The organism is Candidatus Binataceae bacterium (assembly GCA_035500095.1).
Classification (GTDB): Bacteria; Desulfobacterota; Binatia; order Binatales; family Binataceae; genus JAKAVN01.
This window is the reverse complement of sequence record DATJXN010000135.1, coordinates 1-56,803: the sequence shown is the minus strand read 5'-3', so window position 1 is coordinate 56,803 and position 56,803 is coordinate 1. Positions and strand designations below refer to the sequence as shown.

44 protein-coding genes and 2 pseudogenes are annotated in these 56,803 nt (G+C 65.4%); 29 read left to right on the top strand and 17 right to left on the bottom strand.

Translation table 11 applies throughout. The features are described from left to right. The 12 genes and pseudogenes from VMI09_15265 to VMI09_15210 form a co-directional block, all read left to right on the top strand. The coding region (locus tag VMI09_15265; GenBank protein ID HTQ26046.1) for a SecY family transport protein at positions 1-694 on the top strand (694 nt) is incomplete at its 5' end. Between the two features lie 5 nt (positions 695-699). Beyond that, a complete protein-coding gene (locus VMI09_15260; protein ID HTQ26045.1) occupies positions 700-1,365 on the top strand; it encodes an adenylate kinase in 666 nt (221 codons plus the stop codon). A 5-nt stretch (positions 1,366-1,370) separates the two neighbouring features. Beyond that, the gene (gene map, locus VMI09_15255) at positions 1,371-2,141 is read left to right on the top strand and encodes a type I methionyl aminopeptidase (GenBank protein ID HTQ26044.1); all 771 of its coding nucleotides are present in this window, start codon (positions 1,371-1,373) and stop codon (positions 2,139-2,141) included. Next, positions 2,134-2,352, top strand: coding sequence for a translation initiation factor IF-1 (gene infA, locus VMI09_15250; protein ID HTQ26043.1), 219 nt, complete (start codon positions 2,134-2,136; stop codon positions 2,350-2,352). The genes map and infA overlap by 8 nt, the downstream gene beginning before the upstream one ends. Positions 2,353-2,426: 74 nt before the next feature. Continuing rightward, positions 2,427-2,543 carry a 50S ribosomal protein L36 gene (rpmJ, locus tag VMI09_15245; GenBank protein ID HTQ26042.1) on the top strand — a complete coding sequence of 39 codons (117 nt, stop codon included), beginning with the start codon at positions 2,427-2,429 and terminating at the stop codon, positions 2,541-2,543. Between the two features lie 61 nt (positions 2,544-2,604). Then, entirely contained in the window at positions 2,605-2,988 is a 384-nt protein-coding gene (rpsM, locus tag VMI09_15240; GenBank protein ID HTQ26041.1) for a 30S ribosomal protein S13, read from the top strand. A 251-nt stretch (positions 2,989-3,239) separates the two neighbouring features. Next, a pseudogene (gene rpsK, locus VMI09_15235) lies at positions 3,240-3,605 on the top strand (30S ribosomal protein S11). A 10-nt stretch (positions 3,606-3,615) separates the two neighbouring features. Further along, a complete protein-coding gene (rpsD, locus tag VMI09_15230; GenBank protein ID HTQ26040.1) occupies positions 3,616-4,242 on the top strand; it encodes a 30S ribosomal protein S4 in 627 nt (208 codons plus the stop codon). A gap of 71 nt (positions 4,243-4,313) precedes the next feature. After that, on the top strand, positions 4,314-5,339 hold the full coding sequence (locus VMI09_15225; GenBank protein ID HTQ26039.1) for a DNA-directed RNA polymerase subunit alpha: 1,026 nt from the start codon (positions 4,314-4,316) through the stop codon (positions 5,337-5,339). 48 nt (positions 5,340-5,387) lie between these two features. Then, positions 5,388-5,732: pseudogene (gene rplQ / locus VMI09_15220) on the top strand (50S ribosomal protein L17). A gap of 350 nt (positions 5,733-6,082) precedes the next feature. Next, positions 6,083-7,531 (top strand): metalloprotease TldD, encoded by a 1,449-nt coding sequence (tldD, locus tag VMI09_15215; GenBank protein ID HTQ26038.1) that lies wholly within the window; start codon positions 6,083-6,085, stop codon positions 7,529-7,531. A 34-nt stretch (positions 7,532-7,565) separates the two neighbouring features. After that, the gene (locus VMI09_15210; protein HTQ26037.1) at positions 7,566-8,921 is read left to right on the top strand and encodes a metallopeptidase TldD-related protein; all 1,356 of its coding nucleotides are present in this window, start codon (positions 7,566-7,568) and stop codon (positions 8,919-8,921) included. Between the two features lie 51 nt (positions 8,922-8,972). Here VMI09_15210 and VMI09_15205 read toward each other — a convergent pair whose 3' ends face one another. The 4 genes from VMI09_15205 to VMI09_15190 are packed head-to-tail and all read right to left on the bottom strand — an operon-like array spanning position 8,973 to position 13,273. Then, positions 8,973-9,503: a carbon monoxide dehydrogenase subunit G gene (locus tag VMI09_15205; protein ID HTQ26036.1), complete on the bottom strand. Its 531-nt coding sequence runs from the start codon at positions 9,501-9,503 to the stop codon at positions 8,973-8,975. 36 nt (positions 9,504-9,539) lie between these two features. Next, positions 9,540-10,409 carry a xanthine dehydrogenase family protein subunit M gene (locus VMI09_15200; GenBank protein ID HTQ26035.1) on the bottom strand — a complete coding sequence of 290 codons (870 nt, stop codon included), beginning with the start codon at positions 10,407-10,409 and terminating at the stop codon, positions 9,540-9,542. A 4-nt stretch (positions 10,410-10,413) separates the two neighbouring features. Then, positions 10,414-12,747 (bottom strand): xanthine dehydrogenase family protein molybdopterin-binding subunit, encoded by a 2,334-nt coding sequence (locus VMI09_15195; protein ID HTQ26034.1) that lies wholly within the window; start codon positions 12,745-12,747, stop codon positions 10,414-10,416. Between the two features lie 46 nt (positions 12,748-12,793). Further along, a complete protein-coding gene (locus tag VMI09_15190; GenBank protein ID HTQ26033.1) occupies positions 12,794-13,273 on the bottom strand; it encodes a (2Fe-2S)-binding protein in 480 nt (159 codons plus the stop codon). Positions 13,274-13,436: 163 nt separating this feature from the next. Between VMI09_15190 and clpB the strand changes: the two genes are divergently transcribed. The 10 genes from clpB to VMI09_15140 all read left to right on the top strand — a co-directional run bounded on the left by clpB (position 13,437) and on the right by VMI09_15140 (position 27,361). Continuing rightward, positions 13,437-16,058 carry an ATP-dependent chaperone ClpB gene (gene clpB, locus VMI09_15185; protein ID HTQ26032.1) on the top strand — a complete coding sequence of 874 codons (2,622 nt, stop codon included), beginning with the start codon at positions 13,437-13,439 and terminating at the stop codon, positions 16,056-16,058. 205 nt (positions 16,059-16,263) lie between these two features. Beyond that, entirely contained in the window at positions 16,264-17,511 is a 1,248-nt protein-coding gene (locus tag VMI09_15180) for an MFS transporter (protein HTQ26031.1), read from the top strand. Positions 17,512-17,681: 170 nt separating this feature from the next. Continuing rightward, positions 17,682-18,086: a plastocyanin/azurin family copper-binding protein gene (locus tag VMI09_15175; protein HTQ26030.1), complete on the top strand. Its 405-nt coding sequence runs from the start codon at positions 17,682-17,684 to the stop codon at positions 18,084-18,086. A gap of 52 nt (positions 18,087-18,138) precedes the next feature. Further along, complete coding sequence (locus tag VMI09_15170; protein ID HTQ26029.1) at positions 18,139-18,771, top strand: c-type cytochrome; 633 nt, start codon at positions 18,139-18,141, stop codon at positions 18,769-18,771. Between the two features lie 351 nt (positions 18,772-19,122). Then, a complete protein-coding gene (locus tag VMI09_15165) occupies positions 19,123-20,415 on the top strand; it encodes a TolC family protein (GenBank protein HTQ26028.1) in 1,293 nt (430 codons plus the stop codon). Then, entirely contained in the window at positions 20,412-21,548 is a 1,137-nt protein-coding gene (locus tag VMI09_15160; GenBank protein ID HTQ26027.1) for an efflux RND transporter periplasmic adaptor subunit, read from the top strand. The genes VMI09_15165 and VMI09_15160 overlap by 4 nt, the downstream gene beginning before the upstream one ends. 9 nt (positions 21,549-21,557) lie before the next feature. Continuing rightward, on the top strand, positions 21,558-24,662 hold the full coding sequence (locus VMI09_15155; GenBank protein ID HTQ26026.1) for a CusA/CzcA family heavy metal efflux RND transporter: 3,105 nt from the start codon (positions 21,558-21,560) through the stop codon (positions 24,660-24,662). 74 nt (positions 24,663-24,736) lie between these two features. Further along, positions 24,737-25,582: an SMP-30/gluconolactonase/LRE family protein gene (locus tag VMI09_15150; protein HTQ26025.1), complete on the top strand. Its 846-nt coding sequence runs from the start codon at positions 24,737-24,739 to the stop codon at positions 25,580-25,582. Between the two features lie 36 nt (positions 25,583-25,618). Beyond that, entirely contained in the window at positions 25,619-26,083 is a 465-nt protein-coding gene (locus VMI09_15145) for a redoxin domain-containing protein (GenBank protein ID HTQ26024.1), read from the top strand. A gap of 72 nt (positions 26,084-26,155) precedes the next feature. Continuing rightward, positions 26,156-27,361 (top strand): CaiB/BaiF CoA-transferase family protein, encoded by a 1,206-nt coding sequence (locus tag VMI09_15140; GenBank protein HTQ26023.1) that lies wholly within the window; start codon positions 26,156-26,158, stop codon positions 27,359-27,361. Between the two features lie 6 nt (positions 27,362-27,367). Here VMI09_15140 and VMI09_15135 read toward each other — a convergent pair whose 3' ends face one another. From VMI09_15135 to ggt, 6 genes are all read right to left on the bottom strand, one after another. Beyond that, positions 27,368-28,255 (bottom strand): hypothetical protein, encoded by an 888-nt coding sequence (locus VMI09_15135; GenBank protein ID HTQ26022.1) that lies wholly within the window; start codon positions 28,253-28,255, stop codon positions 27,368-27,370. Continuing rightward, the gene (locus VMI09_15130) at positions 28,248-29,411 is read right to left on the bottom strand and encodes a glycosyltransferase (protein HTQ26021.1); all 1,164 of its coding nucleotides are present in this window, start codon (positions 29,409-29,411) and stop codon (positions 28,248-28,250) included. Before VMI09_15130 ends, VMI09_15135 begins: the two co-directional genes overlap by 8 nt. Before the next feature lie 103 nt (positions 29,412-29,514). Further along, on the bottom strand, positions 29,515-30,960 hold the full coding sequence (gene hpnJ, locus VMI09_15125) for a hopanoid biosynthesis associated radical SAM protein HpnJ (GenBank protein ID HTQ26020.1): 1,446 nt from the start codon (positions 30,958-30,960) through the stop codon (positions 29,515-29,517). A gap of 246 nt (positions 30,961-31,206) precedes the next feature. Next, positions 31,207-32,181: a lysylphosphatidylglycerol synthase transmembrane domain-containing protein gene (locus VMI09_15120; protein HTQ26019.1), complete on the bottom strand. Its 975-nt coding sequence runs from the start codon at positions 32,179-32,181 to the stop codon at positions 31,207-31,209. A gap of 16 nt (positions 32,182-32,197) precedes the next feature. Then, positions 32,198-33,928 carry a glycosyltransferase family 39 protein gene (locus tag VMI09_15115; protein HTQ26018.1) on the bottom strand — a complete coding sequence of 577 codons (1,731 nt, stop codon included), beginning with the start codon at positions 33,926-33,928 and terminating at the stop codon, positions 32,198-32,200. Between the two features lie 65 nt (positions 33,929-33,993). Then, positions 33,994-35,595, bottom strand: a complete 1,602-nt coding sequence (gene ggt, locus VMI09_15110; protein ID HTQ26017.1) for a gamma-glutamyltransferase — start codon at positions 35,593-35,595, stop codon at positions 33,994-33,996. Between the two features lie 298 nt (positions 35,596-35,893). Between ggt and VMI09_15105 the strand changes: the two genes are divergently transcribed. Continuing rightward, positions 35,894-36,715 carry an enoyl-CoA hydratase-related protein gene (locus tag VMI09_15105; GenBank protein ID HTQ26016.1) on the top strand — a complete coding sequence of 274 codons (822 nt, stop codon included), beginning with the start codon at positions 35,894-35,896 and terminating at the stop codon, positions 36,713-36,715. 97 nt (positions 36,716-36,812) lie between these two features. Here the strand turns inward: VMI09_15105 and VMI09_15100 are convergent, their stop codons facing one another. Continuing rightward, a complete protein-coding gene (locus VMI09_15100) occupies positions 36,813-37,298 on the bottom strand; it encodes a universal stress protein (protein ID HTQ26015.1) in 486 nt (161 codons plus the stop codon). Between the two features lie 104 nt (positions 37,299-37,402). On the opposite strand from VMI09_15100, the gene VMI09_15095 reads away from it, so the two are divergent. From VMI09_15095 to VMI09_15075, 5 genes are read left to right on the top strand one after another with little or no spacing between them, the layout of a single operon-like run. After that, positions 37,403-37,771: an Hsp20/alpha crystallin family protein gene (locus VMI09_15095; protein HTQ26014.1), complete on the top strand. Its 369-nt coding sequence runs from the start codon at positions 37,403-37,405 to the stop codon at positions 37,769-37,771. Between the two features lie 24 nt (positions 37,772-37,795). Next, the gene (locus VMI09_15090; GenBank protein ID HTQ26013.1) at positions 37,796-40,345 is read left to right on the top strand and encodes an ATP-binding protein; all 2,550 of its coding nucleotides are present in this window, start codon (positions 37,796-37,798) and stop codon (positions 40,343-40,345) included. A 50-nt stretch (positions 40,346-40,395) separates the two neighbouring features. Further along, positions 40,396-41,799 (top strand): nicotinate phosphoribosyltransferase, encoded by a 1,404-nt coding sequence (locus VMI09_15085; protein HTQ26012.1) that lies wholly within the window; start codon positions 40,396-40,398, stop codon positions 41,797-41,799. A 49-nt stretch (positions 41,800-41,848) separates the two neighbouring features. Next, the gene (locus tag VMI09_15080; protein HTQ26011.1) at positions 41,849-43,309 is read left to right on the top strand and encodes a glycosyltransferase family 39 protein; all 1,461 of its coding nucleotides are present in this window, start codon (positions 41,849-41,851) and stop codon (positions 43,307-43,309) included. Continuing rightward, positions 43,306-44,739, top strand: a complete 1,434-nt coding sequence (locus VMI09_15075) for a hypothetical protein (GenBank protein HTQ26010.1) — start codon at positions 43,306-43,308, stop codon at positions 44,737-44,739. Before VMI09_15080 ends, VMI09_15075 begins: the two co-directional genes overlap by 4 nt. A 48-nt stretch (positions 44,740-44,787) precedes the next feature. Here VMI09_15075 and VMI09_15070 read toward each other — a convergent pair whose 3' ends face one another. The 6 genes from VMI09_15070 to VMI09_15045 form a co-directional block, all read right to left on the bottom strand. Then, positions 44,788-47,094 (bottom strand): hypothetical protein, encoded by a 2,307-nt coding sequence (locus VMI09_15070; GenBank protein HTQ26009.1) that lies wholly within the window; start codon positions 47,092-47,094, stop codon positions 44,788-44,790. Next, entirely contained in the window at positions 47,091-49,319 is a 2,229-nt protein-coding gene (locus tag VMI09_15065; protein HTQ26008.1) for a hypothetical protein, read from the bottom strand. Before VMI09_15065 ends, VMI09_15070 begins: the two co-directional genes overlap by 4 nt. Positions 49,320-49,350: 31 nt before the next feature. Continuing rightward, positions 49,351-50,022, bottom strand: a complete 672-nt coding sequence (locus VMI09_15060; protein HTQ26007.1) for a class I SAM-dependent methyltransferase — start codon at positions 50,020-50,022, stop codon at positions 49,351-49,353. 234 nt (positions 50,023-50,256) lie between these two features. Further along, positions 50,257-52,476 carry a hypothetical protein gene (locus tag VMI09_15055; protein HTQ26006.1) on the bottom strand — a complete coding sequence of 740 codons (2,220 nt, stop codon included), beginning with the start codon at positions 52,474-52,476 and terminating at the stop codon, positions 50,257-50,259. A 127-nt stretch (positions 52,477-52,603) separates the two neighbouring features. Further along, complete coding sequence (locus tag VMI09_15050) at positions 52,604-54,823, bottom strand: hypothetical protein (GenBank protein ID HTQ26005.1); 2,220 nt, start codon at positions 54,821-54,823, stop codon at positions 52,604-52,606. Between the two features lie 368 nt (positions 54,824-55,191). Further along, positions 55,192-56,268 carry a 3-deoxy-7-phosphoheptulonate synthase gene (locus tag VMI09_15045; protein HTQ26004.1) on the bottom strand — a complete coding sequence of 359 codons (1,077 nt, stop codon included), beginning with the start codon at positions 56,266-56,268 and terminating at the stop codon, positions 55,192-55,194. A 75-nt stretch (positions 56,269-56,343) separates the two neighbouring features. Here VMI09_15045 and VMI09_15040 point away from each other — a divergent pair. Further along, a partial coding sequence (locus tag VMI09_15040) for a hypothetical protein (protein HTQ26003.1) occupies positions 56,344-56,803 on the top strand: 460 nt, incomplete at its 3' end.

Below are 56,803 nucleotides of genomic sequence, written 5' to 3'. Positions count from 1 at the left end.
GTTCGTGCGCGAGGGCGAGATGAGCCTGTTCGTGCTCATCCTCATCCTTCTGATTGTGGTCGGGGTGACCGGATTCATCGTGTACGTCGAAACCGGCCAGCGGCGGATTCCGATTCAGTACGCGCGGCGCGTCGTCGGACGGCGAGTCTATGGCGGCCAGAGTTCGCACCTCCCGCTCAAAATCAACACTGCCGGCGTCATTCCGCCGATTTTCGCATCGTCGATCCTGGTCTTTCCCGCGACTGTGGCGACGTTCCTGCCCGCGGCCAAGAACTATTCGTCGCTGCTCACGCCGGGGGGATGGGTCTACGATGTCGTGTACGTGGTGCTGATCGTCTTCTTCTGTTATTTCTATACGGCAGTCACCTTCAATCCGGTCGACGTCGCTGACAATCTGAAGAAGTACGGCGGTTTCATCCCCGGCATCCGGCCCGGACGCACCACCGCCGCGTACATCGATCGGGTGCTGTCGCGGATAACGCTCTTCGGGGCCATCTACGTCAGCATCATCTGCGTCCTGCCGACGCTGCTGATCCAGCGCTTCAATGTGCCGTTCTATTTCGGCGGCACCGCGCTGTTGATCGTGGTCGGCGTGGCGCTCGACACGGTAGCCCAGATGCAAACCCATCTGCTGACCCGCAACTACGAGGGCTTTATGGGCCGCGGCCGCATCAAGTCCCCCAGAGGGAGGTAGGAGCGGTGCGGATCGTATTGCTGGGCGGCCCCGGTGCGGGCAAGGGCACGCAGGCAAGGATGCTCGAGAAGCGTCTGGGCGTGCCGCAGGTGGCAAGCGGCGATCTGCTGCGGGCGGCGGTGCGCAACCGCACTGCGCTCGGCCTCGAGGCCAAGCGCCACATGGACAAGGGCGCGCTGGTCCCCGATGAGCTGGTGCTTAAGCTCGTCCAGGAGCGGTTGCAGCAGCCCGACGCGGCGTCCGGCTTCATCCTGGACGGTTTTCCACGCACGGTTGCGCAGGCCGAGACGTTGTCCGCGTTCCTGCAGGAGCGCGGCGCCCGGCTCGACAAAATAATTGCTATAATCGTACCTGATGACGAAATCGTTAAGCGCATCTCGGGGCGGCGCACCTGCAAGAGCTGCGGCGCGATGTACCATCTGATTTACGATCCGCCGCGCAATCAGGGCCTGTGCAACAGTTGTAACGGCGAGCTCTACCAGCGGGACGACGATGCCGAAGATACGGTGCGGATGCGCCTTGAGGTTTTCGCCGCCACGATGCGGCCGCTGCTGGAGTACTACGAACGGTCGGGCCAGCTCGCGCAGATCGACGGCATCGGACGGCCCGAGGAAATTCAGCAACGCATTGTCAACGCGCTCGGGCGGGCCGATGCGGCGACGAAGGGTTAAACGGCGTGATCCATCTCAAGAATTCCGAAGAGATCGCGCTGATGCATAGGGCGAGCATGATCGTGGCCGAAATCCTCGAAGAGCTGGCGGGTGCGGTCAAACCCGGGATCACTACGGACGAGCTCGACCGGCTCGCGGAGGAGCTGACCTATCGCAAGGGGGCGCGGCCGGCGTTCAAGGGATACAAGCCGCACAACGTGGTGTATCCCAAGACGCTCTGCGTGTCGATAAACGAGGAGATCGTTCACGGCATCCCGTCGGGCCGGCGGCTGCGGCCGGGTGATATCGTGGGACTCGACTTCGGCGTGGTTTATCAGGGCTTTTACGGCGACGCGGCGCGCACTGTCCCGGTCGGCAAGATCTCCAATCAGGCCGAGCACTTGCTGCGCGTCACGCGCGAGGCGCTGTATGCGGGGATCGAGCAGGCGCAGGTCGGCAACCGGATAAGCGATATCGCGCGCGCCGTGCAGCATACCGCCGAGAGCGCGGGCTTTTCGGTCGTGACCGAGTTCGCCGGCCACGGTATCGGGCGAAGCCTCCACGAGGAGCCGCAGGTGCCGAACTATGTGCGGCGCGGAATGCCGAATCCGCGGCTGCAGGAAGGGATGGCGCTTGCGATCGAGCCGATGATCAACCAGGGAACGGCCGAACTGCGCATCCTGGACGACGGCTGGACGGCAGTGACCGCCGACGGAAAGCTGTCGGCGCATTTCGAGCATTCGATTGCGATAACGAATCGCGGGCCGCAGATTTTGAGCGAAGTGGCGCATGTCTAAGGGAGACGCGATCGAGGTACAGGGCACGGTGCTCGAAGCGCTCCCCAACGCGATGTTTCGGGTGTCGCTCGAGAACGGACATCGGGTGTTGGCCCATATTTCAGGCAAGATGCGCATGCACTACATCAAGATCCTGCCGGGCGACCGGGTCACCGTGGAATTGTCACCGTACGATCTGACGCGCGGGCGCATCACTTATCGGATGCGCTAGGAATTCGGGCACAACGACTGGACAGAAAGGCTTGAAACAGGGAAACGGCCGCACAGCGAAGCGGACAAAATGCGATGAAAGTCAGGGCCTCAGTTAAGAAGATTTGCAAGAATTGCAAGGTTGTGCGCCGCCAGGGCGTGGTGCGCATCCTGTGTTCCTCGAACCCGCGTCACAAGCAGCGCCAGGGCTGAGCCGCGCTGAGCGCATCTTACGGGGAAACCGGGGAAAACAGGGAACAAGGAGAGTCGTCGCATGGCACGTATCGCGGGAGTTGAATTGCCGCATCACAAGCGGATGGAAGTCGCGCTTACCTACATCTATGGAATCGGCCGCAGCGCGGCGCTGAAGATCCTGGCCGAGGCCAGAGTCGATTCGGCGCGCAACAGCGACGACCTGGGCGCCGACGAGCAAGTGCGCATCCGCAACGTTATCGACGAGAAGTACAAGGTCGAGGGCGACCTGCGGCGCGAAGTGCAGCAATCGATCAAGCGGCTGATGGATCTCGGATGCTACCGCGGTATCCGTCATCGGCGCGGTTTGCCCGCGCGCGGCCAGCGGACACATACCAACGCCCGCACGCGCAAGGGCCCGCGCAAGGTCGTGGCGGGCAAAAAACAGGCGCCCTCCAAGGGTTAGGGCGGAGTCGGACAGGATATCCGCCGATTGAAAATTCGTGGCACAACCTATCGGCCTGAAATATCGGTCCAAGCGCAGGAGAGCAAGCAAGCCTGATGGCTGACGAAAACAAGGAAACGAGGCCCGCGGCGGGAAAGACCCAGAGCGGCGCCGAGCCGTCCGGGGGCGCTGAAAAATCCGCCGGAGGGGGTGGCGCGCCCGCGGCGGCTCCTGGAGCACCCGCTGCGGCTGCGGCGGCGCCTGCGCCGCGGCGGCGGCGCACGCGGCGCACGGTGCCCGAGGGCGTCGCGCACGTGCATGCGACCTTCAACAACACGATCGTCACCATCGCGGACCAGCAGGGTCTGGTGGTGGCATGGGCGAGCGCCGGATCGGTCGGCTTCAAGGGATCGCGCAAGGGCACGCCGTTCGCCGCGCAGATGGCGGCAGAGGCCGCGGCGCGCAAGGTCAGCGACGTCGGAATGCGCGCGGTGGTGGTGTACGTCAAGGGCCCGGGCGGAGGACGCGAGTCGGCGGTGCGCGCGCTGCAGGCGGCGGGCCTTTCGGTCATTTCGATCAAGGACGTGACTCCGATCCCGCACAACGGATGCCGGCCGCCCAAGCGGCGCCGCGTTTAGGAGAACAAGGGTGGCAAGGTACCTGGGAGCGGTATGCCGGTTGTGCCGGCGCGAGGGGCTCAAGCTCTTTTTGAAGGGCGAGCGCTGCTACACGGACAAATGCGCGATCGAGCGGCGCAATTATCCGCCCGGTGCGCACGGACAGGCCCGCACGCGGTTCTCCGAGTTTGCGATTCGCCTGCGCGAGAAGCAGAAAGTCAGGCGGATCTATGGTTTAATGGAGACCCAGTTCAAGCACTACTTCGAGATGGCCGAGCGGATGCCCGGCGTCACCGGCGACAACCTGCTGGTGCTGCTGGAGCGCCGGCTCGACAGCATGGTGTACCGGCTCGGGTTTGCCAGTTCGCTTGCGCAGGCGCGCCAGGTCGTGCGCCACGGCCATATTGAAGTGGACGGCAAGCCGGTTACGGTGCCTTCCTATCTGCTGGACGTGGGCGAGATGGTGAGCGTGGCCAACCGCAGCCGCACGAAAAAGGTGATTGTTGAGGCAATCGAGATGTCGCAGCGCCGCGGCGTGCCGCCGTGGATCGCGCTTGAGCGGGATCAGTTCCGCGGCTCGATGCGCGCGCTGCCGGCGCGCGCCGACCTGACGATGCCGGTAAGCGAGAAATTGATCGTCGAGCACTACTCGCGCTGAGCGTGCGCGGCCGCGCGGCGGACGGCGATGGGGTGGGGGCGAAAAAAAATTCCGGAGAAGAGCGATCGGATATGCACAATGATTGGCGGGATCTAATTAAGCCGAAGGCTGTCGAGTTCGACGAAAAGGAACTGACCCCGACCTACGGACGGTTCTTCGCCGAACCGCTGGAGCGCGGCTACGGCATCACGATAGGCAACGGCCTGCGCCGCATCCTGCTGTCCTCGCTGCCTGGCTTCGCGATTACCGCGGTGCGGATCAAAAACGTGCTGCACGAATTTTCCACCGTGGCGGGCGTCAAGGAGGACGTGACCGATATTGTCCTCAATCTCAAGGAGGTGCGCCTGCGCCTTCACGAAGGCGAGCATCTGACCGCCACGCTCAAGGCGCGCGGCGAGGGTACGGTGACCGCGCGCGACATCACTGGCGGCCCCAGCCTCGAAGTGCTCACGCCGGACCAGCATATCGCGACGCTCGAGAAGGGCGCGGAACTGGAGATGGAGCTGGTGATCCGGCGCGGACGCGGCTACGCGCCGGCCGAGCGCACCGAGGACGAAGAGCCGATCGGGACGATTCGGCTCGACGCCGTCTATTCGCCGATCAAGAAGGTCAATTTCACCGTTACCAACGCGCGTGTCGGTCAGCGCACCGACTATGACCGCCTGGTGCTGGAGATCTGGACCGACGGCTCGATCTCGCCGCGCGACGCGCTGACCTATGCGGCGCGAGTGGCGCGCGACCAGATGACGATCTTTGCAGGCGTCGAGGAAGAGGCCGAGGCGCCGATCGCCGTCGAGGGCGGCGAGCCGCGGCCGATGCTCAACGAGTATTTGTACCGCCCGGTCGAGGGGCTGCCGATTTCGGTGCGCGCCTTCAACGGCCTGCAGAACGCCGACATCAAATACATCGGAGAACTGGTCCAGCGCACCGAGCAGGACATGCTCAAGATCAAGAACTTCGGCCGCAAGTCGCTCAACGAGATCAAGGAGGTCCTGACTGACATGGGTCTCTCGCTCGGGATGCGACTGGACAACCTGCCGCCGCGCAACGAGCTCGACCGCATGTGGGCCGAGCAGGAGCGGCGCGAGTCGGCCTGAAGAGCGCCGCGCGAGCGTACCTCTGGAGCAACGCTGGAGCAACGATAGATGCGTCACCTTAACTCGGGCCGCAAGCTCAATCGCACCTCGGCCCATCGCAAAGCCCTGATGCGCAACCTCGTCCTGAGCCTCATCCAGTACGGGCGGCTCAAGACCACGGACGCCAAGGCCAAAGAACTCAGGCGCTGGGCCGACCGGATGGTGACGTTGGGCAAGCGTGGCGACCTCGCGGCGCATCGCCGGGCCTACGCGTTTCTGGGGTCCCACGGCGCGGTCAAGAAGCTGTTCGACGAGATCGCGCCCCGCTTCAAGGAGCGTCCGGGCGGCTACACCCGCGTCATCAAGTATGGCGTGCGCCGCGGCGACGCCGCGTCGATCTCGGTGATCGAATTTACCGGTGCTTCCGAAGCCGCCGCGCCGCGCAAGAAGCGGCGCAAGCCTGACACCCGCGAGCATCAGCACGGCGGCGAGCGGCGCGCCGCGGCTGCCGCCGGCTAGAACCGGGCGAATATCCCGATTCCGGTACAAAACAGCACCGTAGCCGCCCCGGCTTCGCCGCTGTTTCATGCAAACATCGCCGCCGTCCGCCCGTAGGCAGCGCGTCACAAAGCGTCGAAAATCATCCGAAGGCGGCCGCAAACCCGCCACCATCGGCAAACCTCCGGCGCCAACGTGCCGAAGGCGCTTTCGCTCTGCTAGACTCGACCCGAAGTTATGATCGTTTCGTCCCGTGGAGTGCGCGAATGGCCAACGAATTGATTAAGCCCGACAAGTTCTTCCTGAGCCGCTTCGGGATGACCGAGAGCGCGCTCGAAGGCACGCTCGGCGCCGCGCTGGAGCGCAAGGCGGACTACGCCGATCTTTATTTCGAGTACCGCAGCGCCGAGGGGCTTAGCCTTGAAGACTCGATCGTCAACCGCACGAGCAAGAGTTTGAGCCACGGCGTCGGTGTGCGCGTCTGCGCCGAAGACCGCACCGGCTACGCCTACTCTGACGAGGTCACGGTCGATCGGATGCGTCTTGCGGCCGAGGCCGCGCGCGCGATCGCGCACGGCGGTGGCGACGTGCCCGCGGCGGTGCAGGTCGGCCGCCCGGTGGCGCGTCACGCGCTGTACGAGCTCGAGAGCACGCCGCTCGAGGTGCCGCTGGAAGAGCGCGCAAAGCTGCTCAACGAGATCGATCGCGTAGCGCGCGAATTCGACCCGCGGGTCAAGAGCGTGATGGCCTCGTTCGCGGCCGAGCGCAAGATCGTGATGGTGGTCAACAGCGAGGGACGGATAGCCGCCGACGTGCAGCCGCTTTGCCGCCTCAACGTGATGGTCATCGCTGAGGACGGCAAGGGCCGCCAGTCCGGAAGCTCGGGCGGCGGCGGACGGGTGGAGTGGAAGTTTTTCTTCGAGGGCGATCGATGGCGCGAGCATGCGCTCAAGGCGGCGCGCCAGGCGATCGTCAATCTCGACGCCGTCGACGCGCCGGCGGGAGAAATGATGGTGGTGCTGGGCCCGGGATGGCCCGGGATCCTGCTGCACGAGGCGATCGGGCATGGGCTCGAGGGCGACTTCAACCGCAAGCGCACCTCGGCCTTCTCGGGCCGTATCGGCGAACGGGTGGCGAGCGAGTTCTGCACCGTGGTCGACGACGGCACGATTCCCAACCGCCGCGGCAGTCTCAATATCGACGATGAGGGAACGCCGACCTCGCGCACCGTGCTGATCGAGAAGGGGATCCTGCGCGGCTACCTGCAGGACCGCCTCAACGCGCGGCTGATGAAGATGGAACCGACCGGCAACGGACGGCGCGAGAGTTTCGCGCACAGCCCGATGCCGCGGATGACCAATACCTTCATGCTGCCCGGCGATTCGACGCCCGAGGAAATTCTCCGTTCGGTGCGCAACGGGCTCTACGCGGTGAGTTTCGGCGGCGGACAGGTCGATATCACCAACGGCAAGTTCGTGTTCTCGGCCTCGGAAGCCTACCTGATCGAGGACGGCAAGGTGACGCGCCCGGTCAAAGGCGCAACGCTCATCGGCAGCGGCCCCGACGTGCTCACGCGCGTGACGATGGTGGGCAACGACCTCGAACTCGATCCGGGCGTCGGCGTGTGCGGCAAGGATGGCCAATCGGTGCCGGTCGGCGTGGGCCTGCCGACGATCCGCATCGACTCGATAACGGTCGGCGGCACGCGCTCCTGACGCGGACCCGGCGGCGGACGGAGAGATATCGCAGATGTCATCGGTTGAACCCGGGATCGAGCTCGCTGAGTGGAGCCTCGAGCAGGCGCGCGCCGCTGGCGCAGACGCCGCCGAGGTCCTGATTGCGAGCGGCGAATCGCTGAGCGCCGGCGTGCGCATGGGCGAGGTCGAGAAGCTCAAGAGTTCGCGCGAGCGCCGGCTCGGCGTGCGCGTGTTCGTCGGAAAATCGTCGGCCACGGCGTCGACCGCCGAGTTCGAGCGCAAGGCGCTCGGCGAGTTCGTCGCCGATACGGTGCGCCTTGCGCGCCTGACCGCTTCCGACCAGTGGTCCGGCTTGCCCGAGCCGTCGCTGCATCCGCGGGTCCTGCCGGAGCTGGAACTCTCCGATCTCACGAGCGGAATTATCGACGCCGACCGCGCGCTCGAAATCGCGCGCAAGGCCGAACGCGCCGCGCTCGGCGCCGACCGCAGAATCAAGAACTCGGACGGCGCTGAGTTCGACTCCGGCCGCTACCGCGTGGTCTTCGCGAACAGTCAGGGCTTCACCGGCGAGTACCAGGGCACCAGCTACGGCTTCGCCGTCGCGCCTATCGCGGAGGAAAACGGCGCGATGCAGACCGGGCACTGGTACACGCAGCATCGGCGCTTCGACGGCCTCGAAGATGCTGAGTCGGTGGGGCTGACCTCGGCCAAACGGGCGCTCAGAAAGCTCGGTGCGCGCAAGATAAAAACCACGCGCGTGCCGATCGTGTTCGATCCCGACATGGCGGCGAGCCTTATCCGCGCCTTGGCGGGCGCGGCGTCGGGGCCGTCGCTCTATCGCGGCGCGTCGTTCCTGGTCGGGCGGCTGGATACGGAAATCGCCGCGGGCGGCGTAACGATTATCGACGACGGCACGATGCGCGGCGGGCTTGGCTCCAAGCCGTTCGACGGCGAGGGCCTGCCGGTCACGCGCAAGAGCGTGGTCGATCGCGGCGTGCTCAAGACCTATCTGCTCGATACATACTCGGCGCGGCGGCTCGGCCTCTCCTCGACCGGCAATGCCGCGCGTTCGGTGGGCGACGCGCCTTCGGTCAGCCCGACCAATCTCTACCTGCAGCCCGGCGTGTATTCGCCCGAGGAGATGATCCGCACCGTCAAGAACGGGCTCTACCTGACGGAACTCATCGGGTTCGGCGTCAACGCGGTTACTGGCGATTACTCGCGCGGCGCGGGCGGGATGTGGATCGAGAACGGCGAGCTTGCCTACCCGGTGCAGGAGATCACGATTGCCGGCAATCTGAAGGACATGTTCATGTCGATCGAAATGATCGGCAACGATCTCGTCTGGCGCTCTTCGACGGCCGCCCCGACGCTGAAGATTTCAGAAATGACGATCGCCGGAGAATAGGGCCTGCGCTCTGCCGCCGCGCTGCCCGCGCACCTCAGGTATCCGAGCGCCCTAGCTCCGCGAAAACAGCGAGCGAACGAGGCGCATCAGGTAGCGCCAGAAATTGATCAGGAAGCCCTGGCGCGCGACCGTGCCCGCCGCTTCGGCCTTCAACTCGGCCTCGGCCGCGGCGAAGAACTGTCCGATCAGCATCTTGGCCGCGCTGTCGATAACGCGCTGGCCAACCTGCATCAGCGGACCACCGATCAGAACGTCGCCGCCATAAGTCACCGCGGTTTCTTTGGGACCCTTGGCTACCAGGTCGAGCGTGCCCGATCCGCGCATGAAACCCTGCTTGCCTTTGCCGTCGACGTTCATTTTGTAGTGCTCTGGCGGACGCACTTCGTCGAGCTTGAGCTTGCCGGCATAGACGCCCTTGACCGCAGCGATACCGACGTTGAGCGTGCCGGCGAACTCGGTCGGGCTGATCACTTCGAGCTTTTCGCATCCCGGAATCAGGCGCGAGAGCCGTTCGGGATCGTTGAACAGCGCCCATACGCGGTCGCGCGGCGCTGAGAGCGTTTGTTCTCCGGCGATTTTCATGTCGAATTGTTGATCCGCAACTCCTGCGAAACGTCCTCAGGGTTTGGCGCGCGCGACTGCGCTCGCGAGCGCGCGGCGGGTGTAAACGCGCGCGAGTTCCGCGCGAAAATCCGCAGAAGCGTGGATGTCGGCCAGCGGATCGACTCCGTCCGCCGCGTGCGCCGCGGCATCCGCGAGCGCCTTTGTGTCAGGCGTCCTGCCGTTGATCGCGTCTTCGACCGCATGGGCGCGAAACGCCTTGGCTCCGAGCCCGGTTATCCCGACGTGCGCGCCCTGGCATTTGCCGCTCTTGTCGAGCGTGAGGCACGCGGCGACCCCGACCATCGCGAACCCCGAAGCGGGCTGGCGATGCTTGAGATAGGCGAAACCGGCTCCCGCCGGCAGCGGCGCGAAGCTGACCGCGGTCAGAATCTCGCCCGGCTGAATCGCGGTCGTCATCAGGTCGATAAAGTAATCCGCGGCCTTGACCGCGCGCGCGCCCGCGGCGCTATCGAGCCGCACCGCGCCCTCGAGCGCGAGCACCGCCGCCGGGTAATCGGCCGCCGGGTCGGAATGGGCGAGGCTGCCGCCGATCGTGCCGCGGTTGCGCACTTGAACGTCGCCGATATTGCCGGCGCATTCGGCCAGCAATCCGAGCTTGTCGCGCAACAGATCCGAGGTGTGGACCGCACGATGAGACACGGCCGCGCCGACGGTTATGCGGCCGCCCTGTTCGACGATTTGGGCGAGTTCGGCGATGCGCGCGATGTCGACCAGATGGCGCGGCTGCGCCAGGCGCAACTTCAGGATCGGCAGCAGGCTATGGCCGCCCGAGATGAGCTTGGCTTCGTCGCCATACTGCTGGATAAGGCCCAGCGCCTCCTTCACGGAAGCGGCGCGATGGTATTCGAATTCTGAGGGGTACATGGTTTTAGCTCTTTTTTGCGGCCTTGATCGCGCGCCAGATTTTTTCCGGTCGAAGCGGCATGTCGAGTTGCGTGATGCCGAACGGGCTCAGCGCGTCGAGCACCGCGTTGACCACGCAGGGCGTCGATCCGATCGTTCCGGCCTCGCCGACGCCCTTGACGCCCAGCGGGTTGAGCGGCGACGGTGTTACGGTCGAGCCCAGTTCGTAGTGCGGCAGCATGTCGGCCTTGGGCACCGCGTAGTCCATCAGCGTCGCCGTGATCAGCTGTCCGCTTTCGTCGTACACGACCTCTTCGTAAAGAGCTTGCGCGATACCCTGCGCGATACCGCCGTGAATCTGGCCTTCGACCAGCAGCGGGCTGATCATCTTGCCGCAGTCGTCGACCGCGATGTAGCGGAGAAACTTGACCGCGCCGGTTTCGGGATCGACTTCGACCACCGCGACATGGGTGCCGAACGGAAACGTGCATCCGGTCGGCTCGAAAAAGCTGGTCGCGTCGAGACCGGGCTCGAGCCCCGGAATCGGCTGCTTGAAGTCGTAGGCGGCGGTCACGACCTGCTGAAGCGGAATCGATTTGCTCAGATCGCTGGCGAGCGCGATCGTGCGCTGGTTGAAGACCAGCTGCTCGGGCGGCGCCTCCATCATGGTGGAGGCTATCTTCTTCATCTTCTCCTGCACCTTGCCGACCGCCATCATCAGCGCCGTTCCGCCGAGCGCCGTGGCGCGGCTGCCGAAGGTGCCGACGCCGTACTGCACGATCGCGGTGTCGCCGTGCACCACGTTGACGTCGTCGATGTCGATCCCTATCGCGTCGGCGACGAGTTGCGCGAAGGTGGTCTCCTGGCCCTGCCCGTGCGGAGAGACGCCGGTCAGAACCGTCACCTTGGAGTCCGGTTCGACCCTGACCGTCGCGCTTTCCCATCCCTGGAGCTTCGGCGGTAGCATCGCCGACGGCCCGATTCCGCAAATTTCGACGTACGAGGCGAGTCCGATTCCGATGTAGCGGCCCTGTTTGCGCGCCGCCTCCTGCTCCGCGCGGACCTTCTTGTAGTCAACCATCGCGAGCGCCTTGTCCAGCGCCTGCGCATAGTCGCCCGAGTCGTAAACCAGTCCCGCCGCGGTGGTAGCGGGAAAGCTGTCTTTCGAGAAGAAATTCTTGCGTCTGACCTCGGCCGGATCGAGCCCGAGTTCGCCGGCGACGACGTCCATCACGCGCTCGGCGATGAAGCAGGCCTCGGGGCGGCCGGCGCCGCGATAGGCGTCCGTCGCGATCTTGTTGGTGAAGACCATGACCTGCTCGAAGCTCATCGCCGGAATCTTGTAGCATCCGGTCATCATCAGGGCCGAGAATCCGGGTATCGCGGGCGTCAGCAACTGGAGGTAGGCGCCCATGTCGCAGATGAAGCGCGCCTTGATTCCGAGCACGATCCCATCTTTCCTGACCGGCACTTCGAGGTAGGTGATCTGGTCGCGGCCGTGAGTCGTGCCCGCGATATTTTCGCGCCGCCGCTCGATCCATTTGACTGGCTTGCCGAGCAGCATCGAAAGATGGGCGGTCAGGGCTTCCTCGCCGTACACGTTGAGCTTGCATCCGAAGCCGCCGCCGACCTCGGGCGCGATCACGCGGACGCGGTTTTCGCCGAGCTTGAGCATCTCGGCCAGGCGCGAGCGCAAAAGGTGCGGAATCTGGGTTGACGACCATACCGTCAGGTAGCGCTGGCCCGGGTTCCACTGTGCGACGACGCCGCGCGGTTCCATCGGAATCGGCGCGAGACGCTGGTTGACGATCCTGAAGCGCACCACCTTATCCGCGTTGCGCATCGCCTCGTCCATCGCGGGCGAGGGGACTTCCATCTTGAGCGCGACGTTGGTGGCGAATTCGTCATGCAGGATGGGAGCGCCGTCGGCGCTCGCCTTTTCCGGATCGACCACTGCGTCGAGTGGATCATAGTCCACTTCGACCAGGTCGAGCGCGTCCTGTGCGCGGTAGGCGTCGCTCGCGATCGCGACCGCCACGGGCTCGCCGACGTAGCGCACCTTGCCGATTGCGAGCACGGGATGAAACGGAATCCGTTCGGCCGGCGCCACGCACGGCAGCGTGCCGATCTTGTTCTTCAAATCCTCGCCGGAAAGCACTGCGACCACGCCCGGCGCGCGGCGCGCCGCGCCAAGGTCGATCGAATTTATCTTCCCGTGCGCATGGGGACTGCGCAGGACTACCGCGGTCAGCATCCCCGGCAGTCGTACGTCGTCGACGTAGATACCCTGGCCCTGGATGAGCCGCGGGTCCTCGCGCCGCTTGATGCGCTCGCCCACGAACTTCGGGATTACCGCCATCGCTTTCTCCTTATCGGTACGCGCATTCGCACTGGCGCGGTCGCGGTCAGGCCGCCGCCTTGCCCGAACGCATCTTGTTGGCCGCGTATTGGACGGCCTTGATGATGTGCTGGTAGCCGGTGCATCGGCAGAGGTTGCCCTCCAGCGCATGACGAATCTCAGCCTCCGACGGATTGGCGTTGTGGCTTAGCAGGTCGACCGAGGCCATGATCATCCCCGGCGTGCAATATCCGCATTGCAGGCCGTGCTCCTCCCAGAAGCCTTCCTGCAAGGGATGGAGTTTGCCGTCCTGGGCCAGTCCTTCGACCGTGGTGACTTTGGCGCCGTCCGCCTGGGCCGCGAGCACGGTGCAGGATTTCACGGCGTTGCCGTCAAGCAGCACGGTGCAGGCGCCACACAGCGACGTTTCGCATCCCACATGAGTGCCGGTAAGCCCGGCAACGTCGCGAAGGTAGTGGACCAGCAGCATCCGAGGCTCGATTTCATCTTCACGTCGTTGATTGTTGACGGTCAGCGTCACGCGCATGGCTACCTCCCGTTGCAGCACATTGTGCTTAGCAAATGAGGTGCAAAGGGGCCAAACTGAAAGCTGATCGAAATCTGCCGGACGGGCCGGTCGCCGCAGCCGCGGTTGTCGGCCGGCGGAAAATGGTTACTTTTGCTAAAGACCCGAAAAAGGCCAACTATCAATGAGCAGTCCATCCCGCTTTACCGAAAAACTACAGGAGGCGCTGGGCCGCGCGCAGAATGCGGCGCTGAGCGCCCATAACCAGGCCGTCGACGTCGAGCATCTGCTCGCCGCCTTGCTCGAAGGCGACGAAGGCCTGGCCTCTTCGATTCTCAAGCTGGCCGGCGCGGACCGGGCCGCGGTGCGGCGCAAGCTGGCTGACGAACTGGCGAAGGTTCCGCAGGTCACCGGGGGCGGCACCGATTCGAGCCAGGTCTATGCCACGCAGCGTCTTGGGCGGGTGCTGGCGCGCGCAGAACAGGAGGCGGGCAAGCTCAAGGACGATTACATCTCGGTCGAGCACGTGCTGATCGCGATGCTCGACGAACCGGGCGCCGCCTCGCGCATCCTGCGCGAAGCCGGAGTGACCCACGACAAGCTGATGGAGACGCTGCAGAAAGTGCGCGGCAATCAGCGCGTCACCTCGGCCAATCCTGAGGCAACCTACCAGGCGCTCGAGCGCTACGGCCGCGACCTGACCAAGATGGCTGCCGCCGGCAAGCTCGACCCGGTCATCGGCCGCGACGACGAAGTCCGCCGCGTGATCCAGGTGCTGTCGCGGCGCACCAAGAACAACCCGGTGCTGATCGGGGAGCCGGGCGTTGGGAAGACCGCGATTGTCGAGGGCCTGGCCCAGCGTGTTGTTGCCGGCGACGTGCCGGAGGGGCTGAAGGATCGCCGCGTGGTAGCGCTCGACATGGGTGCGCTGGTCGCGGGCGCCAAGTTCCGCGGCGAGTTCGAGGAACGGCTCAAGGCGGTGCTCAAGGAGGTGCAGGAGGGCGCGGGCCAGGTCATCCTGTTCATCGACGAGCTGCATACGGTGGTCGGCGCGGGAGCAGCCGAGGGCGCGATGGACGCGTCGAACCTGCTCAAGCCGGCGCTGGCGCGCGGCGAGCTGCACTGCATCGGCGCGACCACGCTCGACGAATATCGCAAGCATATCGAGAAGGACGCGGCGCTGGAGCGGCGTTTCCAGCCCGTGATGGTCGAAGAGCCGAGCGTCGAGGACACGATTTCCATCCTGCGCGGGCTCAAGGAGCGCTATGAAGTCCATCACGGCATCCGGATCAAGGATTCCGCGCTGGTCACCGCTGCGATTCTCTCCAAGCGCTACATCACCGACCGCTTCCTGCCCGACAAGGCGATCGACCTGGTGGACGAGGCGGCGGCCAAGCTGCGCACGGAAAAGGAATCGATGCCGGTCGAGCTCGACGAAGTGAACCGGCGTGTCATGCAGCTCGAGATCGAGCGCGAGGCGCTCAAGCGCGAGACCGATGCCGCCTCGCGCGACCGGCTGCAGCGGCTGGAGAAGGAACTGGCGGAGGCGCGCGAAAAACGCGATGCGCTGCAGGCGCAATGGCAGAGCGAAAAGGGCGCGGTCGAAAAGCTCGCCGGCATCAAGGCCAGGATCGAACAGACCCGCCTCGAGATCGAAAAAGCCAAGCGCGAGTACGACCTGAACAAGGTCGCCGAACTGCAATACGGCAAGCTCGCCGCGCTGGAAAAGGAACTGGCCGAGGCCGAGGGGCGCACTGCGCCGGCGGGCGGCGCCGCCCGGCTGATCAAGGAAGAAGTCGACGAAGAGGACATCGCCGAGGTCGTCGCGCGATGGACCGGCGTGCCGGTCTCACGCCTGATGGAGGGCGAGGTCGAGAAGCTCTCGCATCTCGAAGAGCAGTTGCACAAGCGCGTCATCGGTCAGGACGAGGCGGTTACGGCGGTGGCCGACGCGGTGGTCCGCGCCCGCGCCGGGCTCAAGGATCCCAATCGCCCGATCGGATCATTCATCTTCCTGGGCCCGACCGGCGTCGGCAAAACGGAACTCGCGCGGGCGCTCGCCGAGTTCCTCTTCGATGACGAGGCTGCGATGGTGCGGATCGACATGTCGGAGTACATGGAGAAGCACACGGTCTCGCGCCTGATCGGCGCGCCGCCGGGCTACGTCGGATTCGAGGAGGGCGGCCAGCTTACCGAGGCCGTGCGCCGGCGTCCCTACTCGGTGATCCTGTTCGACGAAATCGAGAAGGCCCATCACGACGTCTTCAACGTGATGCTGCAGCTGCTCGACGACGGCCGGCTGACGGACGGGCAGGGGCGGACCGTGGATTTCAAGAACACGGTCGTGATCATGACCTCGAATATCGCGAGCGATCTGATTCTCGCGTACAAGGGCAAGGACTACGACCGGATGAAGGAAGACGCCCTCGACGTCCTGCGCAAGAGCTTCCGTCCGGAATTCCTGAACCGGGTTGACGAGATCGTGGTGTTCCATCCGCTAAGCCGCGACGAACTGCGTCAGATCGTTGCAATCCAGATTCGCGGACTGCGCAAGCGCCTCGAGGAGCGCAAGATCGAACTCGAGCTCACCGACAAGGCGACCGACTACCTTGCCGAGCGCGGCTACGATCCGCAGTACGGGGCGCGTCCGCTCAAGCGCCTGGTGCAGCACGACCTGGAGACCGGGCTCGCGCGCAAGATCCTCGCTGGCGAAGTGCGCGATGGATCCAAGGTCGTGGTGGACGCAGGGCCGCGCGGCCTGGCCTTCGAGGTCAAGGCGCCAGCGGCTAAGGCGGCCGCGGCGTAAAGCGGGCGTGGCGTAACGCCCGCTTGGATCATCCCGAGGCCGCCGGGCACGGGCTTTGAGAGGAGATGCGATTTTCAGTCGCATCTCCTTTTTTTCCTGTCAGTTTTCCCGCCAGACATGGCTTTGCGCACGATGCTCTGATGCGCCACAATCCGCGCGGCGCGCGCGGATGCCCTGCCGTTGAGAAGCGTCGAGGAGAATCGGGATGACCAAGCAAGACCGTACGGCCTGGACGCTCGCCGTCGCGCTTTTCTTCTCGCTCTTCTTTCTATGGGGCACCGGCTACAACTGTTTTCCGATCTTTCTGCCGTCGATGCTGAAGGAGTTTCATCTGACCCGGCTGCAAGCCGGCATGGTGCCCGCGGCTCAGGCCATTTCGGCCGGCGTATTCGGCATCTTCATCGGCTGGCTGCTGGATCGCGTGCCGGCGCAGATCGTGATGGCGATCGGCGCCCTCCTGACGGCGCTGGGAATCGTGATGATGTCGCGGGCCGCCTCGCTCAACGGCCTCGTCGCCGGGTCGGTCGTGACCGGAATCGGAATGATCGCGTCAACAATCCTGCCGGCCACGATGGTCATCTCGAACTGGTTCGGCGAGCGGCGCGGCACGGCGCTGGGTATTACGACCGCCGGGATGGAGCTTGGTGGTATGGTGATCACGCTCGCCGCGGGCTACCTGATAGTGGCCCACGGATGGCGCTTCGCTTACGCGGTGCTCGCGATTCCGCTGGTCGTGATCGTCGCGCCGCTTTACCTGGTCTTCGTGCGGACGCGTCCCGTCCAGACAGCGCCGGTTTCGGGCCCCGGCGAATCGGACGCCGCAACGGGGACGGATTTCGGGATCACGGGCCTCGAGGTCAACCAAGCCCTGCACACGCAGGCGTTCTGGATGCTGGCCGTGCTGCAGTTCTGTTACACCTTCTCGGTCGGTGGCAGCTTTATCCATCTGGTGAAATACCTCATCGATATCGGCTACACGCAGGCGGCCGGAACGATGGTGATCAGCCTGTCGCTGGGACTGGCGTTGATTGGGAAGCCAACGATGGGCCTGTTGGGCGATCGGATCGGCGGCAAGAACGCGCTCGCTCTTTGCCTGTTTATCGGAGGCCTGAATACCGCCGGCCTCTTGTTCGCGCGGATCTTCTGGGTGCTCGTGGTTTTTACCTTCGTCGGCGGGATCACCGGTTCGGCGCCGGTGGCGCTAGGGCCGCTGGTGCAGGTCGAGACGCTGGGGCTCAGACGGTATGGCTCGATCGCCGGGTTGCTTGGGATCGCATTTACTCTGGGCGCAACGATGGGCCCGCCCATAGTGGGAAAACTCGCCGACGCGACCGGAAGCTATGCCTTGTCCTTCGAGGTCTGCGCGCTCTTCTCGATGATTGGCGCGGTAGCGTCTTTTCTTTGCGTGGCGCCATCGCCGTCGCGAATCGGCCTGCTCGTCCAAGCCAGATAGAACTCGCGTGCGGACCGGATCTCACCAGCGGGCCGGCTGGCGGTTGAAGCCGGCGTCGGTCACGCTACATGTTAGCTGGACTAAATTGTCCAGATGCGCGATATTAGCTTCTTGATATCACCTGAGGCGGCGGGACACGCTCGAGAACCGCTGCGAGGAGCTGCAAAACGATGCGCAAACCGATACTTCGAAAGTCCTTGTTCCGCGCAAGCGCGGTGCTCGCCGTTCTGGCGATGCTTGGCGGCGTTGTGCCGTCGATGGCCGCGGCAAAGACGGTCGAAATCAAGATGAGCGACACGCCGCCCAAGTTTGACCCAATGTCGGTCACGATCCAGAAGGGCGACACGGTCGAATGGGTCAATAATGCCCAGTCGCTCCACTCGGTAACCACCAATTCCGCAGTGGCGCAGGACCCCAAGGACGTCTCTTTGCCCGCAGGAGCCAAGCCTTTCGATTCCGGCTTCATGCCGCCGGGAGCGAAGTGGAGCTACACGTTCACCGTGTCCGGCACCTACCAGTACCTATGCCTGCCGCACGAAAAAGACAAGATGATCGGAACCGTGGTGGTCAAATAGGGCGATCGAAATCCGCCGCGGGGGCGTTGCCGCGACGGGGGCGCTTAGGCTATTGTGCCGAGCCGAAAAGGAGTCGATCGTGATCGTGCCTAGCAAGTCTGTTGGCGCCGCCGCAATTGGCCGTGTAGCGGCGCGTGTTGCGAATTTCAGGACGGCGCTTGGCGTGGCCGCGGCGGCGATGTTCATCGTCGCGGGCGCGGGCGCGGCCTGGTGCTTCCCGTGGAGTATCGACATGTTTCGCGGCCCGGCGATTCAGCCGCTGGAGGTTTCGCCGCGCGTGATGCCGGAGGGAACGCTGCCGGTGTATACGGGATCGCCCCCGCAGGACCTCGAGCAGGCGACCATCAAGGCGCACAACCCGCTCAAGCCGACGCCCGAAAATATCGCCCGCGGCAAGGAACTGTTTACCAACACCTGCACGCCGTGTCATGGCGAGAGTGGCCACGGCGACGGCCCGGTGGCCCATCTGCTGCACTCGCACGGCTTCGATCCGAAGAATCTGGTCACTGGCACCAGCAAGAACCTTCCCGATGGCTATATCTACGGCTATATCCGCGATGGCGGGATCCATATGCCGTCGTACGCGGACGCGATGAACTCCGATGAGCGCTGGGACGTGGTGATGTATGTGCGCCAGTTGCAGGGGCAGGCCCCGGCGAGCGATCAGAAGACCGCGGCGAAGTAACCGATCCCAAATAAGCGAATCGAAAATCCGCTGACGCGGGTAGCATAAGCGTAGAGCGCCGGCCCGCAATCCGCGAGCCGGCGCTCCGCGTTTGCGGGCGACTTGCCGCCGGTTCCCCGCAACGCGCATCTTCGCCGCTGCGGCGCATCCGTTACGAACAGGTTAAGCAGGAGTGCAAGAGCGCATAAGAGCGCCTAGGGCCTCTTCCGTAGGCGCGCCCGAGGCGGTCTAATCGATCGGTACGATTAGGCGGGCGCGCGGGGTTGGGGCCGGATCGTCCGCCGGACGTTCGGCGCTGCCGGACGCGCGTCAAAACCGGCGACCTCACAAGGCAAGGGAGCTGAAAAAGCGATGCGGATTAACGCGAGCAGGGCGGCTGTTGCCGCCGTGATGGCGGCAGCGGCGCTGGTGATGCTCGTCACGGGCGAATCAGTGGCCGCTTCGGGTAGCCAGGCGCTGGACGTGACGCAACTGGTGCAGGTTGCGCTGGAAGTAAATCCGCAGGTGCGGGCGGCGCGTGCGCGATGGGAAGCGGCCGAGCATTCGATAAAACAGGCTTACGCGCCCAACGATCCGCAGATCTCCTATACGAATGGCGACAGCGCGGGAAACGGCTTCAACCGGACGTCGTATCATACCCTGTTGGTCACCGAGGCTTTCCAGTTCCCCGGCAAGGCGATCCTCCAGGGCCGCGAGGTTCGCCGCTCTGCCGATATTGCGCGGCTGACCTACCAGGCTACGGTTCGCGACACCCGCGCCGCGGTCGAGGCGGCGTACTATCAGCTCGTGCTCGACAGCGCGCTCGCGGGCGTCAACTCGGACAACGTGCGCAATCTTGAGCAGGTGCTGAAGGTGACGCAGGTTGCATACTCCACCAACCAGGTCACGCAGACCGACTTCATCAGCGCCGAATTCGACGTCGCCGCCGCCCGCCAGGCGCAGCTCCAGTACGAGACGAACATTGCGAACGACGAAACCCTGCTCAATCAGCTGCTGAGCCGGCCGCCCGGCGCTCCGCTCGAGTACGAGCGCGGGCTTAGATTCGATGCGCTCAAGATTTCGCTCGATACCCTGGTCGATCGGGCGCTCGCGCTGCGCCAGGAGATCCTCGAGGCCGCGCTCAACGAGCGCAACTCCGACACCGCGCTTCAGCTCGCCAAGATGGAATATCTCCCCGATTTCACCGTGAGCTATTTTTTCGACCACTATCTGCTCGCCAGCGCGGCGCCGGCGCCGAACCGCACCGAGGATCATTCGTGGGTCATCGGGGCAAATATGCCGATTTTCTTCTGGCTCAAGCAGAACGAAGACGTTGCCCGCGCGCGCGAGAGCCTCGAAGCTTCGCGCTATGACCTGGTGTCGGTGAAAGATCAGACTGCGGCGACCGTGACCTCGCTCTACCGCTCGGCCCAGTACGGTTACCAGACCGCGATCCTCTACCGGCAGTCGCTCATACCGCTGGCCGGCGAGGATTTCCAGGTTGCGCTTACCGCGTACCAGTCGGGGAAAATTCCCTTTGTCGAACTGGTGGCGGCCTTGCGCCGCGGTTACGACGCTCGGGTAAACTATCTGCAGAGCGCCAATCAGTTCGTGGCTAATCGCGTGGCTCTCGAACAGGCGATCGGCGCACCGCTGGGGCAATGAGCAGGTTTAGAACGGCCGCGATGTTCCTGTGGGCGCCGGCTGCGCTGACGGTGTTCGCCGCGCTTTGCGGCTGCGAGAGTTCATCGCCGACCCGCGCCGCGGTCGACACGCCGCCCGCCCCCGTTCCTCAGATCGTCCGCCAGGGCAGCGGGGAAGAACTGATGCGGATCGATGCGGCGCGGGTCCCGGGCGTCGCGCTGGGCCAGGTGCGCGAGGCCGAGTTGCCGGCGGTGCTCGAGGCCAACGGCCAGGTCACCTTCGACGACCGCAGCGTCTCCAGCATCGTCTCGCGCGTCGCCGGCAGGATCGAGCAGGTCCGGGTCTCGCAGTGGGACAACGTGCGGCGCGGCGAGGCGATCCTCGCGCTCTACAGTCCCGATTTCATGACCGCCGAGGCTGAATACCTGCAGGCGAAGCAGACCGCCCGCTTGAGCGGCGCACCCGGTATTACCGGGATGGCGGGGATGGCGGCCTCGATGGAGGACGCGGCCGAGCGCAAGCTCGAACTGCTCGGCATGGAGCCGGCGGACATCCGCGCGATCGTCGCTCCGAGTCCGACGGTCTGGATGCGCGCGCCGATCGGCGGCACGGTGATCGAGAACAAGGCCACGCGCGGCGCGGCGGTCAATCCGGGCGATGTTCTTTATACCGTCGGCACGCTGAACGACGTCTGGATAACCGCCAGCATCTACGAGGACGACCTCGCGCGCGTGCACGAGGGGCAGAGCCTGGAGGCGGTGGTCACCGCTTATCCAAACGACGTCTTCAAGGGCGTGATCTCGCGCGTCAGCCCGGGCATCGATCCCGCCACCTACACCGCGCAGATCCGATGCACCGTCGCCAACCCCGGCCTCAAGCTGAAGCCGCAGATGCTCGCGCGGGTGCGGATCGTCACGCGGCCGGGAATGGCGCTCGTAATCGCGCAGCAGGCGCTGGTGTTCGACACCGACTCGTATTTCGCCTATGTGCGCGTGGGGCCCGATACGGTTGCGCGGCGCAAGGTCGTGATCGCGTCGTGGAACGAAAAGGGCTACGCGAGGATAGTCTCGGGCCTGGCCGCGGGAGACACGGTGGTCGTGGCCGGCTCGCTCCAGGTTGACGAGCTGTGGCGCGAAGCTCACGGCCAGGGATAGGAATCGCCCGTGATTCGCTCGTTAATGCAGGTCGCGCTGAAGGGCCGCGCCGTAATCATCGGCCTGGCCATCGCGCTGCTACTCTCCGGCATCTTCGCCTTCTCGCAGATCGATATCGAGGCTTATCCCGATCCCGTGCAGCCGATGGTCGAGCTTCTGACGCTGCCCAACGGGCTCAGCGCCGAGGAGGTCGAGCGGCTGGTGACGGTGCCGCTCGAATACACGCTCAGCACCACGCGCAACCTTGAAGCGATGCGCTCGATTTCGCTGTTCGGCCTCTCCGACATCCGCTGCTACTTCTCCTGGGATAGCGACTACTACTGGGACAACGCCGAGACCGTCAACCAGCTCCAGTTTGTCAGCCTCCCGGCGGGTATCACGGCCGCAATCTCGCCTGAGAACTCGATCGGCGAGATTTACCGCTACACGATCGAGAGCCCCGACCACGATCTGCTCAATCAGAAGACAGTTAACGACTGGATTGTTTCGCGCCAGCTCAGCACGGTGCCCGGCGTTATCGGCGACAGCACCTTTGGCGGACTGACCAAGGAATATCAGGTCGACGTTGACCCGCAGAAGCTCGATTACTACCACGTTCCGCTCTCCGCTCTGACCGGCGCGCTCGCCAACGCCAATATCAGCTCGGGTGGCAACTACCTGGACGTGGGCGAGCAGGCCTTCGACGTGCGCGGGCTGGGCTTTATCGATTCGCTCGACGACATCCGCAACACCCTGCTCGCGGTCAACAAGGCGACGCCGATCACGGTCAACAACGTGGCCGAGGTCTCCGTCGGCTACGCGCCGCGGCTGGGAATCGTCGGCATGAACAACCGCGACGAAGTGAGCGAGGGCATCGTCCTGATGCGCAAGTACGGCAACACGCTCAAGACGCTGCGCGGCGTGGAGGCCAAAGTAAAGCAGCTCAACACCTCGGGGATGCTGCCGCGCGGCTACCAGGTCGTGCCGTATTACGATCGCACGGCGCTGGTCGAGACCACGCTGCGCACGGTGCTGGAGAATCTCACGATCGGGATGGCGCTGGTCTTCCTGGTGCTGATCTTTTTTCTCAGCAATCTCAAGGCGGCGGTTATCGCCGCGATCAATATCCCGCTGGCGCTATGCGGCGCGTTCATCCTGATGAAGGTAAGCGACACGCCGGCCAACCTGATTTCGCTCGGCGCGATCGACTTCGGCATCATCATCGATACCACCGTGATCGTGATGGAGAACATCCATCGCCACCTGAGCTCCGACGAATTCGAGCACGAATCTCCGTTCGGGCGCATCCTGCGCGCCGCTCAGGAGGTCGGAGGGCCGATGCTCTTCTCGACCCTGATTTTCGTGATCGCCTTTTTGCCGCTGTTCACGATGCGCGGGGTCGAGGGCGCGATCTTCTCGCCGATGTCGCATACCTATGCCTACGCGCTGGGCAGCGCGATCCTGCTCGCGGTCACGCTCACGCCGGTGCTGGGTTCGTTCGCTTTCGCGCGCGGTCTGCACGACGTCTACAACCCGTTGTGGAACGGGATCGCGCGCTTTTATCACGGCATGTTCATGCGCGTGCTCCGATGGCCGCGGCTGACCCTGGTCGTGGTCCTGATGCTGGCCGCCGCCGCGGCTTCGACCTATCCACGCCTGGGCGGCGAATTCCTGCCCAAGCTCGAAGAAGGCAACGTCTGGCTGACGGCCACGATGCCGCCAACGATATCGCTCATGCGCGGTGCAGTGCTCGCCAATCGCATGCGGCAGTTGCTGATGTCCTTCCCCGAAGTGACGACTGTGGTGTCGCAGCTCGGCCGCCCGGACGACGGCACCGAGACCACCGGTTTCTTCAGTATCGAATTCTCGGTCGATCTCAAGCCGGCCGCTGAGTGGCCTGCCGGGCTTACCAAACCGGAGATGGTCCGACGGATCGACACGAAATTGCGGCGCGAGATGCCGGGAGTCAGCTTCGACTACTCGCAGAATATCGAAGCGAATATCGACGAAGCGCTCTCGGGTGTAAAAGGCACGAACTCGGTCAAGGTGTTTGGGCGCGACCTCGCAGTGGACGAACGTATCGCCAATCAGTTGGTCGAAGTGATCGGCAAAGTGCCCGGAGCCGTTGATATGGCGGTGTACCGATCGCTTGGTCAGCCCAATTTGGTGATCAAGCCCGACCGCGCGGCGGCCGCGCGCTACGGATTGAACGTCTCCGACGTCGCTGCGATCGTGCAGGCGGCGATCGGCGGTCAGGCCGTGACCCAGGTGTTCGAGGGCGACGAGCGCTTCGACCTGGTCGTGCGATGGAAGCCGCAGTACCGCCAGAGCCTCGACGCGATTCGCAACATCCGGGTCGCCACGCCCGCCGGCGCCGATATTCCGCTCGCGCAGATCGCACAGGTGCGCACCGAAGAAGGCGCGTCGTTTATCTATCGCGAAGGTCTCGAACGGTATGTGCCCGTGCGCTTCGCCGTGCGCGGACGCGACCTCCAGAGTACGGTCGAAAGCGCAAAGCAGACGGTCGCGCGCGAGATAAACCTGCCCGAAGGGGTGCACCTCGAATGGGCCGGCGAATATGGAGAATTGCAGGAGGCTAATCGCCGCCTGATGATCGTGGTGCCGTTTGCGCTCGTGCTGATAGCCGGCGTGCTCTACGCGGCGACGACCTCGCTCATCGATACCTTTGTCATCATGGCGCAGATTCCGGTCGCCTGCATGGGCGGCATCCTGGGCCTCTACCTGACTCGTACGCCATTCAGCGTTTCGGCCGCGGTCGGCTTCATCTCGATCTTCGGGATCGCCGTGATGGACGGAATTCTGCTGAGCTTCTATATCCGCCAGCTATGGCAGGAGGGCCATCCGTTCCGCGAGGCTATCGTTATGGGCTCGGACCGGCGGCTTCGCGCGACGATGATGACCGACATGGTCGACGCGTTCGGATTGCTGCCGGCGGCGCTCTCGACCCGGATCGGCGCGCAGACTCAGCGCCCGCTGGCGATCGTGGTGATCGGCGGCGCGCTCGCGATCCTGCTGGTGACTCGCATTCTTCAGCCGGTGCTAATCTATCTCTGCCATCGCCGGCTGCGCCTGAGCGATGCGCCGCCGCCCAGGCCGGTAACGCTGCGCGTCTGACCGCACAGGCGGCGTTCGCGGGCTCCTCGCCGCCGGGCTTGCGCCGTGCTAAATCGGCCTCGGAGGATCGCGCGATGCAGCTTGAAACCCTGGCCTACGGCTACGGCCTTATCGAGGGGCCGCGCGTCGACGAACGCAACCGGCTCTACTTCAGCGACGTTCCCAACGGCGGCGTTTACCGGCGCAGCCCCGACGGCGCCGTCGAGACGCTCATCCCGCGCCGGCGCGGCGTCGGGGGAATCGCGCTCAATGCTCCGGGCGGCATCGTATGCAGCGGCCGCAGCCTGATTTGCTGGGACGAGACGACGAGGCAAAGCCGCGACCTGTTCACCGAATGGGAAGGGCGAGCGCTGCGCGGCCTGAACGACCTTACCGTCGATGGCGAGGGCAGCATCTTCGTAGGCTCGCTCGAATTCGACGCGCTCTCCTCCGACACGCCCATCCCCGGCAACGTCTTTCGCGTCGACCCGCCCAACACCGTGACCAAGCTGTGGGAGGGGATCGAGGTGACCAACGGGATGGGCTTTAGCCCGGACGCCAAGCTGCTGTATCATTGCGATTCGACCACGCGGGCGGTGTGGGTCTATGACGTCACCGCCGACCGCAGGCTCAAGGACCGCCGCGTCTTCGCGCAGCTGCCCGAGGGATGGCCGGACGGGATGGCGGTTGACGTCGAGGGCGGAGTGTGGGTCGCGGTCGTGCGCTACGGCGAGGTCGTGCGCATCAAGGCGGACGCCACGCTCGAGCGCAGAGTCAAGATGCCGTCAACGATGGTGACGAGCCTCTGCTTCGGCGGCGCCGACATGATGGATCTGTACGTGGTGACGGCCGACAATACGGAGGACGCGAATCGCAAGGGCACGATATTCAGGATGCGCTCGGACGTTCCGGGTCTGAAAGTGCCGAAAGGTCGTTTCTAGGAATGGCTGAGAAAACCGTCGCACAAGGAGACGCGGATGGCTTTACAGGTCGGACAGCAGGCGCCCGACTTCACGATGAAGTCGAATAAGATGCAGGACGTGAAACTTTCGGATTTGCGCGGCAGCAAGGTTCTCTTGCTCTTCGTGCCGCTTGCGTTTACCGGCACTTGAACCAAGGAATTTTGCGGCGTGCGGGACACGCTGGCAGAGTACGAACAGCTCGGATGCAAGGTATTTGGTATTTCGACCGACAGCCCGTTCGCGCTCGACGCATGGGCGCGCGAGCAGAATTATCAGTTCCCGCTGCTGAGCGACTACAACAAGGAAGTGTCGCCGGCCTACGACTCGATGTATCCCGAACTGCTGGGCTTCAAGGGCGTATGCAAACGCTCGGCCTACGTGATCGACAGTCAGGGCAAGGTCCGCTATCGCGAAGTGCTCGAGGACGCTCGTCAGATCCCCGACCTCGACGCGATCAAGATGTGTCTCAAGGAAATATAGCAACTCGCGCGAGCGCCGGCGCAGATTCCGATCCGCGCCGGCCCGCCCCAACCCGGAGCCGGCGCCTGGCGGATGCCTAATACTCTCGACGGAATTGTTGCGGTCGACCTTACGCAAAACGTGGCCGGCCCGTATTGCACTCAACTTCTCGGCGACTTCGGCGCGACCGTCATCAAGATCGAACGCCCCGGAATCGGCGATGATTCGCGCCGCTATGCCCCCGCATGGAGCGGCGGCGCTACCGAGCCCGGCGATTCGACCGCGTTTTTAGCTTACAACCGGAACAAAAAGAGTGTCTGCGTCGATCTCGACCATCCCGCCGGCCTCGCGGTCGTGCGCCGGCTCGCCGAGCGCGCCGACATCTTCGTCCATTCGCTCAAGCCCGGGAGCGCCGAGGCGCGCGGTCTTGGCTACGACGACCTGAAAGCGCGCAACCCGCGGCTCATCTACGCCGCGATCAGCGGTTTTGGCGAAACCGGACCGATGCGTCAGCTGCCCGGCTACGATCCGCTCGGCCAGGCGCACTCGGGCGTGATCAGCGTCACGGGCCATCCGGGCGCGCCGCCCGCGCGCGTTGTCGTTCCAATTATCGACATGGGTTCCGGATTGTGGCTGTTCTCCGGCGTGCTCGCCGCGATTATCGAGCGGGGCAGGACCGGCCGCGGAGCACGGGTCGGCGTGAGCCTGCTCGAAACCGGGGTCGCGTGGACCACGCTGCATATGAGCAACTACGTGGCGACCGGAGAGGTGCCCGAGCGCACCGGCTCGGCGTCGCCGGCGGCGGCGCCCTACGAGGCGTTCGAGACCGGGGACGGATGGATCATGATTGCGGCGGGCAACGATCGGCTGTTCGGCCGCCTGTGCGAGCGCCTTGAGATTCCGGAGCTTATCCGCGACGATCGCTTCAGCAGCAACGCCGCGCGCGTTCCGCGCCGCGCTGAGCTTCACGCGCTTATCGAAGAGCGCACGCGGCGGCGTCCGACAGAACACTGGGTCGCCGCGCTGCGCGAGGTTGGCGTGCCGTGCAGCCCGATCAACCGCCTCGACCAGGTGCACGACGACCCGCAGGTCAACGCCGTCGGGATGATCAAGCGGATCGACGGCTTCCGTGTCCCTGATTTCGAGATCGTCGACGTCGCGGTCAACGTCAACGGCGAGAAGGCGACGCTGCGCTCGATGCCGCCGCGGCTCGGCGAACATACCGACGAAGTGCTGCACGGCGCGGGCTACAGCGCGGACGAGATCGCCGCTCTGCGCGAGGCCGGCACTATCGGTTAGATTCGGCTAGCGCGCGACCGTCGCGCCGAGGTCGCCTGCGGCAAGCGCTGCGCTTGCGACGATAGTCAGAACGAACGCCCCCGCTCGCATTGCCGCCGCATAAGGATCGTCTGGCAGCCGTTCGCCGAAGGCGAGAATTCCCCCTGCGATCGGAATCACGTTGGAGATCGCCGACGAAAGCGGCATTGCGATAATCCCGCGGCCGATCGCGAACGAGTTCTGCAGCATCACCAGCCCCGCCACGTTGGCCGCGATCGTCAGGTACGTGTAAGGACTCGCGGCGAGCACGAACGCGAGGGCGGCAAGGTCGGGAGCGCCCGCCAGCCGGTCGGCCAGCGGCTTGGTGTAGAGGCTCGCAAACCCGAGCGCGATTCCCGAGGCGGCTGCGGCCGCTGCGGCGTTGCGCTGCAGCCCTTGCGGAAGCAGTAGCGCCAACGTGATCGCAACCGCCGCCAGCGAAGACAGTGCCAGCGCGGGCACATCGGGCGAGCGCTGCGCGGCGCCCGCGCCGAGCGACGCGGCAAGCATCAGCGCGGCCACGATGAAGGCGCCAATGCCGAGCCATTCCCAGATTCGCGCGCGCTCTTTAAGGAAGAGGACCGCAAGCGCGACGAACAGCACGATTCCGCCCTGCATCGCCACCGCCATCATCGAGACGGGCGCGCCGGCGAGCGCGACCATGTACAACGCATAGCCGGCCGTCTGCACCACCAGTCCCCCGGTCCATATCGGATCGCGAATCCAGGCGACGAGCGCGCCCAGGATCCCGCGTGCGCCCGCGATCGGCAGGGCGTGCGCGCGCATTTTCATCATCAGCAGACCCAAGGCCAGGAGCATGCTCGCGACTAGGCCCAGCGCGAGGTTCTGCGCAAGCACGCCCCACGCGCTATCCATCGGTGATCTCACGCATCACGCCGGTGTCCGAAATGATAAAGCGCCGCCCGCCCCATGATACCTCGTTGCCGACGAGGCTCGCGGCCCAGATCGCCGCCATCACGAGGTCCTTCAGCGGCACCAGCCAGAGATCGCCCAGCAGCTCCGGCAGTTTGAGCGCGCGCGCGAGGATCAGCGCCGAACTCGCCAGGCGCGCCGAGATCACGCCGGCGCAAAGGGCTGCCGCGGCGGGGCTCGCGCCGGTCGCGGCCAGCATCACCAGCCCCCACAGGGGGCCGTTGATCATGATGGTCAGGAGGCTCAGCGGGCGCATGATGCGATAGGTCCGCGCCCAGCGCAGCTTGCGCTGCCAGAACTCGCGGAAATCCCGTTCTTCGGAGCCCGAGGTGACGAGCGAGCGCGAGAGTCGGATTTCCCAGCCTTTGTCGGCCACTGCGCGGCCCAGCTCGAAGTCGTCGGCGAGCTTCTCGCCAAGCGCGCGCATGCCGCCGGCGGCTTCCAGGGCCGCCCGGCGCACCGCGATGGTCGCGCCGAAGGCGTAGCGCAACGATTCGACGGCGACCGCCAGCATCACTTGCGGCGCGAAGTCGGTGTTGATAAACGACGCCGCCAGGCGCGACGCGAACGAGCCGGTCGGCCGCGCGCGATAGGCGCATGTCATCATGCCCACGCGCTCATCGGCGAAGAGTTCGGCGACGAGCCGCTCGAGGTGGCCGCGCTCGACCGAGATGTCGGCGTCGCTCAGCACGAAGGCGTCGGCCCGCTCGGCGCGCTCGGCCATGCGGACGACTTTGGCGATCTTGCGGTTGGCGATGCCGGGCTCGTCGCCGACGATGAGCGTGATGCTCGCGTATGGATAGCGGGAGCGGAGCGCGACCGGCGCCTCGGCGGCGCGATCCTCGTAGCTCGGAACGGCGAAGAAGAAGTCGGCGCGCGGGTAGCCGCTCTCAAGGTAGCTGGTGAGATTGGCGAGCAGATTGGAGGAGAGCCCGGAGAGCGGTTTCAGCACAGCGATGCGCGGCGGCGGCTTGGGCAGTGGCGGCGGCGGATCGGCGGCGTGCGCGGCGAAGTGCATCGCAGCGATTGTAGAAGCCGCATAATAAATCAACGAGCTCGCGAGGCCGAGCGCCGCGAGCCAGAACAACGCGGTAGTCACGAGACGTTGAGGGTCCTGAGCAAGGCCACCGGCGCGCGGCCCCACGAACGGGCTGACGCCAAAGATTCCCGGGCGACAGCTGTCGCAGGCACGGACTGCGCGGCTAGGCCGAGGCCTGCTCGGCCACTGAAGCCTGCGCCCGCCGCTGGCGCATTGTTGAAAGGAACTGTCCGCCCTCTTTGAGCAGCCGTTTGCATTCCTCGCGCGAACTCACCATCTTGCGCACCGCTTTGAAGATATAGCGCGGGCGGAAGTAGAAGCTGCGGTAGAAGCGCTCGACCGCGCCGTAGATCTCGTCGTTGCTCAGCCCCGGATATTTGATCGTGCACTTCTGATAGCCCGACTCGTCGAGCAGCGGGTTGACGGCGAGGTAGCCGTTCTTGACCACATAGTTGTAGAGCTCGGTGCCAGGATAGGGCGACGCCAGCGAGACCTGGATGGTCTCGCAGTCCATCTCGCGCGCAAAACGCATCGTCTCCTGGATCGTCTCGCGGGTTTCGCCGGGCAGACCGAGGATGAAGGTACCGTGAATCAGGATGCCGACTTCGTGGCAGTCGCGGGTGAAGCGTCGCGCGCGGTCGAGCCGGACGCCCTTCTTGATGTTCCTCAGGATCTGGTCGTTGCCGCTTTCGTAGCCGACCACGAACAGCCGCAGGCCGCCGTCCTTGAGCACCTTGAGGGTTTCGTAATCGACGTTGGCGCGCGAATTGGTTGACCAGGTGATGCCAAGCGGCTTGAGGAGCTGGGCGATCTTCCGCGCCCGGCCGGGATCGGCGGTGAAGGTGTCGTCGTCGAAGAACAGTTCCTTCATCTTGGGAAACTTACTCTTCATCGCGACGACTTCTTCGTAAACGTTTTCGGGACTGCGCACGCGGTAGCGATGGCCCTGCGTGACCTGCGGCCACAGGCAGAAAGTGCAGCGCGCCGGGCATCCGCGCCCCGTGTATATCGATACGTACGGATACTGGCAGTAGGGGCTATTGTATTTCAGGTAGTCGAGGTTGTTTTGATAGATTTCGGTGACGAACGGCAGCTTGTCCAGTTCTTCGTTGGTAAGCTGGGCGCGGTCAGGGTTGTGATGAATCGCACCGTTTTTGCGATACGAGATTCCGCCCACCTTGCTCCAATCCCAGCCCTGCGCCACTTCGACCATCGAGTGGTCGAACTCGCGCCGTCCGGCGATATCGATCGCCGATGAGACCTTGAGCGTCCCTTCGGGCTCGGCGGTGGGATGGCCGCCGACGAAGGCGATGATGCAATCGGGATTGGCGGTCTTGATAGCCTCGGCCGTGCGTGCGTCCATCCGCAGCGACGGCGTCGAGGTGTGGATCACTACGAAATCGTAATTCCTGGCCTCTTCGACCGTGCGCTTGAGGTCGTAACCGTGAGGCGGAGCGTCGAGCAGGCGCGCCCCCGGGATCATTCCGGCCGGGTAGGCCAGCCAGGTCGGATACCAGAACGACCAGACCTCGCGGGTGGCCTGGTAACGCGAGCCGGCACCGCCGTCAAAGTCCTCGTAGGAAGGGGGATTCAGGAAAAGCGTCTTCATCACGTCCATATTCTGGTCGTCTCCACGGGCCTGTCCGACTGGTTAGGGGAAATATACAAACCGGCGCGGGTGCAAGCAATATCGTCTGGGAGCGAATTTTTGACGAAAATACCCTCTACGGCATACGCGCCCGGTAGATGGGCGGACTGCGCGTATGGACCCGAAGAAACCAAAGAGCGCATCTCCCGCTGACGGTCGGAGCCTCGCAGCAAACGCGCGGTCAGCGCTCGGGCAAGAGCGTATGCTTCAGACCTCTTCCGAGGCTGCGCGCAGGGGCGGCGTCTCGGTGAGCACGAAGGCCACTACGCCGGTCAGATTGCCGATCACGGTTGCCGCGAACCACAAGAGCCCGAGCGCGATCGCGTCGGACTTCGGCATTCCGGCCATCCCGAACAGCATCAGGTAGGCGGTCTCGCGTACGCCCAGCCCGTTGAGCGTAACCGGTAGGCTCGCAAACACGTTGGCGATGGGGACGCACAGCACGAAGAGCGTAAGAGGCGTGGAGAGCCCAAGTCCGCGCGCTAATATCCACTGACAGATCGCGAGCGACACCTGCAGCGCGATCGAGAGCGCGATCGCCGGCATCATCGCGAGCGGCCGACTAAGGTAGGGGGCGATCGTCGCCGCCAAGACGACAATTCGCCCCGGCATCCGCGCCGCCAGCTTGCCGATGAGCGGCAGGGCCGCAAAGCCGGCCACAGAAATCGCCCCGACCGCGATCGTCGGCAGGATGAGCGACCGCGGCAATTTGGCGCTCATGGCCGCCGCGGCAGCGGCGGCGAGCCAGAACAGTCCGATCAACCCGACGATACGGTCGGCGGCGACCGAAGCGATCGCGTCGGCGAGCCGCTGATGGCGACGGCCGAGATAGACCGCGCGCAGGGCGTCGCCGCCGACCAACCCCGGCACGAAAACGTTGGTGAACATCCCGATGAAGGCGTAGCTCAGGTAGTCGAAGAACGGCGCGGGGATTTTCAGGATCGCGCCCAGCAGGCTCCAGCGATACGCCGACACCACCTGTCCGGCTACAAACAATCCCACAGCGATGAAGAAGAGGCCGATCCGCTCGCGCGCGAGCTGATGGAGCACCGGCCGAAGATTGTAGTGCCAGAGCAGAAGCGTGACGATGACCAATCCGGCGCCCGCGCGCAGCGCGAAGCCAAAAAGCGCGCGCCCCCTGCCGGCGGCGGCCGATGAAGGCGGTTCAGAGGGCGGCGCCATGGCGTCCGCGGCAGGTTCAGCTTGCATATCTCGGCTCACTTGCCTTGAGGATCGCTCGCTTGTGCCATTCCGATCCGATCACGGTAAATTCTCCCAGCCGCGCGTGCAGCTGTTCGAGTTCGCGCTGGTCGATAACCAGGACCACGGGTCCCGGCGCGTTCCACAGCCGCAGCACATCATCCTCGGAGCGGAAGAAATAACGGCTGCCGTCGGCGGCGTGCGCCTCTCCGAAGGCGAGTTCGGTCGGTGCGCCCACGAGTATCACGCGCCGGCGCGTATAAAACGGGAGCGCCTGGACGTAGCGCGGGTAACAGATGAGCGTCGCGTCGGGCGCACGCGCCTGGACTTCGCGAGCCAGCGCTGCGTAGGAACGCAGCGGTTCCGCCTGCAGGCGAACGTAACTGCCCGCGCCCAGCGCGGTTGCGGCCACGAGCACCATTGCCGCGAGCCCTGCATCGAACCGCCAGTGGCGAAAGATTTCAGCCACCAGCGCACCGCCGGCCGCGCCGATCAGACCGAGCGCGTAAAGCGCGGGCCGCGCCGCTACGACGTAGGGGCTGCTGAAGAGCGGCGCCGTCATCGCCGCCACCAGCATCGCTACCCCCATCAGGGCGAGTACGACGCCGACCGCGGCGAAGCGGATGCGCAGGCCAAGCGGTTCATCGCCGGCGCGCACGCCGGCCGCGAATGCGCGCGAGAAAATTCCGTCGGCGAGCAGCACCGCGATCGGCGCAGCGGCGGGCAGGATATACGGGATAAGCTTGGCGCTGGCCGCCGAGAACATCACGATTACAACCGCCGCGGCGACGATACAGAAGCGGCCCGCCGGCGTGCGCGAGAGTTCCCGCCAGGCGATGAACGGGGCCATCAGCGTCCAGGGCATCATCCCGGCGGCCAGCACCGGCACGTAGTAGTAGAACGGCTGGCCGTGGCTGTAGCCTGACTCGAAGAAGCGGCGGAGATGCTCGCCGACGAAATAGAAGTCCACGAAGCCGGGCTCGCGGATCGCGATCGCGATAAACCACGGCGCGGCGATGAGCGCCACCATCGCGCCGCCTGCCAGCGCATGGAAGCGGCCGGTCGCGCCGGACAGCTCACCCTGCCACCAGAGAAAAATTGCGAGGGTGACGATTGGAATCGCCGCGGCTACCGGCCCTTTGGCCAGCAGGCCCATTGCGATCGCTGCGTAGCCGAGCCAGCACCATCGGCCGCCCTCGCTCCAGTGGAGAAAAAGCGCGAACAGCGCCACCGTGACCGAGGCCGCGAGCAGCATGTCGGTGGTCAGCACCTGTGCCATCACGGCATAGAGCGTCGAGGTCGCGAGAATCGCGCCGGCCAGCAGCGCTCGGCCGCGGCCCATCGTCCGGCGCACGAAAATCCATGTCATCAGCACGCCTGCGAGTGCCGCGAGCGCCGGCGTCAACCGCGCGGCGAATTCGTTGACGCCGAAGATCGCCATCCAGAGAGCGCCGAGCCAATACAGCAAGGGCGGCTTCTCGACGTAAGCGACGTAGTTGAGATGCGGGACGATGAAGTTGCGCGTCGCGAACATCTCGCGCGCGATCTCGGCGTAGCGCGCCTCGTCGGGCTCCCACAGGCCGTAGCTGCCGAGATGAAAGAAGAAGATAGCCGAGGCCAGGCCGATGAGCGCGAGCGCGTCGAGCGCGGACCCCGGTACGCTTCGCGGCGCGGGCGCGGCAGCGGCGGCCGAGGCGAAGGTCGATTCGATAGGCACGGGCTCGGACACGACGCCCAAGTGTATCGTGCGCAGCGCGCCGGTGCAGCTATGCGCGAGCGCGCCACACGTTGGCGCTACAGGCCGGCGGCTCCGCCGCCTTTGCGCGGATCGAAAGCGCCGTTCAGATCGCCCGGCGCGATCGCGATCGCGCCGACCGCGCCCAGCGACGGTACTTCCTTCAGCCGATAGCCCATCTGCTCGAGCGCGCTGCGCGTGGCCGCCGGCATCGCGGCCTCAACGAACACCACGCCGGGCGCGGCCTGCTCATGCACCCGCGGTTCATCGACCGCCGCCCCGGGGTCGAGATGGAAGTCCAGCACGTTGACCGTGACCTGCACTACGCCGCTGATGATCGTCGGGCCGCCCGAGCCGCCGGCCGTCAGCACCGGATTGCCGCGGCGCATCACGATTACCGGCGACATGCTCGAGAGCGGACGCTTGCCGGGCGCAATCGCGTTGGCGGCCGCGCCTTCGAGCTTGAATGCGTTGGGCACGCCCGGGCCGGCGGCGAAGTCGTCCATCTCGTCGTTGAGTACGAGGCCGAGGCCCGCGACCATCATCTTGGCGCCGAAGATCGTGTTGATGGTGGTGGTGACCGCGACGACGTTGCCGTCCTTGTCCACCACCAGCAGGTTGGAGGTTCCGTGGTCCGCAGCCGGCGCGAGATGGGCAGGCGCGCCGCGATGGAGCGCGCGCTGGAGCGCCTCATCGATATGGCCCTGCGAAAGCAGCTTATCGATTGGCACGTTTACGAAATCCGGGTCGGCATACCGATCGCGGTCGATAAAACCCTGGCGCATGATCTCGATAAGCCGCGCGAGGTAGGGCGGCGAGTCGGCGCCCAGTCCGGCGACCGGCGCGCTCCCGAGCATCCCGAGGATTTCCAGCACCACGCCGCCCGACGACGGCGGCGGCATCGTCCAGACCTCGTAGCCGCGATAGCCGCGATGAAGCGGCGCGCGCCACACCGGCCGGTATTGCGCGAGATCTTCGGCGCTGATCAATCCGCCGTGCGCCTTCATCCACTCGGCCAGCGTGTGCGCGATCTGTTCGTGGTAAAAGCGCGTCACCGGATCGTCGCCGAGCGAGCGCAGCGTCGCGCCAAGCGCCTGTTCATGCAGGATGTCGCCGGACTTGGGCGCGGCGCCCGCTGGCGTGAGGTACGTCGCCTTAAGGCCGGGGTCGGCCGCCAAAGCTGAAGTAGTACGTTCGATGTCTTGAACCAGGTGCTCGGTTGCGGGAAAGCCCTGCTCGGCGAGCCGGATCGCGGGCGCGGCAACAATCGAAAATTTCATCGTGCCGAAGCGGCGGAGCGCCGCGTCGAGCCCCGCAATTTCGCCCGGCACTGCGACCGCCAGCGGCCCCGCGCGGGCCAGCGCCTCGTCGGTCTTTCCGCCGCGCACATACATCGTGGCGCTCGCGCCCATCGGCGCACGCTCGCGATAGTCGAGCGCGTAAAAGCTGTGCGTGCGGGCGAGGTAGATCAGCATGAAGCCGCCCCCGCCGATCCCGCAGGAGGCCGGATTGGTCACGCCGACCGCGAGCGAGGTCGCGACGGCGGCGTCGATCGCATTGCCGCCGCGGCTCAGGATTTCGACCCCGGCGCTCGCGGCGAGAGCATTTTCGGCCACCACCATCGCGTGATGCGCTTCGGTGGCACGGGCCGGCACGGACACCGCGCAGAATACGGCCAGGGCGAGTATGGCCAGCCGCGCGCATGCGGAGAACGCGCGAATGCGTCGCGTCAGGGCGACAGAGGCGAACCGATCTGTAGCGGAAAACATTCCCGCCTTTCTAACAGCGTCGTACGGCCAAGGAAAGCTGGCGCGGGTGATGCGTGCGCCGAAGGTCGGCTTCATGATCGAATCGCGGCCGGTTAGATTTTGCGCGCGCGAAGTGCTTTGATCGCATCCACCTCAACGCGCTGCCGTGCAAGCGCCCAGCGGCGCCAATCCAAATCGAGAGGGCACTCCGATGGGTTTCGATGAGATCATCTACGAGAAGGCCAACCGCGTCGCCGTAATCACGCTAAACCGCCCCGCGCGCCTCAACGCCTGGACCTCGAAAATGGAATCCGAGCTGCGCGAGGCTCTGCTCGATTCCGAACACGACGACAAGGTGGGCGCGATCGTGATTACGGGCGCCGGCAAGGCCTATTGCGCCGGCGCCGACATGGGCACGCTCAATCGCGTCGCCGACGGCACGACCTCGGCGGTGCAGGCGGTGTCGGGCGAGGTCACTGGCACCAGCGAGCCGCGGGCGGACTTTCGCCAGCGCTTCTCATGGATCGCCGGGCTCAGCAAGCCGGTGATTGGCGCAATTAACGGCGCGTGCGTCGGGATGGGATTCACCACCGCGCTCTATCACGACATCCGGATTGCCTCGGAACGCGCGCGGATGGGTCTCATTTTCGTCCGCCGCGGCCTGGCAATCGAGCATGGTGCGAGCTGGCTGCTGCCGCGGATCGTGGGTTTGTCCAACGCCCTGGAAATCGCGCTGAGCGGGCGAATCCTCGACGCCGAGGAGGCGCTTCGAATCGGCCTGGTGAGCCGGGTCGTTGCGCACGAGCAGCTGATGCCGACGGCGCTGGAGATGGCGGGCGAGATAGCGACCAACTGCTCGCCGCTCGGAGTCGCGCACGCCAAGCGCCTTATCTATCACCATCTGTCGTCCGACCTCGGCGCGGCGCTAGCCGAGGAGAACGAATCGATCGCGGTGATGACGCGCTCGGAGGATTTCAAGGAGGGGATCCGCGCTTTTCAGGAAAAGCGCGCGCCGCGCTTCATCGGCCGCTAGGGCGGGGCGGGCGGGGATCTCGAACGGTCGCTTCGCGCGCCGGTCCGCGACCAGCCTCGGTCGATCGGGTCACCTCTCGCGGGTCACTTCTCGCGGATTACTTCTCGAGCGGATGCTTGAAGCGGCGGTCGGGATGGCGCACGGTCAGCACCGCACATCCGGCCTTCTGCACCACGCGCTCGGCCACGCTGCCCAGCAGCACGTGCGCAAGGCCGGAGCGGCCGTGCGTGCCGAGCACGATCAGGTCGACGCCTTCGGTTTGTGCGGCGTGGATGATTTCGAGAAACGGAGCGCCGACGCGCAGAAGGCTCCGCGCCTTGATTTGAGCGTCGCGAAATTGGGCGACGATCCGGTCGATCTCGCGCTGCGCGCCCAGCCGCTGCTCCTCGGCTATCTGGTTCATCGCGCTCACGTCGAAAGCAGGTCCCAGTTCGCTCACCATCACCGGCGGCAGCGGTTGGTCGACGTGCAGGATGATCACTTCGGAGCCGAACTTGCGCGCGAGTTCCTCGGCAAACCGCTGCGCGTTGAGCGAGTCGTCGGAAAAATCGGTGGCCAGCAGAATCTTCTTGAGTTCAGGCACGGCTGACAGACCATACGCTTGTCACGCAGCCCTGGGCAAGTGCTCGGCGGGGTGGATTCCGAGTATCGTGGCGCATTAGAATCGGCCTTCGGATATTACGACAGATGAAAGGTTCGGACATTACGAGGTTGCGCGACTTCGAGCGCGCTTGCGACGAGCTTTTTGATGAGTGGCTGGGGCGATGGCACGGCGGAGCCGCCGCGGCCGTTTCGCCGAGCGCAGTCATAGTTGACCGCGGCGATCGGTACGAAGTGCGCATCGAGGCCGCCGTCGAGGATCCGGAAGTGATTCACGTCGAGGTCACCGAGGTGAGCTTGACCGTGCGAATCCCCGCCGGGACTCATCCAGAGGTAGAACGCAGGATGAGCTTGACGCATGCGGTCGATCGAGAGAGCACTACGGCGCAATGGGCCGACGGCGTACTGACCATCGTACTGCCCAAGCTGCGCGGTCGGCGCATCAAAGTAGTATAGAGAGCAACCCGGACAAGGGAAGCGATGATGGTCGAGGGGGACGACAAGAAGCCCGCGCCGGCGCCGCACGAGCAGGCGCTTAAGCCTGCGGCCTCGCCGGTGGAGCTCCGCGTGGACGAGTTGCGCGGCCGCTCTCCGCTTAGCCCCGACGAGCTCGTGAACGCGGCGCGCGACGGCGCCCACGAGCTGCTCGGGCAGCAGCGGGCGCTCGACGCGATACGGATGGCGATTGGGATCGGCGCGCCCGGCTACAACGTCTTCGTGAGCCGGGTGCGGTCCCGCCGCGAGCGCGAGTCGATCGTTCGCATCCTGCAGCAGCAGGCGGCGGCGACGCCGACGCCGGGGGACTGGGTCTACGTCAACAACTACAAGAGCCCGGAGTCGCCGGTGGCGATCTACCTGCACGCCGGGCAGGGCGCGGAATTGCGTGACGGGATGCGCGATCTCGTCAGCTTCCTCATCGAGCAGCTGCCCAAGGCCTTTCGCCGCGAGGACTTTGACCAGGAGCGCAAGGCGCTGCGCGAAAAGTACAACCGCCGCGCCCAGGAGCTGTTTGCCCAGCTCGAGAACGCGGCGCGCGAGCGCGGCTTCGCGATCCAAGGGACCGCTTCCGGCCAGGTCATTTTCATTCCGCTCATCAACGGCAAAGCGCCCGAATCGCCCGAGGAGCTCAGCCGCGTGATGCAGGAGCTTCCCGAGGCGGAACGCGACCGGCTGGCCAAGGCTCAGGGCGAGCTTGCCGACTCGTTCGCCACGATGGCGATGCGTCAGCAGGAGCTGATGCGCGAGCTGGTCGGAGAAATCCGCCAGATCGAGCGCACTTTCGCCGCCCGTCTGATTGCGCCGGCTATCGCCGCGCTCAAGACGCGCTTCGAGAGCGAAGCCGTAACGAACTATCTCGATCAGGTTGCCGAGCACATGCTCGACCATTTGGATCGCTTCCGCGAAGCCGCCGAGACGGGCCCTGAGGCCTCGCCGCGTCCGCTGCCTCTGCAGCGCGCCGACGGACCGGAGGAGAGCCGATTCTTCGAGTACCAGGTCAACGTGGTGGTCGATAACGCGGGGCGAAGCGGCGCTCCCGTGATCGCCGAGGACGCGCCGACCTATCGCAACCTATTCGGCACGATCGAGCGCTGGATCGACCCGAGCGGCCGCAGCGCAACCAACTTCACGCGCATTATCGGCGGCTCCCTGGTGAAGGCGCACGGCGGATTTCTGCTCTTCGACCTCGACGACGCGATCGTCGAGCCGGGCGTGTGGAAGGCGCTCAAGCGGACGCTCAAGACGGGCCGTATGACGCTCGAGACGCTGGAACCGTTTCCGTTTTTCATGGTGAGCGGGCTCAAGCCCGAGCCGATCGAGTTGGCGGCCAAGGTGATCGTCACCGGCAGCCCCTATCTTTACAACCTGCTGTACTTTTACGACCCCGAGTTCGCAGAGCTGTTCAAGGTCAAGGCCGAACTGCGTCCGGTGGTTGATGCCGACGCGGAGGCCGCGCGCCATTATGCCATGCGCGTGTCAGCGCTGGCCAAGGACGAGGGGCTGCCCGATTTCGACGGCGCGGCGCTCGCGCGGATCGTGGAGTTCGGGATGCGCGAGGCGGGCGACCGTCAGCGGCTATCGAGCGTGATGGAGCCGATCGACGATCTCGCGCACGAAGCGGCGTACTACGCGCGTGCGGCCAACGACCGGGTGGTCGGCGCGCGCCACGTCGATCGCGCGCTCAATGAACGCGTGTTGCGCCTCAACTTTATCGAAGAGGAGATCCGCCGTCTGATCGCCGAAGGCACGATCGTCGTCCATCTGCGGGGCGGCGAGGTCGGCCAGGTCAACGGGCTGGCGGTGCTCGACGCCGGCGGCTACAGCTTCGGCCGTCCCGCGCGCATCACCGCGACCGTCGCGCTCGGCCAGGCCGGCGTCATCAACATCGAGCGCGAGGCGCGGCTGTCGGGATCGACTCACGACAAGGGCGTCATGATCCTGAGCGGTTTCTTTCGCCAGCGCTTCGGACAGGATTTGCCCGCCTCGATGACCGCGAGCATCGCCTTCGAACAATCCTACTCCGGGATCGATGGCGACAGCGCGAGTTCGACCGAACTCTACGTGCTGCTCTCGACGCTGAGCGGCGTGCCGCTCCGCCAGGACCTGGCCGTCACCGGTTCGGTCGACCAGTACGGCGCGGTGCAGGCGATAGGGGGCGCCAACGAGAAGATCGAAGGCTTTTACCGCGTGTGCAAGGCGGTCGGGCTGAGCGGCACGCAAGGCGTCCTGCTGCCGCGCGCCAACGTCACCAACCTGATGCTCGAACCGGAGACGGTCGAGGCGGTCGCGAGCGGGCGCTTCCACATTTATCCGGTAAGCACGATCGATGAGGGGATCGAGATCCTGACCGGCGTTCGCGCGGGCGCGCTCGAGGAGCCAGGCACGGTCAATCATCTCGTCAGCGCTCGCCTGCATCGCATGTCGGACATCCTGCGCGAGCGCCGTCCGCCCGAGGAGACTCGCGGCTTGCAGGCCGGTCCGTCGCCCGCGCCGGTGCCGCCGCCGCCGACGCCCCCGGTCCCGCCACGCTGAGCGCGGAGCCATGGCCGCACATTTCCGGACCGAACTTCGGATTGCCTGAGATGCCGATCGATCTGCGCCTCGATGCCGACGAAGTCCCGCTGCTTTGCGACTTCTATCTGCTCACGATGGCTGCGGCGTATTTCGCCTCCGGCAACAACGACACAGCCTGCTTCAGCATGTTCACGCGCCGGCTACCGGCGCGCCGCGGCTTCCTGGTGGCGGCCGGGCTGGAGCGGCTGCTCGAGGCGCTCGAGCAGTTTGATTTCGCCCCGCGGGCGCTCGAATACCTCGAATCGCTGCGACTGTTCACCTCCGACTTCCTGAATTTCCTCGCCACTCTGCGCTTCAGCGGCGAGGTCTGGGCGATGCCCGAGGGCACGATCTTTTTCGCCACCGAACCGATCCTGGAAGTACGGGCGCCGCTCATCGAGGCGCAGCTGATCGAAACGCTGGTTCTCAACCAGATCGGGATGGGGTCGCTCGTGGCGAGCAAGGCGGCGCGCAGCCTCGTGGTGGCCGGTGGGCGGCGGCTGATCGATTTCGGGCTGCGCCGCAGCCAGGGCGCCGACGCGGGCCTCGTGGCGGCGCGCTCGAGCTATATCGCCGGCTTCGCCGGCACCTCCAACGTGCTCGCCGGACTGCGGTACGGGATTCCGCTGTACGGGACGATGGCGCACAGCTACGTGATGGCGCACGAGCAGGAGCGCGAGGCCTTCGAGAGCTACGTCAAGGTTTTTCCGCGGCTGAGCACACTTCTCGTCGACACCTATGACACGCTGCGCGGGGTCGAGAACGCGGCCACGGTGGCGCTCGAGTTGCGCGAGAGGGGCGCCAAGCTCCAGGGCATCCGGCTCGACAGCGGCGATCTGCTGGAACTGAGCAAGCGCGCGCGGCGCGTGCTCGATCGGCGCGATCTTGCCGAGGTTCCGATCTTCGCCAGCGGCAATCTCGATGAATATCGTATCGCCGAGCTGGTCAAGGCCGGCGCGCCGATCGACGCATTTGGCGTGGGCACCGAGATGGCCGTGAGCGCCGATGCGCCCGCGCTCGACGTGGCTTACAAGCTGGTCGAATACCGGGGTGAACCGCGCCTGAAAACCTCGAGCGAAAAAGCCACGCTGCCCGGCCGCAAACAGGTTTTCCGCGCGCGCAACGCCGCCGACGGTTTTTTCGCCGACCTCGTCGGATTGTTCGAGGAAAGTCCGGACAATCTGCAGCGCGAGTTTCGTCCCGCGCCCGCATCGGTGCGTCCGGTACTCGAGCGCGTGTTCGCCGACGGCCGTCGAATCGGCACGCGGCCGCAGCTCGGCGAGGCGCGCGAGCGCTTGCTGGAATCCTTCGCCAAGCTGGACCCTCGCTACAAAGACATCGATCGTCCCGACGCCTACCCGGTGCGCCTCAGTGCCGCGCTCAATGCGCTTCTGATCAGCGAGAAGCTGCGCGTCGGGCGCCGCCAGGAGTGATCGCCATGCCCGGGTATCGCGGTCTCGGCGCGCACGCACATCGGAGCGGATGAGCCAGGACGTGGCCGTCTTCGATCGGATCGCGGCCTCGGGCGCCGGGCAGACCGCGGTGCGTCCACGCGCTCTCGCCCTCGGATTTCTCGCGCTCGCGCTCGTGCTCGGCGCGACCCTGCGTTTTCAGCACCTGGGGATTACGGATCTCAGCGCGGATGAGGGTGCCTCATGGGCGGCGGCTTCCGCCGCGGACGTTAGCGCGGCGGTCGCGACGGAGCATCAGCTCGATCCAGGCAAGCTGCCGCTCTACGACGTCATGCTGCACGGATGGGTGCGCATCTTCGGCGACAGCGTGTTCGCGATGCGCGCGATGTCGGCCGCTCTCGGCACGATCGCGATCCTGCTCGTGTTCGCCGCCGTGCGTGAGGTCTGCCGTTCCCTGGGCGGGCAATCGGGCGCCGCGATCGGCGACCTGGCGGGCGCTTTGGCCGCGCTTGCCTACGCCGTCAACTTTATGATGGTGGCGTCAGATCGGACCGCGCGAATGTATCCGGTGGCGATGAACGCGGAGCTGGCGCAGATTTTCTTCCTGGTCCGCGCGCAGCGCCGCGGCGGCTGGCTCAACTATGCCGGCGCGGCGATTTTCACTGCTGCCCTGGTCGCGGCCAACTTCACCACCTCCTTTCTGCTGCTCGCCGAGGGTTTCTGGTTTGGATGCCTGCTGATAGCAAAAGCGTGGCGCTCACCGTTGGAAGGTCTTGCGATCTTCCGCCCCGGCCTCGCGATTGCCGCGGGAGTCGCACTGCTGGGGCCCCTGCTGCCCTGGGTATTCGTATCCTCGAATCAGGCCGTAGCGATGGGCGCGATCAGCTGGATCAAGATGGGGTCAATCGCCTGGCCCTTCCAGGTGCTGCTGACCGCGGCCGGCGGACGGATCCTCTTCTGCAGCTTCGTGATGCTGGCCGCTTTCGGAATTTGGCGGCACTGGCACGCGGCGCCGCTCGCCCCGGGCTTTTTTCTGGTCTGGACTCTGGCGCCGATCATGGGACTGACGGCGGTGAGTTATCTGATCCACCCGCTCGAATTTCCTCGCTACGTGCTGATTGCCTTCGTCGGGATGTTCGGGCTGGCTGCGTTCGGCGCCGCTACGCTGCGGCCCGCCGCTGTTCACCTCGCGCTGGCCGCGGCGCTGGTTGGTCTTTCGCTCGGCCGAACCCGTCACGTGATCGAACACCCATATGAAGCGGCATGGCGGGAGGCCACGGAGATCGCGGCGGCCGAGGCGGCGCCCGGCGAATCTATAGCCGTATTCCCGGAGTACTGTCACAACGTAGTGCGTTACTACCTCAATCCCGAGCGCCGCGGCGCCGTCCGGGGAGTTGAAGAGTGCGGACCGCAGCGGGTTCTGATTCTGAGCGGGCGCTATATTCTGCCTGCGGACCGAATCGCCGCGATGGAAAAGTGCTATCCGCGCGTGGTCAAGCGTTTGAAGCTGGTGGAGGTTCGCGCGCGTTGACAGCGCGTACGGCGGCGTTGGCGCTGCTCGCTTTGGCCCTGATGCTCGGCGCCGGGCTGCGCTTTTACCGTCTGAAGACGGCCGACCTCAGCGCCGACGAGGCCGCGTCGTGGGCCGGTGCGGCAGCACCTGACCTGCGTACGGTCGTCGCGCTGGAACGCAAGCTCGATCCGGGCAAACTCGCGCTCTATGACGCCGCGCTTCATGTATGGATGGGGCTTTGGGGCGACAGCGCAGGATCGATGCGCGCGCTTTCGGCCGTCCTGGGCACGATCGCGATCGCGCTGGTTTTCCTCGCAACGCTGGAGCTGGGATCAGGTCTTTGCGGTCTGGCCGAAATCCACAATGCGGAATTCGGTGCGGCGGCGTTCGCGGCCTTATTGACCGCGGTCAATCCCGTACTCATAGGCCAGGCGCGCACGGTGCGGATGTATCCGCTGCTGCTGGTCCTGGAACTCCTGCAGGTCATCTGTTTGCTGCGCGCGGTATCCGGGCGGACGCGCCGTGCGGGCCGTATCGGGAGTCTCGTAGGCGTTACGGCTTTCAGCGCGCTCGCAATCGCGTGCAACTTTACCGGCGCTCTGCTCGTTGCCGCAGAGGCGATGTGGCTCGCATGGACGGCGCTCTGCCGACGCGTCGGCCGCGGCTCGAGGGCGGCCGCCGAACTCCGTCTGCTGCTTCCGTCGCTGGCGCTTTGCGCCGGGGTCGCGTTGCTGGGGCCGAGCGCGCCGATGGCCGGACGCACTTCGATCGCCGTCGTGCACGCCGGCATACTTGGCTGGTCGCATCTGCGGCCGCCGTGGTGGCCGCTCGAGATGCTGCGCGACGCTACGGGCAAGGCGCCCTTCCTGCCGTTGCTGCCACTCGCCATATACGGAGGATGGCGGTTGCAGCGCGACAATAGCGCCCTGGCGCTCGGCTTCCTGCTGTGGTGGATGCTCGCGCCCGTAGCGGCGGTGATGGCTATCTCTTACGCGTTCACTCCGTTCGAGGAAACGCGCTACGTGATTTCGAGCGTCGCCGCATTTCTGACCCTCGCGGCAATCGGGCTTGCCGCGATCGATTCGGCGCGGCTGCGCATCGGACTGCTGATCCTGGTGATCGCGCTGTCGCTCGATCACGTGCGCCGCGACTTCATCAAGCCCGAATACGTTCAGTGGCGCGAGGCGACGGCGCTTGCGCTCGCGGCGTCGCCGCCCGGCGGCGCATTCGCCGTCATCCCCGGTTATGCGGTAAACGCGGTTCGCTACTACCTGCCGCCGAAGCTCAGGGCGAGCGTCGAAAGCGCGGAGGACCGCTGCGATCCGCATCCGCACGTGCTGCTGCTGGGCCGCGACGATCTGCTTGCGCCCGCGCAACTCGCGGCGCTTCGCGATTGCGATCCGGTGGTCGTCGGGCGTTTCAAACTGGTCGAAGTCCGCAGACGCTGATTGCACCCTGCGCGAGCTTCGACCGAGGGCATTGCGAACCGCGATCTCTCAAGGACCCGAAGGGGTCGAAGCCGCGGCCGGAGTAGCGGATGGATTCGCCGCCGGCGCTGCGCCCTGGAGTTCGAGCGGTGCCGTATGGGCCGCGCGCGCAAGCTGGTCGGCATCGAATACGATCGCCATCAGCGCCGGGTTGTCGCCCACCGGCGGCGTCGCCGAGAGCTTGCGCGGATAGGGAAAATAGATCGCCGCAGCGTAAGCGCGGTACTTGTCGATAATCGGCCTGACCGCCGCGTACGATCCCTGGACGCCCAGCGCCACGCGATACGCCTTCGCCGGCGCGAGCATCACGCCGTCGAACATCAGGCCCGGTCGCTGCGCGCTGCGCAGCAGCGGACCTCCGATCCAGTCGCGCGGCAACAGGCCCGCCTGCTGGGCTGTGAGCGGGGACAGGTCGGATAGGCGGCGGCCGCTGGCGACATAAGCGTAAGCCGCCGCCAGGATCGTGTCGAAGCGAGGGGCCGCCGCGCGCGCCTGAAGCGTGGCCGGCGTCTCGCTGGGCCACTGCGCGCGCAGTTCTGCCGGCAATTGATAGAGCGTCATTCCGCCGACGTTCTGCGGCGCGACGCCGAGTCCTCCCAGGAGCGCGTTCCACACCTCGCGATCGCGTGGCGCGATCGCTCCGCGTTGCCAGATGCCGGGGCCCGCGGCATGGCTGACCTCGATCGCATGCTCGCCTTCGCTCGCAAAGATCACGGCGCCAACGCTGTGGCTCTTAAGAAAAGCCTTGAACTGGCCGCCCGCATCGGGAATCGGCGCAACGTCGTACAGTGCGTCGACAATCGGCCAGCGTTCGTACTCGACGGGGATCGGCGGCGCAAAACCCGTATACCCGCCCGCCATCCGGAATTCGAACGCGGAGAGGGCCTGCCAGAGCATCCCGTCGCCTTCAAAGCCGTACGGCAGGATCACCACCGTCTCATCCGGCTGCAGATACTGGCGAAATAGCTTGGCGGCGAAGAATTCGGGCGTGGCGAGCTTCGTGGCCCAGAAGGACGCGTCCAGGCTGGGCAGGAGCGAGAGCGCGATCAAAGCTCCCGCGAACCATTTGAGAGCCGGCCGGCGCGGCGCGCCCGCCCGCGGCTTCGCGCTCATCCACATCGCGCACAGAATCGAGATTGCAAGGAACATGTAGACGGTCAGCCGCGCGGGCACCGCCTTGCCGATGAGCGGCAGTGCCGCAACGATCATCCAGGGCATCGGCACGATAAACCGGCCGCTCACCTGCATCCACGACCCCATCGAGAGGACGCCAATCGCCCCGGCAAACAGGATCAGCAGCCGCACGGCCGGCTCGTTCCATCGCTGCCGCGTCATTGCGGCCGCGGCCACTACCGTAAGCCCGAGATAGGCGTCCGTGTCGTAGATTCCGGCGCGGAAACTCCGCGATATGGCGCGTATCGCGTCGAACCGGCCGAGCGCGCTCGTCGGTACGGGCACGAGGAAGTTGAGCAAATCGATCGAACCCGTGTTGGTCGACCAGATAGCCCCGTGCGGAAAACCATAGGCGAACAGGTAGTAGAGATACGGCGCGAGCAGGAGCATCGCGAGCGCGTAGCTTAACGCGATCGGCCGGATTAAAGCGCGCACGCGCGCGCGATCGCTCCCCTCCGTTACCAGCAGTGCGATCGCGAGCGCGATCGCGGCGCTCATCGTCATCGTCGCGAAGGTCTCGATGAAGATCAGAAATTGCGCGTCCAGCACCAGCGCCAGCAGGACGACAAACGTTCGCCGGCGCATCGTTTCGTTCAGCGCACGCAGAGTCAGATAGGCCACGAGCGGCAGCATGGGCACCAAGGCAAGGTCGATATCGCCCAGCAGCTTGCAGGCCAGATACGGCGAGAAGCCGAAGACGAAACCGCCGAGAAGGGCTGGAACGAACTCGCGCACGATTTGCCGGCACAGCATGTAAGCGACCGATCCGGCGGCGACCGGGCAGAGCAGGCAGAGAATGTTGTAGGCGGCGACCGCCCCCAGCGTGCGCGTCACCGGCAGCATCAGCAGCGCCGCGAGCGGGATATTGGTCGTCCATGCGAGGTTGAAGCCCGCAGGCGCCCACAGGGCGTGCGTGAACAAGGGATCGATGCGCGCCGTCAGCGCGTGGGCCCACCAGGCCAGGAACCAGATCGATTGCGGCGGGTCGGGGCCGTTGCCGACATAAAACGAAGACAGGCTGCCGCCGAGGGCGCGGCCGAACAGCAGTAGCGAGAGTCCCAGGTAAGCTAGCAGCGCCGCTGTTCCGCAGCGCCATCCCGGTGCGTCGGCTGATGCGGCCCTCGCCCCTTCGCGCTCGCTCATCGTGATACGCCGTCTTTGCCGTTGGGCGCCGCTGAAGCGTTGTTACCCTCGCTGCGCACCCGCGCCGCGGCACGCTCGAGCCCCTCGCGGCTGAAGACCACGACGAGCCGTCCTCGAAGATCAGCCTCGGCAGCGGGCGCCGGCCGATCCAGGTCGCGCGGCAAGAAGCCGACCGCATCGGCGCGATAGTCGCTGAGCACCGCACGCAGCGACGGGTACCAGCCGTTTACGCCGGCCTCGATCCGGCCCTGTTCGTCCACGCGAAGCCACAGATCGTCGAGTTGATGGGTATCGCTCGGATGGCGCGGCAGGTTGAGCCCGCCGTCGTTCCATGGCGGCTCTACCTTTTCCGGTATTACGATCCATCCGGCCGGCATCAACCCGAGCGCGCTGACTGCGGCGGGAGTCAGTCCGTCCGCCGGACGGCCGGCGTGCAGGTATCGCTCTGCCGCGAGCACGAGCGCTGCGAAGCGTGCCTTGTCGAGCCGCGTCTCCATCTCGAGCGCGCTCGCGCTCCGCCAGGGAGCGAGCTCAGCCGGCACCGCGCGATATATGGTCATTGCGCCGGCCTCGACTGGCGCCGTATTCAAGGTCGCCATCAGCGGACGCCAGATATCGGCTTCGCGATCGTCGACCAGGACGGCGGTCGCGCGATGCGTCGCGAGGAAGGCCTTCAGCTGATCGCCGGCATCGGGAAGCGCAACCGTACCGACGCGATAGAAGGCGCGCACTATCGGCCACTGGCGAAACTCAACCGGCGGATTGCCCGCATAGCCGCCTGCCATCTTGAAATACCATCCGCTCTGCAGTTGCCACGCCATGCTGTTGCCGTTGATTCCGTACGGCAGGACGACCACGGTCTCGCCGGGCGAGAGATATTTCGCATAGAGCCCGTCGGAGAAGAAGGGCGGTACGTAGAGCGCGGAAGTCCAGAAGCTCGCGGAAAGATTCGGTGCGATCGAAACGATTACCGCTAGCGCTGCCGCCACGCGGACCCATCGCGGAAAAGCGCTGTCGCCAAGCCATAGTGCCGTAATAACGGCGAGCGCGAGAAAGGCATACAGCATCAGGCGCACGGGCAACGCCTTGCCGATGAGCGGCATGGCGCCAAGAAGCAGTCCGGGCAGCGGAATGATCGGCCGCCCGCCGACCACGAGGAAGGGTCCGAGCGAGAGGATGACCGCGACAATCAGCACGGTCACCAGCGCGCGCGCCCAACCCTCAGTCCAGTTCCGACGAGCGAACGCTACCGAGATCAGCATCAGCGGAACACCGATATAGCCGCCGTCCTCGAAGATAAAGCCGAGGAAGCGTTCCGTGATGGCGCGGAACGGCGCCGCGCGTCCAAGCTCCATCGTCGAGGTCGGGATCGCGAGGTTCAACAGGTCGGTCGAGTACAGCAGCGCCGGATGGGTCGCGCCGGGGTCGTAGCCCAGCGCGACCATGTAATAGAAGAACGGGCTCAGCGCCCCGAGCGCGATCGCATAGGCGAGCGCGACGGTTGGGAGAAGATTGACGGCGCGCGTCTTCTCCGCGCGCGTCCCCATCCCCAGCACGACGATGAAAGCGATGCCCGCAAACAACGTCATCGTGGCGAACAACTCGATGAACATCAAAAACAGCGCGGCCAGCACGAGCGTCAGTCCGGCGAGGAGCGGACGCCACGCGATATCCACCCGAAAGCCGCGAATCATCAGGAGCCAGAAGAGCGGAATCGGAAACACAAGGAGCAGATTGAGATGCGCGAGAGTCTGACCGAGCGTGTAGGCGCAAAAGCCAAAGACGTAGCCGCCGGCCAGCGACGCGCAATAGGCGCTGGTCAGATAGCGGCACAGCACGAACGCGCTCCAGGCAGCGAGCGCGAGCGCGAGCAGGCAGCAAAGGTTGTAAATCGCGACGGGCCCCAGGAAGGCAACCGGTACGGCCGCTACCAGGCTCAGGAGCGGCATCGTAGTGGCCCACGCGAGGTTGAGTCCGCGCGGTGCCCAGATCGCGTCGGTAAACAACGGATTGAGTCCGTGGGCGATGGCGTGCGGCCACCATGCCATCAGCCACATCAACTGCGGTGGATCGACGCCCTTGCCGACGTATGCGGTGGAGAAGCGACCGTCAAGGCCCCTAGCGAAGAACATCGCCGCCAGCGCCAGGTAGATAGCGAATGCGAAGATTCCTCGAAGGTCGAACGCGTAGGGCGGCCGGTGAATCGTTTCTTCCATCGCTGCCATCAGATGGAATAGTCGAATCAGGTCAGCGCGCTCACCGGGCGGCTTTCTCGAGGAGCCAGTTGTAGTAGAGCGGCAGGCCCGGAAGCAGGTTCAGGCGCGCCTCCCGGGCGACCCGCAAGCCGTTGCGCTCGAACGCGCTCGCCACGGCTCGCGGCGGGGTGACATGACGGTCGTCGATGCCTTTGAAGCCGATCGCGCGAAAGCCCAGCTCCATCATCGTATTCACCGCCGGCATGCCGAGAAGGAAGCGCCCGCCCGGCTTGAGCACGCGCGCGACCTCCCGCAGTCCCTGTTCGTACTGATGCAGATGCTCGAAGACCGAGAAGCAGGCCACGAGATCGAACTCGGCGGTTTCGTACGGCAGTTCGTAAACACTGCACTTAAGGAGCCTCGCGCCGCGCCCGTGCTTCGCGAGCCAGGCCTGGACGGGGGCAGGGTCAGCGTCGAGATCGATGCCGTGCAATTCATCGACCCTGGACGCGATCGCCAGCAGCACTGCGCCGGCGCCATAGCCGACCTCGAGCGCCTTCGGATAACTGCGATCCGCGATCATTCGCAGCCCAAGGTTGATCCGTTGGCGAAAAAACCATCCGACAAACGGACGTCGGTAGTAGGCGATCGGGTCGGTCGGGCCGTTGGTAACCAGACCCTCCAGCAGGCGCGGCGTCAGTTGCAGATCGGCTGATGGCTGGTCGTTCGTCACGAAGCGCCGCTCACTTTTATCGATTCTGCCGTGGGTAAGGAATCATGCGCAATTTGGAGAGCGCTGAGGACGCAAGATAGCGAAGGCGGATACTCGCGGCAACATTTATCTGGAAGTACCAACGCCAATCGGCGTACGCCCGGTCGATCAAGCCTTGCGCCTGGCCGAGGCCGCCGCGCTGCTCGACGCAAGAAGGAAGCCGGCGCGCAGTGAGCGACCCTCGAATAGTCCAGGTCACGGCGTCCGCGATACCGAGGCGGCCGCGGCCGTGCGCGCGAGGCCCGTGCGATCGAAAATCATCACCAGCGTAGCAGACCCACGCGGCGTTGAACCCGCCGTCATCGGCGCGGGATACGGAAAATAGATTCGAGCAGAGAGGGGACCGTAGCGCCGAATAATCGGTTCGAGCGCCTGGTACGAGTCCGCCAACCCTACCTCGATTCCCCCCGCGCCGGCCGGACCCAGCAATAACGTGGAATGAAAGATCGGGTTGGTGTCGCGGGAGCCGGCGAGCGTGCCGCCGAACCATCCGAGCGGGAAGAGTCCGAGTTGCTGCGCGCGCTCGACGCTTAGCGAGGCAAGGTTCCCGCCGCCATCGAGGTAACGCTCGGCACCGAGCACCATCGCTTCGAATCGGGTCTGTTGGGCGCGCTGTTCCATCGCGAGCGCCGTATCCGCGCGGCTTTGCGCGAGTGCCCGCGGCGTCAGGCGATAGATCGTGACGTCCCCGGCTGCGATCGCCGGCACACCCAGGGAACCGAGCATCGCGGCAGTAGCGTCGCGCTCGGGCGCGAGCGTTGGCGCCCGCGTCCAGGTCGCGGCGGTCGGGCGCCCGTCGATCGAGCCGACGCGGTAGTGCCGGCGTGGGCCGACGATGACGGCGCCGACGTCGTGGCCGGCCAAGTACGCCTTAAACTGATCGCCGGCCGCAGGCACACCCCTCAGCTCGTAGAGGCTTTCGATAATCGGCCAGCGGCTCTGCTCCGGCGGCACTGGCGGCGTAAAGGTCACATAACCTTCGGCCATCCTGAAGTAGATGTTTGTGGCGGCCTCCCACAGCATCCCTTCGCCGAGAATTCCGTACGGCAGCACAACCACGGTCTCGCCCGGTGCGAGGTACTGCCGATAGAGGCCCTCGCCAAAGAAGGCGGGAATCGCGGCCGGGGTCGACCAGTAGGCCGCGCAGAGATTGGGCAGCATGAAGGGCACGGCTACGAGGGCAAGAATCCAGCGCGCAGTTGTTCGCGGGTTCGCGCCGGCGAGCCATATCGCGGCCATCACGGCGAGCACCAGGTAGGCATAGAGCATGAAGCGTGCGGGCAAGGCCTTGTCCAGCAGCGGCAGGCGCGTAAGCGCGGAGCCGGGGAGTCCCACGACGATTCGGCCCCCGATTTCAAGCCGCGGTCCCATCGCGAGCACGCAGATTACGATCAACAGATGCACAAGGAGTCTGCCGTTGGGCGCGTTCCATCGTTCGCGCGCATAGAGAACCGCGATCGCGATTATCGGCAGTGCCAGGTACGCGCCGCTCTCGGAAAGCTCGGCGCGGAAGCGGGATGCGATCGGCGCGAGGAAAGGTGCAAGGCCGAGCTGGTTGACGCCGGTCGGGACCATCAGATTCGCAAGGTCAATCGCGAAGTGCCAGGGCGAAAAAATCTGTTCCGGCGCAGTCGGATGGATGAACATGTAGTAGAGGTAGGGCGCCACGAGAATCGCCGCCGCCACATATGCGACAGCGGCAAGCGCTGCCGCCGAGAAGAGGCGGCGGCGCTCCGGGGGACCCATCGCCGGGGCCGCCAGGACAAGCGCGAGCGCCCCGAACAGCGTCGCGCTCGCGACGATCTCCGCGAACAGCAGGAATTGCGCGGCGATGAGAATCGCGAGCGCGGTAACGAAGCCGCGCGCGCCAAGGCTCCCGTCGATTCGCCGCAGGGCCGCGTATGCGCATAGCGGTATCGGCCACATCAACGTCAGATCCACGTTGCCCAGCATCCGGCTCAACACGTACGGCGAGAACGCAAAGAACAATCCGCCGAAAAGCGCCGGCCAATAGCAGCCGGCGGCGTAGCGGCAAAGGATGAAGGCGCTCCATCCCGCGAGCGCCGGCGACAGCAGGCAGACCAGGTTGTACGAGACGATCGGCCCGAAGGCCCGCGTCACGGGATAAACCGCCCATGCAGCAAGCGGCATGTTCGCGGTCCAGGCGAGATTGACGCCCGAGGGCGCCCAGATGACTTTGGTCAGGAATGGATTGACTGAGTGCGAGATCGCATGCGCCCACCAGGCCATGAACCAGATATACAGTTGCGGATCGGGTCCGCGGCCGACGTAGACACTCACCGGGTGCGCAAGCACGATGCGTCCGAAAACGAGCGCTGACAGTGTCAGGCAGGCGAGAAATGCACCCGCCGCCTTACGATCAAAGAGGCGGGGAGCGCGTTTTGCGTCAGGCATCTGACCGCCGATAGCGATATCCGAGCGACCGAATTAGATACTAACAATCGGTGCTCGCCGCTGCCACGGTATTGCTACGGATTCAGCCCATTTCGCTATTCAGATCGTCGCAGCCAAACCATTCGCGTCAATGCGCGGTATGGATTGCTCTCGATTGAGGTAGTTCGGATTCGAGATCGAGTCTTGGCCGCTCCGAGAGCGCCAATACGGCAGCACGCTCGAGTCCCGTTCGATCGAACGACATCAGCAGCGGATAGTAATATGTATCGGCGGCCCGCGCTGGCTCGCTCTCATCGAGCCGTGCACCTCCGGCGAACGAGACGCGCCGTGCATATGTGCCATAGCGATCGATAAGCGGGCGCAGAGCGCCCCTGCTTCCCAAGAGGCCGACCGTGACCAATCCGTCGGACTCGGTGCGCATATACAGTCGATAGTCAGTCGTCCGATTTCTGAGCGGCAGCCACGCGGCCGGCAGGTATCCCAGCCTGGTCGCGCTTGCCGGAGCGAGACGCGCAGGATCTGCACCCGACGCGATATAGCACTGGGCGGCGATCAGCAAGGCGCCGAACCGCTGCGTATCCACGAGCGTTTCCATCCGCAGCCAGTCAACTCCGCGATAGGGCGCGAGCATCGCCGACGGCACGCGATAGAGCGTGACTCCGCCCGCCGTGAGCGCCGGCTCGCCCAGCGCCGCAATGATCGGCTCGACCGACGGGAAGGCGGCCGGCATCGAGTTGTTGCCCATCAGCACCGCGGTCACTTCGTGGCTCGCGGCGAAGGCTTTCCATTGAGCGGCCGGGTCCGGAATCGTCGCGAGTTGATTGGCGGAACGGACGATCGGCCATCGTTGATAGGAAGTCGGACTCAGCGCCGGGTATCCGCCGGCGAGCCGAAAATACATCCCGCTCAGCGCTTGCCACATCATGCAAGCGTCGGCTTCGCCCCATGCGTACGGCAGCGTCGCCACGATCTCGCCCGGCGCAAGATAGCGGCGGTACATCCCGGTGGTAAAAAAAGATGGGGCCGGCGCGACGCTGCCGTTCTCGGCCCAGACCCGGGCAGACGGATTCGGAAAAAGCGATACGAACACCAGCGTGCCGGCGATCGCGCGCGTGGTAAGGCTGTGCCGCGGCGCCGACAGCCATACGGCGGCGAGCAGGGCAAAGGTCAGAAACAGGTAAACGTTGAAGCGCAGCGGCAGCGCCTGGTCGATAAACGGGGCGCGATGCAGCAGCGACCACGGGAGCTTGAAGTAGCTGTTGCCCGCCACGTGCAGTCGCGGCCCCATCGCCGCCGCCGCGACAATCGCTATGGTCGCGCCGAACAGCCTCGCTTCGAAGGTGCGCCATCGTTCGAGCACAAACCAGAGTGCCAGCGCCAGCAGGGGCACGCCGACATAACCGGCCTGCTCCGAAATGTTGCTTGTGAAATCGCCCGAGACCCGGCGAAACGGCCCCACGGCGCCTCCGAGAGCGACCGTCGGGGTGGGGATCACGAAATTTAGGAGGTCGGTCGAATGCCAACTCGTCGAATAGATCGGGAGCGCACGAAAGCCGGCGAACATGTACCAGAGGTATGGGCTCATCAGGATCGTCATGCCCAGGCCGGCGAAGAAAATCGGCGCGGCCAGCCCCACGATGCGCCGGCGGAGATCGGCGTCGCCCAGCATCCAGGCCGCCGCCAGCGCAAGCGCGCCGAACAACGCCATCGTGGCAACGACCTCGGCCGCGATCAGAAACTGCGCCGTCGCCAGCATCAGCAGTCCGAGCGTGAAGCGCCGCTCCCCGATATTCCCGCGAAGGCGCGCCAGCACCAGGTACACGGCAAGCGGGAGAAGAAACGCCGCGAGCAGATTGAGATGCCCGCCGTAGGCCTGCGCCAGCATGTACGAGGAGAAGCCGAAGATGTAGCCACCCAACAGCGACGGGCCGAAGCGCCGCGTAAGACTGTGGCAAAGCACGAACGCGGTCCACGCCGAAAGCGCAGGACAGGCGACGCAGAGCAGGTTGAACGCCGTAATCGGCCCCACGGTCGCGGTCAGGGGGAACGCGATCAGGCTCAGCAGCGGAATCGACGTCGACCAGGTCAGGTTGAAGCCGGCGGGCGCGAAGATAAGCCTGGTGATGAACGGATTCAGATGATGCGCGATCGCGAACGGCCACCATACCAGGCACCAGATGAAAAAGGACTGATCGATTCCGCGTCCGAGATAGATCGTGGTGAAGTGAGGCAGGGCGGGACGCAGGAAGAGCGCCGCCGAGAGGCCCAGGTAGATGAGCAGCGCCGCGCGATACGGATGGCGCGCGACGCGGCCCCATACTGTTTGGCGCTCCGATGTGGGGTTCACGTTCGCATGCTGCTCAGATGCTGCGCCTTGGCGGGTCGAACGGGATTGGCTTGCCGTTCCGACGCGCGGCCGCTTTTCGCTATAAACAAGCCGCCCACGAGCCGCCGCGTCAAGGTCGATCCCTAAAAGCGGGATTTGTCGCGCGAGTCCCGCGTGCCGTACTCAATCCGGCCTTGCCAGGGTGCAGGACCGGCAGGGAACCGCCGCGCGTTTTGTGCCCGGCGCGATGCTGATTATTCCCGATCGCGGAATTCTTTGCGCCGCGCACGCGCCCCGGATGCGCGCCTGCGATTCGTAGGTTTTCGCGCGGCGCCGCATGGGAATCGAGTCCGCAGGCACTGAGCGTGCGCGGCCGCGCCGCCGCAGCTTTAGTGGTCGGACGCTGCGGCGTGCGCGCGGCCCGCGGGCGTCAGCGCCGCGGCCGCTTCGAGCAGGCATCGCTCGGTGGTTGGCCAGTCGATGCAGGGATCGGTTATCGAGACACCATACTTGAGCCTTGAGCGGTCGGCCGCGGGCGGCTGATTGCCGGCGTTGATGAAGCTTTCGAGCATCGCGCCCAGGACCGCGCGGCTGCCCGCGCGCACCTGCTCGCAGAGCGCGGCAAACACCTCGGGCTGCTTGCGATAGTCTTTGTTGGTCTGCGCGTGCGAGCAATCGACCATCACGCGCGGCTCGAGTCCCGCCTTGCGCAGCATGCGGCAGCATTCTTCGATGCTTGCTGCGTCGAAGTTCGGCGTGCGTCCGCCGCGCAGCACCACGTGCGTGTCGGGATTGCCGGTCGTACGCACGATCGCAGTCATCCCGTCCTGCGTGATGCCGATGAACGAGTGCGGGCGGCGCGCCGATTCGATCGCGTTCACCGCGACCTGCAGATTGCCCTCGGTGCTGTTCTTGAATCCGACTGGCATCGAGAGCCCGCTCGCCATCTCGCGATGGGTTTGCGACTCGGTGGTGCGGGCGCCGATCGCCGTCCACGAAACCAGGTCCGCGATATACTGCGGCGTGATCGGGTCGAGCATCTCGGTTCCCGCCGGCAGCCCGAGCGCATTGATGTCGAGCAGCAGGCGGCGCGCGCGGCGGAGTCCTTCGCGCATGTCGCACGAGTCGTCCATATGCGGGTCGTTGATCATGCCCTTCCAGCCGACGGTCGTGCGCGGCTTTTCGAAATACACTCGCATCACGACGAACAGCCGCTCGGCAAGCTGGACGCGGAGCCGCGCCAGGCGCTCCGCATAGTCCATCGCGGCGGCCGGGTCGTGAATCGAGCACGGCCCCACGATGCACATCAGGCGCGGATCCTCGCCGCGGATGATGCGGCGGACGGTCTGGCGCGCCTCGACCACGTGGGCGGCGATACGGTAGTCGGCCGCGAGCTGCTCCTTGAGCAGCCGCGGGGGGACCAGGGCTTCGGTCGTAATTACGTGCAGGTCTTGAATTTTTTGCATCGGACGACCGTATATCTTTACCGGAAAGGGCGGGATAATAAAGGTGCTCTGGCGCGAGCATGATGCAGCGCGAGGATGATGCAGAAGGAGGCTAAGGGAGCGCCGATCGACGCTGCGGCCGCGCATCTCGATCCCGCGGGTGGCGCCAAAGCGCCGCGGCGCAAACGCGAAGCGGCGGCGCTCTGGCGCGCGGTCGCCGGGATGGCCATCTCGCTCGCGCTCGCCTGCCTGATCGTGATGCTCAAGTTCACCGGCGAGGCCAACCATCGCGCCGCCCGCATCCGCCGTCATGCCGACGCGCTGCTTTCGCGGATCGCTCGGCTCGAGAGCCAGGTGGCGTCCGAGCGCGCGCGGATTGCGGCGGCCAACCGCGAGCTCGCGGCCGCGCAGTCGCTGCGCGGGCTGCTGCGGGCGTCCGACGCCGTCATGCTGCAGCTGTCGCCGCCGACTGTGCCGGCGGCGACAGCTGCGGATAAGACGCCGCCGCCCGCCGAGCGCGAGCGTGCCGAGGCGACGCTCGCGCTCGCTCCGAGCG

Coding starts and splice junctions, on each gene's coding strand:
- VMI09_15140 (HTQ26023.1), top strand. CDS start 26,156: ATGCCTAATACTCTCGACGGAATTGTTGCGGTCGACCTTACGCAAAAC.
- VMI09_15065 (HTQ26008.1), bottom strand. CDS start 49,319: ATGGCAGCGATGGAAGAAACGATTCACCGGCCGCCCTACGCGTTCGAC.
- VMI09_15195 (HTQ26034.1), bottom strand. CDS start 12,747: ATGGCGGTAATCCCGAAGTTCGTGGGCGAGCGCATCAAGCGGCGCGAG.
- VMI09_15205 (HTQ26036.1), bottom strand. CDS start 9,503: ATGAAAATCGCCGGAGAACAAACGCTCTCAGCGCCGCGCGACCGCGTA.
- tldD (HTQ26038.1), top strand. CDS start 6,083: ATGGCCAACGAATTGATTAAGCCCGACAAGTTCTTCCTGAGCCGCTTC.
- VMI09_15200 (HTQ26035.1), bottom strand. CDS start 10,409: ATGTACCCCTCAGAATTCGAATACCATCGCGCCGCTTCCGTGAAGGAG.
- VMI09_15160 (HTQ26027.1), top strand. CDS start 20,412: ATGAGCAGGTTTAGAACGGCCGCGATGTTCCTGTGGGCGCCGGCTGCG.
- VMI09_15070 (HTQ26009.1), bottom strand. CDS start 47,094: ATGAGCGAGCGCGAAGGGGCGAGGGCCGCATCAGCCGACGCACCGGGA.
- infA (HTQ26043.1), top strand. CDS start 2,134: ATGTCTAAGGGAGACGCGATCGAGGTACAGGGCACGGTGCTCGAAGCG.
- VMI09_15225 (HTQ26039.1), top strand. CDS start 4,314: ATGCACAATGATTGGCGGGATCTAATTAAGCCGAAGGCTGTCGAGTTC.
- VMI09_15090 (HTQ26013.1), top strand. CDS start 37,796: ATGATGGTCGAGGGGGACGACAAGAAGCCCGCGCCGGCGCCGCACGAG.
- VMI09_15180 (HTQ26031.1), top strand. CDS start 16,264: ATGACCAAGCAAGACCGTACGGCCTGGACGCTCGCCGTCGCGCTTTTC.
- VMI09_15150 (HTQ26025.1), top strand. CDS start 24,737: ATGCAGCTTGAAACCCTGGCCTACGGCTACGGCCTTATCGAGGGGCCG.
- VMI09_15045 (HTQ26004.1), bottom strand. CDS start 56,268: ATGCAAAAAATTCAAGACCTGCACGTAATTACGACCGAAGCCCTGGTC.
- rpmJ (HTQ26042.1), top strand. CDS start 2,427: ATGAAAGTCAGGGCCTCAGTTAAGAAGATTTGCAAGAATTGCAAGGTT.
- VMI09_15080 (HTQ26011.1), top strand. CDS start 41,849: ATGAGCCAGGACGTGGCCGTCTTCGATCGGATCGCGGCCTCGGGCGCC.
- VMI09_15135 (HTQ26022.1), bottom strand. CDS start 28,255: ATGGATAGCGCGTGGGGCGTGCTTGCGCAGAACCTCGCGCTGGGCCTA.
- VMI09_15210 (HTQ26037.1), top strand. CDS start 7,566: ATGTCATCGGTTGAACCCGGGATCGAGCTCGCTGAGTGGAGCCTCGAG.
- VMI09_15175 (HTQ26030.1), top strand. CDS start 17,682: ATGCGCAAACCGATACTTCGAAAGTCCTTGTTCCGCGCAAGCGCGGTG.
- VMI09_15120 (HTQ26019.1), bottom strand. CDS start 32,181: ATGGCGCCGCCCTCTGAACCGCCTTCATCGGCCGCCGCCGGCAGGGGG.
- VMI09_15055 (HTQ26006.1), bottom strand. CDS start 52,476: ATGCCTGACGCAAAACGCGCTCCCCGCCTCTTTGATCGTAAGGCGGCG.
- VMI09_15190 (HTQ26033.1), bottom strand. CDS start 13,273: ATGCGCGTGACGCTGACCGTCAACAATCAACGACGTGAAGATGAAATC.
- clpB (HTQ26032.1), top strand. CDS start 13,437: ATGAGCAGTCCATCCCGCTTTACCGAAAAACTACAGGAGGCGCTGGGC.
- VMI09_15105 (HTQ26016.1), top strand. CDS start 35,894: ATGGGTTTCGATGAGATCATCTACGAGAAGGCCAACCGCGTCGCCGTA.
- hpnJ (HTQ26020.1), bottom strand. CDS start 30,960: ATGAAGACGCTTTTCCTGAATCCCCCTTCCTACGAGGACTTTGACGGC.
- VMI09_15165 (HTQ26028.1), top strand. CDS start 19,123: ATGCGGATTAACGCGAGCAGGGCGGCTGTTGCCGCCGTGATGGCGGCA.
- VMI09_15095 (HTQ26014.1), top strand. CDS start 37,403: ATGAAAGGTTCGGACATTACGAGGTTGCGCGACTTCGAGCGCGCTTGC.
- rpsM (HTQ26041.1), top strand. CDS start 2,605: ATGGCACGTATCGCGGGAGTTGAATTGCCGCATCACAAGCGGATGGAA.
- VMI09_15085 (HTQ26012.1), top strand. CDS start 40,396: ATGCCGATCGATCTGCGCCTCGATGCCGACGAAGTCCCGCTGCTTTGC.